This window comes from Halosimplex salinum, assembly GCF_003730195.1.
In the GTDB taxonomy this organism is placed as follows: Archaea; Halobacteriota; Halobacteria; order Halobacteriales; family Haloarculaceae; genus Halosimplex; species Halosimplex salinum.
In genome coordinates this window covers 53,572-108,507 of record NZ_QWGG01000008.1, presented here as the reverse complement: position 1 = coordinate 108,507, position 54,936 = coordinate 53,572, and the positions used below count along the sequence as shown (strand labels likewise).

General features: G+C 68.0%; 60 protein-coding genes (2 of these 60 cut by a window edge). 26 read left to right on the top strand and 34 right to left on the bottom strand.

All coding sequences use genetic code 11. From position 1 onward, the window contains the following. Window positions 1-72, bottom strand: the 5' end (the start) of a protein-coding gene (locus D1409_RS18465; protein WP_123538471.1) for a hypothetical protein. 504 nt of this gene lie to the left of the window's left edge; only the first 72 of its 576 coding nucleotides appear in the window; it begins with the start codon at window positions 70-72; its stop codon lies off the left edge, out of view. A gap of 176 nt (window positions 73-248) precedes the next feature. On the opposite strand from D1409_RS18465, the gene D1409_RS18460 reads away from it, so the two are divergent. The 5 genes from D1409_RS18460 (at window position 249) to D1409_RS18440 (ending at window position 6,689) form a co-directional block, all read left to right on the top strand. After that, window positions 249-1,481 (top strand): transporter, encoded by a 1,233-nt coding sequence (locus D1409_RS18460; RefSeq protein WP_123538470.1) that lies wholly within the window; start codon window positions 249-251, stop codon window positions 1,479-1,481. A 96-nt stretch (window positions 1,482-1,577) separates the two neighbouring features. After that, window positions 1,578-2,693: an ABC transporter ATP-binding protein gene (locus D1409_RS18455; protein ID WP_123538469.1), complete on the top strand. Its 1,116-nt coding sequence runs from the start codon at window positions 1,578-1,580 to the stop codon at window positions 2,691-2,693. Window positions 2,694-2,714: 21 nt separating this feature from the next. After that, on the top strand, window positions 2,715-4,511 hold the full coding sequence (locus D1409_RS18450) for an ABC transporter permease (RefSeq protein WP_206425119.1): 1,797 nt from the start codon (window positions 2,715-2,717) through the stop codon (window positions 4,509-4,511). A gap of 19 nt (window positions 4,512-4,530) precedes the next feature. Further along, complete coding sequence (locus D1409_RS18445) at window positions 4,531-5,520, top strand: substrate-binding domain-containing protein (RefSeq protein ID WP_123538468.1); 990 nt, start codon at window positions 4,531-4,533, stop codon at window positions 5,518-5,520. Window positions 5,521-5,687: 167 nt separating this feature from the next. Further along, window positions 5,688-6,689, top strand: coding sequence for a substrate-binding domain-containing protein (locus tag D1409_RS18440; protein ID WP_123538467.1), 1,002 nt, complete (start codon window positions 5,688-5,690; stop codon window positions 6,687-6,689). Between the two features lie 130 nt (window positions 6,690-6,819). Here D1409_RS18440 and D1409_RS18435 read toward each other — a convergent pair whose 3' ends face one another. From D1409_RS18435 to D1409_RS18425, 3 genes are all read right to left on the bottom strand, one after another. Beyond that, entirely contained in the window at window positions 6,820-7,791 is a 972-nt protein-coding gene (locus tag D1409_RS18435) for a substrate-binding domain-containing protein (protein ID WP_123538466.1), read from the bottom strand. 4 nt (window positions 7,792-7,795) lie between these two features. Further along, window positions 7,796-9,244: a hypothetical protein gene (locus D1409_RS18430; RefSeq protein WP_123538465.1), complete on the bottom strand. Its 1,449-nt coding sequence runs from the start codon at window positions 9,242-9,244 to the stop codon at window positions 7,796-7,798. A 160-nt stretch (window positions 9,245-9,404) separates the two neighbouring features. Continuing rightward, window positions 9,405-9,935: a DoxX family membrane protein gene (locus tag D1409_RS18425; protein ID WP_123538464.1), complete on the bottom strand. Its 531-nt coding sequence runs from the start codon at window positions 9,933-9,935 to the stop codon at window positions 9,405-9,407. Window positions 9,936-10,216: 281 nt separating this feature from the next. Here D1409_RS18425 and D1409_RS18420 point away from each other — a divergent pair, with 281 nt between their 5' ends. Then, window positions 10,217-10,519 carry a DUF7521 family protein gene (locus tag D1409_RS18420; protein ID WP_164471772.1) on the top strand — a complete coding sequence of 101 codons (303 nt, stop codon included), beginning with the start codon at window positions 10,217-10,219 and terminating at the stop codon, window positions 10,517-10,519. 72 nt (window positions 10,520-10,591) lie between these two features. Here the strand turns inward: D1409_RS18420 and D1409_RS18415 are convergent, their stop codons facing one another. The 3 genes from D1409_RS18415 to D1409_RS18405 all read right to left on the bottom strand — a co-directional run bounded on the left by D1409_RS18415 (window position 10,592) and on the right by D1409_RS18405 (window position 13,479). Next, entirely contained in the window at window positions 10,592-11,464 is an 873-nt protein-coding gene (locus D1409_RS18415; RefSeq protein ID WP_123538462.1) for an ABC transporter permease subunit, read from the bottom strand. After that, complete coding sequence (locus tag D1409_RS18410; RefSeq protein ID WP_123538461.1) at window positions 11,461-12,381, bottom strand: ABC transporter ATP-binding protein; 921 nt, start codon at window positions 12,379-12,381, stop codon at window positions 11,461-11,463. The genes D1409_RS18415 and D1409_RS18410 overlap by 4 nt, the downstream gene beginning before the upstream one ends. A 195-nt stretch (window positions 12,382-12,576) precedes the next feature. After that, on the bottom strand, window positions 12,577-13,479 hold the full coding sequence (locus D1409_RS18405; RefSeq protein ID WP_123538460.1) for a winged helix-turn-helix domain-containing protein: 903 nt from the start codon (window positions 13,477-13,479) through the stop codon (window positions 12,577-12,579). A 98-nt stretch (window positions 13,480-13,577) separates the two neighbouring features. Between D1409_RS18405 and D1409_RS18400 the strand changes: the two genes are divergently transcribed. Beyond that, window positions 13,578-13,964: a DUF302 domain-containing protein gene (locus D1409_RS18400; RefSeq protein WP_123538459.1), complete on the top strand. Its 387-nt coding sequence runs from the start codon at window positions 13,578-13,580 to the stop codon at window positions 13,962-13,964. A 41-nt stretch (window positions 13,965-14,005) separates the two neighbouring features. On the opposite strand, the gene D1409_RS18395 is transcribed toward D1409_RS18400, so the two are convergent. The 8 genes from D1409_RS18395 to D1409_RS18360 form a co-directional block, all read right to left on the bottom strand. Continuing rightward, on the bottom strand, window positions 14,006-14,395 hold the full coding sequence (locus tag D1409_RS18395) for a hypothetical protein (protein ID WP_123538458.1): 390 nt from the start codon (window positions 14,393-14,395) through the stop codon (window positions 14,006-14,008). Then, window positions 14,395-15,432: an NAD(P)/FAD-dependent oxidoreductase gene (locus D1409_RS18390; RefSeq protein ID WP_123538457.1), complete on the bottom strand. Its 1,038-nt coding sequence runs from the start codon at window positions 15,430-15,432 to the stop codon at window positions 14,395-14,397. Before D1409_RS18390 ends, D1409_RS18395 begins: the two co-directional genes overlap by 1 nt. Then, a complete protein-coding gene (trxA, locus tag D1409_RS18385) occupies window positions 15,433-15,792 on the bottom strand; it encodes a thioredoxin (RefSeq protein ID WP_123538456.1) in 360 nt (119 codons plus the stop codon). Window positions 15,793-15,922: 130 nt separating this feature from the next. After that, window positions 15,923-16,327: a helix-turn-helix domain-containing protein gene (locus tag D1409_RS18380; RefSeq protein WP_123538455.1), complete on the bottom strand. Its 405-nt coding sequence runs from the start codon at window positions 16,325-16,327 to the stop codon at window positions 15,923-15,925. A gap of 146 nt (window positions 16,328-16,473) precedes the next feature. Then, entirely contained in the window at window positions 16,474-17,655 is a 1,182-nt protein-coding gene (locus tag D1409_RS18375; RefSeq protein ID WP_123538454.1) for an inorganic phosphate transporter, read from the bottom strand. A gap of 21 nt (window positions 17,656-17,676) precedes the next feature. Continuing rightward, the gene (locus tag D1409_RS18370; protein ID WP_123538453.1) at window positions 17,677-18,135 is read right to left on the bottom strand and encodes a YeeE/YedE family protein; all 459 of its coding nucleotides are present in this window, start codon (window positions 18,133-18,135) and stop codon (window positions 17,677-17,679) included. A 1-nt stretch (window position 18,136) separates the two neighbouring features. Further along, on the bottom strand, window positions 18,137-18,691 hold the full coding sequence (locus D1409_RS18365) for a YeeE/YedE family protein (RefSeq protein WP_123538452.1): 555 nt from the start codon (window positions 18,689-18,691) through the stop codon (window positions 18,137-18,139). 8 nt (window positions 18,692-18,699) lie between these two features. Beyond that, window positions 18,700-19,893, bottom strand: coding sequence for an MBL fold metallo-hydrolase (locus D1409_RS18360; protein WP_123538451.1), 1,194 nt, complete (start codon window positions 19,891-19,893; stop codon window positions 18,700-18,702). Between the two features lie 244 nt (window positions 19,894-20,137). Here D1409_RS18360 and D1409_RS18355 point away from each other — a divergent pair, with 244 nt between their 5' ends. From D1409_RS18355 to D1409_RS25610, 3 genes are read left to right on the top strand one after another with little or no spacing between them, the layout of a single operon-like run. Beyond that, window positions 20,138-20,383 carry a sulfurtransferase TusA family protein gene (locus tag D1409_RS18355; RefSeq protein ID WP_123538450.1) on the top strand — a complete coding sequence of 82 codons (246 nt, stop codon included), beginning with the start codon at window positions 20,138-20,140 and terminating at the stop codon, window positions 20,381-20,383. 2 nt (window positions 20,384-20,385) lie between these two features. Continuing rightward, on the top strand, window positions 20,386-20,967 hold the full coding sequence (locus D1409_RS18350; protein ID WP_123538449.1) for a DsrE/DsrF/DrsH-like family protein: 582 nt from the start codon (window positions 20,386-20,388) through the stop codon (window positions 20,965-20,967). Further along, window positions 20,967-21,092, top strand: coding sequence for a hypothetical protein (locus D1409_RS25610; protein ID WP_268895831.1), 126 nt, complete (start codon window positions 20,967-20,969; stop codon window positions 21,090-21,092). The genes D1409_RS18350 and D1409_RS25610 overlap by 1 nt, the downstream gene beginning before the upstream one ends. Before the next feature lie 187 nt (window positions 21,093-21,279). Here D1409_RS25610 and D1409_RS18345 read toward each other — a convergent pair whose 3' ends face one another. From D1409_RS18345 to D1409_RS18335, 3 genes are read right to left on the bottom strand one after another with little or no spacing between them, the layout of a single operon-like run. Further along, a complete protein-coding gene (locus tag D1409_RS18345) occupies window positions 21,280-21,927 on the bottom strand; it encodes a DUF1641 domain-containing protein (protein WP_123538448.1) in 648 nt (215 codons plus the stop codon). Between the two features lies 1 nt (window position 21,928). Further along, window positions 21,929-23,071: an NAD(P)/FAD-dependent oxidoreductase gene (locus tag D1409_RS18340; RefSeq protein WP_123538447.1), complete on the bottom strand. Its 1,143-nt coding sequence runs from the start codon at window positions 23,069-23,071 to the stop codon at window positions 21,929-21,931. Next, window positions 23,068-23,310: a sulfurtransferase TusA family protein gene (locus tag D1409_RS18335; protein WP_123538446.1), complete on the bottom strand. Its 243-nt coding sequence runs from the start codon at window positions 23,308-23,310 to the stop codon at window positions 23,068-23,070. The genes D1409_RS18340 and D1409_RS18335 overlap by 4 nt, the downstream gene beginning before the upstream one ends. A 193-nt stretch (window positions 23,311-23,503) precedes the next feature. Between D1409_RS18335 and D1409_RS18330 the strand changes: the two genes are divergently transcribed. Continuing rightward, window positions 23,504-24,517 carry a potassium channel family protein gene (locus D1409_RS18330; RefSeq protein ID WP_123538445.1) on the top strand — a complete coding sequence of 338 codons (1,014 nt, stop codon included), beginning with the start codon at window positions 23,504-23,506 and terminating at the stop codon, window positions 24,515-24,517. 84 nt (window positions 24,518-24,601) lie between these two features. On the opposite strand, the gene D1409_RS18325 is transcribed toward D1409_RS18330, so the two are convergent. The 10 genes from D1409_RS18325 to D1409_RS18280 all read right to left on the bottom strand — a co-directional run bounded on the left by D1409_RS18325 (window position 24,602) and on the right by D1409_RS18280 (window position 32,569). After that, window positions 24,602-26,041, bottom strand: a complete 1,440-nt coding sequence (locus D1409_RS18325) for a multicopper oxidase family protein (protein ID WP_235853618.1) — start codon at window positions 26,039-26,041, stop codon at window positions 24,602-24,604. Between the two features lie 77 nt (window positions 26,042-26,118). Further along, the gene (locus tag D1409_RS18320) at window positions 26,119-26,505 is read right to left on the bottom strand and encodes a DUF302 domain-containing protein (RefSeq protein WP_123538443.1); all 387 of its coding nucleotides are present in this window, start codon (window positions 26,503-26,505) and stop codon (window positions 26,119-26,121) included. A gap of 63 nt (window positions 26,506-26,568) precedes the next feature. Further along, the gene (locus tag D1409_RS18315; protein ID WP_123538442.1) at window positions 26,569-26,988 is read right to left on the bottom strand and encodes a hypothetical protein; all 420 of its coding nucleotides are present in this window, start codon (window positions 26,986-26,988) and stop codon (window positions 26,569-26,571) included. An 81-nt stretch (window positions 26,989-27,069) separates the two neighbouring features. Then, on the bottom strand, window positions 27,070-27,615 hold the full coding sequence (locus D1409_RS18310) for a hypothetical protein (RefSeq protein WP_123538441.1): 546 nt from the start codon (window positions 27,613-27,615) through the stop codon (window positions 27,070-27,072). After that, window positions 27,612-28,340 (bottom strand): DsbA family protein, encoded by a 729-nt coding sequence (locus D1409_RS18305; protein WP_164471771.1) that lies wholly within the window; start codon window positions 28,338-28,340, stop codon window positions 27,612-27,614. Before D1409_RS18305 ends, D1409_RS18310 begins: the two co-directional genes overlap by 4 nt. A 174-nt stretch (window positions 28,341-28,514) precedes the next feature. Beyond that, complete coding sequence (trxA, locus tag D1409_RS18300) at window positions 28,515-28,925, bottom strand: thioredoxin (protein WP_123538439.1); 411 nt, start codon at window positions 28,923-28,925, stop codon at window positions 28,515-28,517. An 85-nt stretch (window positions 28,926-29,010) separates the two neighbouring features. Beyond that, a complete protein-coding gene (locus tag D1409_RS18295; RefSeq protein WP_394339044.1) occupies window positions 29,011-29,430 on the bottom strand; it encodes a helix-turn-helix domain-containing protein in 420 nt (139 codons plus the stop codon). A 133-nt stretch (window positions 29,431-29,563) separates the two neighbouring features. Continuing rightward, complete coding sequence (locus tag D1409_RS18290; protein ID WP_123538438.1) at window positions 29,564-30,220, bottom strand: hypothetical protein; 657 nt, start codon at window positions 30,218-30,220, stop codon at window positions 29,564-29,566. Between the two features lie 81 nt (window positions 30,221-30,301). Further along, complete coding sequence (locus tag D1409_RS18285) at window positions 30,302-32,347, bottom strand: heavy metal translocating P-type ATPase (RefSeq protein ID WP_123538437.1); 2,046 nt, start codon at window positions 32,345-32,347, stop codon at window positions 30,302-30,304. A gap of 6 nt (window positions 32,348-32,353) precedes the next feature. After that, window positions 32,354-32,569: a heavy-metal-associated domain-containing protein gene (locus D1409_RS18280; RefSeq protein WP_123538436.1), complete on the bottom strand. Its 216-nt coding sequence runs from the start codon at window positions 32,567-32,569 to the stop codon at window positions 32,354-32,356. Window positions 32,570-32,764: 195 nt separating this feature from the next. Between D1409_RS18280 and D1409_RS18275 the strand changes: the two genes are divergently transcribed. Further along, entirely contained in the window at window positions 32,765-33,289 is a 525-nt protein-coding gene (locus tag D1409_RS18275; RefSeq protein ID WP_123538435.1) for an ArsR/SmtB family transcription factor, read from the top strand. An 83-nt stretch (window positions 33,290-33,372) separates the two neighbouring features. Here D1409_RS18275 and D1409_RS18270 read toward each other — a convergent pair whose 3' ends face one another. Then, window positions 33,373-34,014 (bottom strand): helix-turn-helix domain-containing protein, encoded by a 642-nt coding sequence (locus tag D1409_RS18270; RefSeq protein ID WP_123538434.1) that lies wholly within the window; start codon window positions 34,012-34,014, stop codon window positions 33,373-33,375. Between the two features lie 275 nt (window positions 34,015-34,289). Here D1409_RS18270 and D1409_RS18265 point away from each other — a divergent pair, with 275 nt between their 5' ends. From D1409_RS18265 to D1409_RS18220, 10 genes are all read left to right on the top strand, one after another. After that, window positions 34,290-37,739 (top strand): efflux RND transporter permease subunit, encoded by a 3,450-nt coding sequence (locus D1409_RS18265; RefSeq protein WP_206425116.1) that lies wholly within the window; start codon window positions 34,290-34,292, stop codon window positions 37,737-37,739. A 167-nt stretch (window positions 37,740-37,906) separates the two neighbouring features. Beyond that, window positions 37,907-38,182, top strand: a complete 276-nt coding sequence (locus D1409_RS18260) for a hypothetical protein (protein ID WP_123538433.1) — start codon at window positions 37,907-37,909, stop codon at window positions 38,180-38,182. Between the two features lie 5 nt (window positions 38,183-38,187). Then, window positions 38,188-39,435 (top strand): M20 family metallopeptidase, encoded by a 1,248-nt coding sequence (locus D1409_RS18255; RefSeq protein ID WP_123538432.1) that lies wholly within the window; start codon window positions 38,188-38,190, stop codon window positions 39,433-39,435. Between the two features lie 332 nt (window positions 39,436-39,767). Continuing rightward, complete coding sequence (locus tag D1409_RS18250; protein ID WP_235853616.1) at window positions 39,768-40,292, top strand: nitrous oxide reductase accessory protein NosL; 525 nt, start codon at window positions 39,768-39,770, stop codon at window positions 40,290-40,292. Between the two features lie 2 nt (window positions 40,293-40,294). Beyond that, a complete protein-coding gene (locus tag D1409_RS18245) occupies window positions 40,295-42,181 on the top strand; it encodes a NosD domain-containing protein (protein WP_123538430.1) in 1,887 nt (628 codons plus the stop codon). Continuing rightward, the gene (locus tag D1409_RS18240; RefSeq protein WP_123538429.1) at window positions 42,174-42,980 is read left to right on the top strand and encodes an ABC transporter ATP-binding protein; all 807 of its coding nucleotides are present in this window, start codon (window positions 42,174-42,176) and stop codon (window positions 42,978-42,980) included. The genes D1409_RS18245 and D1409_RS18240 overlap by 8 nt, the downstream gene beginning before the upstream one ends. Next, window positions 42,973-43,872, top strand: a complete 900-nt coding sequence (locus D1409_RS18235; protein ID WP_123538428.1) for an ABC transporter permease — start codon at window positions 42,973-42,975, stop codon at window positions 43,870-43,872. Before D1409_RS18240 ends, D1409_RS18235 begins: the two co-directional genes overlap by 8 nt. A 186-nt stretch (window positions 43,873-44,058) precedes the next feature. Continuing rightward, the gene (locus tag D1409_RS18230) at window positions 44,059-44,751 is read left to right on the top strand and encodes a TVP38/TMEM64 family protein (protein WP_206425115.1); all 693 of its coding nucleotides are present in this window, start codon (window positions 44,059-44,061) and stop codon (window positions 44,749-44,751) included. Window positions 44,752-44,931: 180 nt separating this feature from the next. Beyond that, on the top strand, window positions 44,932-45,804 hold the full coding sequence (locus D1409_RS18225) for a universal stress protein (RefSeq protein WP_123538426.1): 873 nt from the start codon (window positions 44,932-44,934) through the stop codon (window positions 45,802-45,804). A gap of 607 nt (window positions 45,805-46,411) precedes the next feature. Further along, the gene (locus tag D1409_RS18220; RefSeq protein ID WP_123538425.1) at window positions 46,412-47,152 is read left to right on the top strand and encodes a universal stress protein; all 741 of its coding nucleotides are present in this window, start codon (window positions 46,412-46,414) and stop codon (window positions 47,150-47,152) included. 86 nt (window positions 47,153-47,238) lie between these two features. Here D1409_RS18220 and D1409_RS18215 read toward each other — a convergent pair whose 3' ends face one another. Next, window positions 47,239-47,661: a universal stress protein gene (locus D1409_RS18215; protein ID WP_123538424.1), complete on the bottom strand. Its 423-nt coding sequence runs from the start codon at window positions 47,659-47,661 to the stop codon at window positions 47,239-47,241. 273 nt (window positions 47,662-47,934) lie between these two features. Between D1409_RS18215 and D1409_RS18210 the strand changes: the two genes are divergently transcribed. Further along, window positions 47,935-48,342 carry an HIT family protein gene (locus tag D1409_RS18210; RefSeq protein ID WP_123538423.1) on the top strand — a complete coding sequence of 136 codons (408 nt, stop codon included), beginning with the start codon at window positions 47,935-47,937 and terminating at the stop codon, window positions 48,340-48,342. Between the two features lie 373 nt (window positions 48,343-48,715). On the opposite strand, the gene D1409_RS18205 is transcribed toward D1409_RS18210, so the two are convergent. Continuing rightward, a complete protein-coding gene (locus tag D1409_RS18205; RefSeq protein WP_123538422.1) occupies window positions 48,716-49,297 on the bottom strand; it encodes a DsrE/DsrF/DrsH-like family protein in 582 nt (193 codons plus the stop codon). Window positions 49,298-49,299: 2 nt separating this feature from the next. Next, a complete protein-coding gene (locus D1409_RS18200) occupies window positions 49,300-49,545 on the bottom strand; it encodes a sulfurtransferase TusA family protein (RefSeq protein WP_123538421.1) in 246 nt (81 codons plus the stop codon). Between the two features lie 245 nt (window positions 49,546-49,790). On the opposite strand from D1409_RS18200, the gene D1409_RS18195 reads away from it, so the two are divergent. Then, window positions 49,791-50,984 carry an MBL fold metallo-hydrolase gene (locus tag D1409_RS18195; RefSeq protein WP_123538574.1) on the top strand — a complete coding sequence of 398 codons (1,194 nt, stop codon included), beginning with the start codon at window positions 49,791-49,793 and terminating at the stop codon, window positions 50,982-50,984. A gap of 206 nt (window positions 50,985-51,190) precedes the next feature. Here the strand turns inward: D1409_RS18195 and D1409_RS18190 are convergent, their stop codons facing one another. Further along, window positions 51,191-51,925 (bottom strand): helix-turn-helix domain-containing protein, encoded by a 735-nt coding sequence (locus D1409_RS18190; protein ID WP_123538420.1) that lies wholly within the window; start codon window positions 51,923-51,925, stop codon window positions 51,191-51,193. Window positions 51,926-52,014: 89 nt separating this feature from the next. On the opposite strand from D1409_RS18190, the gene D1409_RS18185 reads away from it, so the two are divergent. Together D1409_RS18185 and D1409_RS18180 are read left to right on the top strand one after the other, a co-directional pair. Next, a complete protein-coding gene (locus D1409_RS18185; protein ID WP_123538419.1) occupies window positions 52,015-53,127 on the top strand; it encodes an MBL fold metallo-hydrolase in 1,113 nt (370 codons plus the stop codon). Between the two features lie 3 nt (window positions 53,128-53,130). Beyond that, window positions 53,131-54,420 (top strand): MFS transporter, encoded by a 1,290-nt coding sequence (locus D1409_RS18180; RefSeq protein WP_123538418.1) that lies wholly within the window; start codon window positions 53,131-53,133, stop codon window positions 54,418-54,420. A 132-nt stretch (window positions 54,421-54,552) separates the two neighbouring features. Here the strand turns inward: D1409_RS18180 and D1409_RS18175 are convergent, their stop codons facing one another. Next, window positions 54,553-54,936, bottom strand: partial view of a universal stress protein gene (locus tag D1409_RS18175; RefSeq protein WP_123538573.1) — the end only. The gene runs 462 nt beyond the window's last position; 384 of the gene's 846 nt are visible here — the last part of the coding sequence; its start codon lies beyond the right edge, outside the window; the stop codon is at window positions 54,553-54,555.

Genomic DNA, 54,936 nt, shown 5'->3' with positions numbered 1-54,936 from the left:
CTCCTCGTGGATCGCGTTGACGAACAGCGGCGAGACGGCCGGGTCCGGCGTCTTCTCGCCTGGCCCTCGCATACGTCGTCCCGACGGCCCGTCCCGGGAAAAGTATCACGTGATCTTTCGATCGGCGGGATCACGTTAACGTTCTACTCTAACGGTGCGGGAATTCACGTAATCGTTCGAGAATCTCCTTCCCATCGTATAAAAATGTTCAGAAGCAGTTTATCCGTCTCTCCGGTAGCGATCGGTGTATGAGCGCAGACGAACCTGACGGCGGTCAGGCGGTCACGGGCGAGGGAACGACCGACCAGCGCCGGCGCGGCGTGGGGAGTCGGGTCTCGCGGCGAGCGCTGCTCGCGACCGGAGCGACCGTCTCGGCGGCATCGCTCGTCGGCTGTCTCGGCGGCTCCAGCGCCGGATCGGCGGGGACGGCGACGAGTAGCGGACCCGAGCCACCGTGGACGACCGAGGAGCTGATCGACCACGTCGACGACGGAACGACGGTGACTATCTACGCCGGGTCGGGCGAGCAGCCGACCTGGAACAGCCTCGTCGAGGTGATCAACGACGAGTTCGACGCGGGGCTGGAAGCCGACGTCGTGTCGGCCGGCGGGTCGCAGATCTCCCAGCGGATCATCCAGGAGCGCCAGGCCGACGAGGACCAGGCCGACCTGGTCGCCAGCGCGACCGACATCAGGAACCAGATCTACGAGGAGGGCGAGTCGGTCGCCGAGCGCTACTACGAGTGGGACGTCGACGGGAACTTCTGGTTCAGCGAGGACCTGGAGGAGTACATGACCCTGCCGTGGGGCGCCTCGGCGTTCAACGGCGGCGCGTCGTCGGTCATGCCGATCAACGCGGATATCTTCGAGGAACGCGGCCTCGACGTCCCGACGAGTTACAACGACCTCTTCGACGACCAGTACGAGGGGATGGAGATGATCATCCCGACCGGTCCCGTCACCAGCCAGATCGGGTGGATCGTCGGGTACCACGCCGAACAGACCGACATGGACGACATGGAGTGGATGCGGGCGATCGTCGACCACTTCGACGTCACCGGCTACAACTCCCACTCAGATGGCGGGCGTGCCGTGGGCCAGGGGAAGGTCCCGATCATGTTCTACAACTTCCCGTGGACGATCGCCGAACTCGTCGAGGAGTTCCCGCTGGTGGGCAACTTCGTCGAGCCGGTGAAGTGGAACACCTTCGAGGGGCTGTTCTCGATCAACAGCGAGGCACCCCACCCGTGGGCGGCGCGGCTCGTCCTCAGCGCGATGCTCGAGGCGCCGGTCCAGCGGCGGATGATCGACGAGGTACCGAACGTGACGGCGGCGCGCACCGACCTGGACCTCTCCGACGTGGAGATGAGCGACTACGCGCGCGAGCGGCTCACGACCGAGACCACGCCGGTCGGCTTCTGGGAGGGGCAGGAGTACACCGAGATCGGTCAGCGAGCGGTCGAGGAAGCGATCGACTTCTGACCGCTGGAACACCGAGCGGCGGGGCCGGTCGCGCTCTCGCCTCGCCCTCGCCTTCCGCGCGCGAACCGACTCACCGAACCCGGACAGGACCAGACAATGACGACTCAGCCACAGTTGACCGTGACGGGGCTCGACAAGCGGTTCGGGTCCGAGTACGCCCACCGGAACGTCGACCTGACGGTCGACCGCGACGAGATCGTCGCGCTGCTCGGCCCCAGCGGGTGCGGCAAGACGACGCTCCTGCGGTGTATCGCGGGCGTCGAGGTACCCGACAGCGGCGAGATACGGATCGGCGGCGAGACGGTCCAGAGCGCGACCGTCTCCCGGCCGCCGGAGGACCGCGACCTCGGCATGGTGTTCCAGAACTACGCGATCTGGCCGCACAAGACCGTCTACGAGAACGTCGTGTTCCCGCTCAAGTACGCCGACAACCCCGTCCCGAAGGCGGACTACGAGGATCGGGTCGAGGAGATTCTCGACCTCGTGCAGATCCGCGAGCTGAAGGACGCGCCCGCGACCGACCTGAGCGGCGGCCAGCAACAGCGGACCTCGCTCGCGCGCTCGCTCGTCCACGACCCCGACCTCCTGCTGATGGACGAGCCGCTGAGCAACCTCGACCGGGAACTGCGCAAGGAGATGCGCGACGAACTCCAGCGGCTCCAGCACGAACTCGGCGTCAGCGTCCTCTACGTGACCCACGACCAGGAGGAGGCGTTCTATCTCGCCGACAGAGTCGTGCTGATGCGAGACGGCGAGACGGTCGAGCGGGGACGACCGGGCGAACTCCACCGGCGACCGTCGTCGCCGTTCACCCGCCGGTTCGTCGGCGTCCACAACCGGTTCGAGGGCACCGTCGACGTGGACGCCGCCGGGGACCGCGTCGTTCGGACGGACCTCGTCGACTTCCCGCTCGACAACGTCGACTACGTCTCCGACGGGGTCTCGACCGGCTCGGTCGCCTGCTTCCTCCGGCCGGCGGACGTCGAGATCGGGGGATTCGCCGGCCGCCCGGACGGGCGGCTCGAACTGACCGGGACCGTCGTCGCGGAAGGCATCCTCGGCGACGCCTACGAGATGACGGTCGCGTTCGACGGCGCGGGGACCGACCTGGTCGTCCACTCCGAGACCGTGCGCGACCGCGCCAGAGGCGACGAGATACGGCTCCACGTCCGGCCGGAGTCGATACAGGTGTACCCGATCACGGATGCGTGACGGCACGCACGGGGGGAGGCCGTGAGCGTCCGAACGAGGCTCGCCGAGACCGCGCGGACCGCCCGCGACTCCACGGTCAGCGTCGTCTCGGCGACGACGGGGACCGACGGGCTGACGAGGCGGGTCGTGCTCGGCGGGTTCGCCGTCGCGACCGTCCTCCTGACGCTGGTCCCGCTGGTCTTCCTGCTCTGGACGAGCCTCTGGGACGGCTACCCCGGGCAGTTCTCCGGGTCGTTCACCGTCGGGAACTTCCTCGCGGTGTACGTCGCCGACGCGTTCGACGTCACCGGGCTCGTGACGAACTCGCTGTTCGTCGCGGGCGGGACGACGCTCGTCTCGATGTCGGTCGGGCTCGGGTTCGCGTGGCTGCTCGTTCGGACGAACGTCCCGACGAAGGACGCGATGGAGCTCGTGCTGATCTCGCCGTACGCCGTCCCGGGGTACATCTACGCGATCATGTACATCACCACGTACGGGCCGGACCACGGGCTCGTGACCACCACGCTCGTCGGCGCGCTCGGTCTCGACGCGCCCCCGTTCGACATCTTCAGTCCGACCGGGATCGTCGTCGTCGCCGGCGTCGACGCCGTGACGTCGGTGTACCTGCTGACCGCGCCGGCGCTCCAGAACATGGACGCCTCCCTCGAAGAGGTCGCGCGGATCCACGGCGCGAACATCCGCCAGACCGTCCGATCGGTCACGTTCCCCGTGATCCTCCCGGCCGTCCTCACGGCGCTCATCATCCGGTTCCTGCTCGGGCTCGGCGAGTTCTCCGTCGTCGCGATCCTCGGCGCCCGCGAGCAGTACGAGGTGTACGCGACCGCTATCTGGAAGGCCGTCCGACTGCGAGCGCCGCCCGAATACGGGCAGGCCGCCGCGCTGTCGCTCAGCCTGCTGCTGCTCGCGGCCGTGCTGGTGTGGTACCACCGCAAGGTGACCAGCCGGAAGGAGGACTACATGACGGTGACCGGGCAGGGTTACCAGCCCCACACCTGGGACCTCGGGAAGTGGCGCTGGCCGGTCGCGGGCGCGCTCTGGGCGTTCATGTTCGTCGTCTGGGTGCTGCCGGTCGCCGTGATGGTCCTCGTGTCGGTCCACTCGGTCTGGTTCGGCCACTTCGACGCATCGAGCCTCACGCTCGCCCACTACGCCGAGGCGCTGGCGAACCCGCGCCTGCGGAGCGCGTTCGTCAACAGCGTCCTCGTCAGCCTCGCCGGGGCGACGATCGGGACGGTGCTCGTCGTCGGCCTGTCGTACTACACCGAGCGGACGACCTACCCGTTCCGGGGCGTCGTCGACTTCCTCTCGCTGTCGTCGGTCGCGATCCCCGGCGTGATCACTGGCGTCAGCGTCCTGTTCACCGCCCTGTGGGTCGGCAAGGTCCACCCGCTGGTCGACCTCTACGGGACGCTCTGGATCGTCGTCGTCGGCTGCGTCATCGCGTACATCCCGATGTCCTCGCGACTCGCCATCGGCAACATCGTCCAGATACACACGGAGCTGGAGGAGTCGGCCCGGATCGCCGGCGCCACCTGGGTCCAGCAGATGCGCGAGGTGTTCCTCCCCCTCTTCCGGAACACGTCGGCGATCATCTGGTTCTACCTCCTCATCCACATCTTCCAGCTGATCACCATCCCGCTGATGGTCTACTCGTCGGACACGATGGTGATCCCCGTCAAGGTGTTCAACGTCTACATGAACACCGCCAACGTCGAACTCGTCTCGGCCATCTCGACGCTGTTCGTCGGCATGACGTTCCTCGTCCTGCTCTCGCTGCGACTGTTCGGCGTCTCCTTCCACGACATGAACACCCGATAGACCACCACAGACCCAACCCATGACCATCGAACTGACCATCGCCTGCGGCGACCGAGACCTGAACCGCGCGCTCCTGACCGGCGAGGTGGAACCGGACGGGGTCGACGCGACGACGACCCCGGTCTATCCGTCGAACCGCCACCGTCGCTTCTTCGCCGACCGCGAGTTCGACGCCTGCGAGGTGTCGCTGGCGTCGTACCTCTCCTCGCGCGCCCGTCCCGACGAGTACCCGTTCACCGCGATCCCGGTCTTTCCGGCCAAGCGTTTCCGCCACTCGTTCTTCTACAAGCACGCCGACGCCGACGTGGACGGCCCCGCCGACCTCGCGGGGAAAGCGGTCGGCGTCTCCTCCTGGCAGACGACGGCCAACGTCTGGATGCGGGGGATCGCGGGGGACTTCTACGGGCTCGACCTCGAATCGGTGACGTGGTACCGCCGGAAGGGCGACGACGTGCCGATCGACGTCCCCGATCGGTTCGACATCCGTCCGGTGCCCGGGGAACACGGCGGGGACGCCGTCGCCGAACGCGAGGACCTCAAGCGGGCGTTGTTCGAGGGCGAGCTGGCGGCCGCGATGGACCCCGCGGGGTCGCTGTTCTGGGACGTCGCCGACTCGGAGCGGGCGGAGTTCGTCTTCGACGACCCGCTGGCCGCCGAGCGCGAGTACTTCGCCGAGACGGGCGTCCATCCGCCGATGCACGCCGTCGCCATCAGGGACGAGGTCCTCGACGACCATCCGTGGGTCGCGACCGAGATCTTCGACGCCTTCTGCGAGTCGCGCGACGCCTGCCTCGAACGGAACGGGAGTCCAAGCGCGAACGCCTCGCTCACGTGGGCGCACCTGCACCTCCTCGAACAGCGGCGGATCCTCGGCGAGGACGCCTGGGAGTACGGGCTCACCGACCGCAACCGACGCGGGCTTGTGAAGTTCGTCGAGTACGCCCACGACCAGGGGTTGATCCCCCGACCCTACGACGTCGAGGAACTGTTCGTCGACGGATTCGCGTGAGTCGCGGCGGGGTCGACGCGCTGGCCTGATTCGCGGCGGGGCCGACGCACTGACCGCCGTACGGTGTCCGACTCACTCGCCCGGACGCGCCGGCCGTCGCGGTCGTCTCTCCCATTGCGCTGGAATCCGGGGAAGGCATACCCCCGGTGCGGGCGAAATACCGACACATGACGGTCGAACTGTCGATCGCGCTCGGGGACAGAGACATCTACAAACCGCTGTTGACCGGCGACGTGGAACCGGAGGGGATCGACGCGACGGTGCTCTCCGAGTACCCACCGAAGCGCCACCGACGCATGTTCGAACACCTGGCGTTCGACGTCTGCGAGGTGTCGCTGGCGTCGTACCTCTCCTCGCGGGCCCATCCAGAGGAGTATCCGTTCACCGCGATCCCCGTCTTCCCGAACAAGCGCTTCCGACACTCGTTCTTCTACAAACACGCCGATGCGGACGTGGACGAACCCGCCGACCTCGAAGGGGAGAAGGTCGGTGTCCAGTCCTGGCAGACGACGGCCAACGTGTGGGTGCGCGGGATCGCCGCGGAGCACCACGGCCTCGACCTGGAGCGAGTCCGGTGGTATCGCCGCCGCGAGGACGACGTCCCCGTCGAACTCCCGGACCGGTTCGACATCCAGCCGGTCCCCGGTGCACAGGAGGGCGACGCGGTCGAGCAACCGAAGGACCTCCGGGAGATGCTCTTCGAGGGCGAGCTGGCGGCCGCGATGGACCCGGCTGGGTCGCTGTTCTGGGACGTGGCGGAGTCCGAGCGGGCGGAGTTCGTCTTCGACGACCCGCTGGCCGCGGAACGGGAGTATTTCCGGGAGACGGGCATCCACCCGCCGATGCACGCCATCGCTATCAGGGACGAGGTCCTCGACGACTACCCCTGGGTCGCAGCGAACGTCTTCGACGCGTTCTGCGAGGCCCGGGACCGCTGTCTGGAGCGCAACACCAGCCCGAGCGCGAAGGCCTCGCTCACGTGGGCGCACCTGCACCTCCTCGAACAGCGGCGGATCCTCGGCGAGGACGCCTGGGAGTACGGACTCACCGACCGCAACCGCCGCGGGCTCGCGAAGTTCGTCGAGTACGCGTACGACCAGGGATTGATCCCGCGGGAGTACGACCTCGCGGAACTGTTCACCGAGAGCACCGCGGAACTCACCGGATAGGACGCGTTTTCACGGTCGCTTCTCGTCCGCTGTCAGACGTCCGCTGTCGGACGTCCGCTGTCGGGCGTCAGCCGATCAGGGTGATCCAGCCGAGGGCATCCAAAACAGGTGGGAAGGACCGGGAACCGAGCTACGCGTAGTAATCCGTATCGAGGTGGTCGGTCGCGAACAGCTCCTCGATTTCGTACCGCTCCGCGGCGACGCCCTGCTCGTGGGCGTACTCGACGAGCGTCTCGAGCGTCCCGACGTTGTCGTCGGTGAGCCCGTGCTCCCAGGGGTCCTCGCCCAGTACCGCCCGCTGTTCGTCCGCGTAGACGTCGGCCCAGACGAGCGGCAGCTCGCGCGGGCGGTCCAGCGCCGTCAGCCCGATCGCCTTGGCCCGCTCGAAGGCGTCGTACAGCGGCTGGACGACCCAGGGGTGGTCGTCGAGGACCTCGTCTCTGAGGACGATCGCGTGCATGATCGGGAACACGGACGTCTCGCGGTAGTACGCCTGCTCGACGGCCTTCGCGTCGTCGAACAGGCGTTCGGCGTTCGCCACGCCCGAGTCGACCGGGTGGAAGATGGCGTCGATCTCGCCGCGTTCGATCAGGTCCTCGAGGAGGCCGATCGTCGACCCCTGGTGGTCGAGGTAGCGCACGTCGTAGGCGTCGGGCACGTCGACCTCGACGATCTCCGACCCGCCGGCGACCCACTCGACGGACGCCGTGTCGAGGTCGTACCGGTCCCGGAGGATCCCCCGTTGCCAGATCCCCGTCGTCGTCTGCCAGTTGACGATCCCCACGCGCTCGCCCGCCAGATCGGCGACGCTGTCGATCCCTGCACCCTCCCGGACGTACATGTACGCGTGTCTGAACTTGCGGAAGGGGAAGACCGGGATCGCGGTGAACGGGAACCGGTCCACGTTCCGGCGAGTGGCGAGATACGTCCCCATCGACAGCTCGCAGGCGTCGAACTCGCGGTCGCGGACCATCCGCGAGAACCGCACCGGATTGGGGTAGTTGACCGTCGAGAGGGCCGTGCCCTCGGGTTCGACGCGGCCGTCCCACAGGGGCTGGGTCCACGCGTAGTCGTGGCACGCGAGGCTGAGTTCGAGCGTCATCGAGTCACTCCTCGGTGACCTCGAAGGCCATGTGCAGGGCCGGGAGCGGCCGGACCGGGTGGTTGTCGAGGTACGACAGGTGGGGTCTGACGTCGAACTCGGGTTTCTCCTCCTGCATGTCGAAGAGGCTGGGGTAGATGTCGATGAAGTGGTAGCCCGGTTCGCCGGCGGCCCGGAGCTTCGCGCGGACGGTCCCCTGCTTGTCGTCGCCGGCGGTCCCGCAGACGTAGCCCAGCGGCGTGTTGTCGTAGACGAAGAACGGGGCGTTCTCGTAGATCGTCCAGCCGATGCCGGAGAGTTCGATCTCGATCTCCGTGCCGACCGGGCCCCTGACGGGCGCGAACGTCTCGATCGACGGCTGCATCATGAAGCCGGTCACCGCGACCTCGCGACCGTCGACGGCGGCGGTGATCGGACGGGTCGACCCCTCTTCGCGGGGGATGGCGATCTCGACCTGGAAGCTCCCGTCCTCGTCGGTGGTCACGGTCGGGAGCACGTCCGGTTTCGCCTCCGGCGTGATCGGGATCCCCTTGACCCGGTGGCCCTCGTGGCGGTACCAGATCAGGTCGACCTCGGTCTCGGGCGGGAAGTCGGTGCCGGTGAGGAAGGCGGTCGTGCCCGCCTGCCCCGAGGTCGGGGAGATATCGAGGGTGGCCTCGGTGTCCGCGTCGAGTTCTGGGTAGTGGACGCTCATCGGCTTCTCGTCCAGCAGCGGGTCGACCCAGGCGGTCCGCGGGTCGTCGTCGGGTTCGGTCACCTCGACGGTCCAGACCGACTGTCGACCGCCCGCGACGGGGCCGTACGGCGACTGCGTGTTGTTCTGGAGGTACGGGACGCCCTTGTAGTTGCGCCACACCTGGATCACGTGCTCGCCCGGCGGGCCGACCGCCCGGATCTCGGCGGTCGCGGTCCCGCGGTTCATCACGCCGGTCACGAACCCGACGTTGCCGTTGTCCCACGACACCTGGTAGTTGTTGGTGACGACGTTCGGACCGATCCCGTAGCCGGTGATCGTGAACGCCTCGCCCAGCGGGGCCTCGGTGCGGTCGATCTCGAACCACGGCGTGATCGAGAACTCCGCGCGCGCCACGACGTTCCCGTCGCCGTTCTGGACCTGGATCCGGTGTGCGCCGCCGTAGTCTTCGGGGACCGTCCACTCCTCGTCGAACGCCCCGGACTCGTCCGTTCGGACCGTCGCGATCGTGTCGGTGCGGGGCTGGTACTGCGGGCCGACGATCTCGTTGGCCTCCAGCACGCCCCAGCGCCCCTCGGTCGAGTTCCAGAGCAGGTCGTAGCTCTCGTCCGCGGGGAAGTTGCGGCCCTTGAGGGTGATCGTGTCGCCGACGTACCCCTCCTGGTCGCTGAGCACGAGCGTCCCGTCCGACTCGCTGCCGCGACGGTGGCGCTCTAACGTCTCCCGCAGGCTGCTGGACACTCCTGTCTTGTCGTCCATGTGCGACCGTTCGCGCCTCGATCCAATACGTCCACGCCGGATTACACGCTGGCGACGGATACGACAAGGTTTATGGGCGGTCTCGGCCGGTCGCGTCGACGAGAACGCGGTCGCTACCGGGTAGTCGCGACCGAAAACGGGGGGTGGTGGTCCTCAGCCGTCAGCCGAGGAACAGCGTCAGGCGCGGGTTGTCCCGAACGATCTCCAGTTCCTCGATCCGCTGGTCGAGTCCGAGGATCCGCCCGGCCCCGAACGCCCCGAGCCCGAACAGCAGGAAGATGTACACCATGTGGTAGTCGATGAGCAGCGCGTTGTCGAACGGGTAGCTGGCGAGCCAGTAGAACAGCATCATCGTGGCGCCCCAGAACGCGCTGAAGCGGACGAACAGCCCGAGGATCAGCGCGAGTCCGATCAGCGTCAGTCCGATCTGGTTCATCGGCGTCAGGAGCCAGGCCCAGTCGTTGCCCATCGTCGTCCACAGCCCGGTCAGCGGGTTGCCCTCGGGGATCGCGTACAGCAGGAACCCGCGGACGCTCCACTCCGGGTCGATCACCTTCGTGATCCCGGCGTAGAAGAACGTCCAGCCCATGATGACGCGCAGACCGAACAGCGCGTAGCCGATCCACGTCTCGGAGTACGTGAACTCCACGTCCCAGCCGAACACCTTGGATTCGAGCTCTCTGGTAGCCATCCGTACGGTTCTACCTCTCTGTACTGGCTCAATAAGCCGTCCCGAGATTCCCATCGGCTGGGATCGAGCCCGCTCGAGGAGGCGGGGTGAGCGAGACCCCCGTCAGTTGCCGAGAGCATCGCTGTTCTCGCCGACTGGGAACCGTATCGGCGTTTGAAGACGGTCGCCACGGTAGGTTCAGGTAACGACCGGAGTTAGATCGTCGAACGCCCGAACGCCCGAACGCACCGGCCCCGTTCCGACCGGGGTCAGCACCGCCTGCGCCCACAGCCACTGCACCCATGATACCAACCGCTCCGCTGGTGATGCTGATCGTCGCCGTGACGACCGCGACGCTCGTCTTCGGCAGCATCATCTCGTATCTCGCTCACCGGGCCGCAAGTCGCAGAGACTCGCGCTCGCTCCGACTGTTCAGCTACGGCTTCGGGACGATCACACTCGGACTGTTCCTGGGCGCGATCGCCGCGCTGGTGTTCGGACTGGACGCCGAAGGGACGTTACTCGTCCAGGGGCTGCTCGTGGCGCCGGGGTTCGTCCTGTTACTCGGATCCCTCTACGACGCGCCGCGGACGCTGAGCGCCTGAACCGAGGACGAGCGGAGCAGTCGGGACCGACACGGCCGGTGCCCGTGACCGTGGGTCCGGTCTCCGCCGGGTTCAGAGGTCGGCGGCGTCGAATCGGTAGTAGCCGACGACGAAGGGGACGACGAACCAGGCGGCGAGGACGACGATGCCCATCTCGGGCGACAGGTAGAACGGGTCGACGCCGGTCTGGCTCACCTCGACGCCGGCACCCGCCCCGGACGCGTCGCCGACGGCCGCGTCGCCGAGTTCCGGGACCAGTGCGACGACCGTCGAGAGGTACGCCGAGGACGGCGAGAGCTGTGTGAGGAAGTAGAACCAGTCGGGGAACGTCGACGGCATCGAGAACCCCTCGGCGACGTACAGGAACCCCATCGGGATCGTGTCCCAGAACAGTTCGAAGACGACGAAGAACCCGAGCGCCAGCGTCGTCGCGCGCGACGTCGACCCCGTCGTCGCCGAGAGCCCGACCACGATGGTGGCGTACACCGCCCCGAACACCAGCGTCACGAGCAGGAATACCAGCGCTCCGACGGCGTCGACCTCGCCGAGCAGGACGGTTCCGACCAGGAGGCCGACCGCGATGCCGACGCCGAGACCGAACGCCAGGACCGCCGCGCGCCCGGCGACCTTCCCGGCGAACACGCTGCCCCGGTTCGTCGGCAACGAGAGCAGCAGTTTGATGCTGCCGAGTTCCCGCTCCCCCGCGAGCGACTTGTAGCAGACCACGATCGCGGCCAGCGGGACGAACAGCCCGGTGAGTCCGACGGTGAAAAACAGCAGGCCCGTGAACGTGGCGCCGCCCGGCTCGCCGAACATCTCCGGGACTTCGACGTAGGCGTACGTCGAGAGCAGCGACAGCAGGACGAAGCCGACGACGAGCGCCCAGAGCGCCCGCGACTGGACGGCGTCACGGAAGTCCTTCTTCGCGACGATCAGCCACGTCATGCCGTCCCCTCCCGTTCCTCGGCGGTGTACCGGACGAACAGGTCCTCCAGCGAGGACTCGACGACCGAGAAGTCCTGCACGGGGACGACGGACTCGTCGATGGCGTGCAGGACAGCGAACTTCGACACGCCGTCGACGGAGACGCGGAGCCGTCCGTCGTGGACCGAGGCGGAACCGACCCCGTCGAGTCTCGAGACCGAATCGACCGTCCCGTCGTCGAGGTCGGTGACGTAGACGTACAGGATCTCGCCCGTCTCCGTCGCGTCACGGAGCCCGTCGATCGTGTCGACGGCGACGAGTTGGCCGCGGTCGATGATCGCGACGCGGTCGCAGACCGCCTCGACCTGCTCCATCACGTGACTGGAGAAGAACACCGTCGTCCCGCGGTCGTTCTCCTGACGGATGATGTCACGCATCTCTCGGGCGCCGTTGGGGTCCAGCCCGGTGGAGGGCTCGTCGAGGACGAGCAAGTCGGGGTCGCCGACGAGCGCCATCGCGAGGACGAGCCGCTGGCGCATCCCCTTCGAATACCCGCCGGCCTTCCGGTGGGCGGAGTCCGCGATCCCCACCCGGTCGAGCAGCGCCATCGGGTCCTCGGCGACGTCTTTCATCTCGATGGCGAACTCGACGTGCTGCCGGCCGGTGAGCCGGTCGTAGACGTGGTAGGCGTCGGGCAACACCCCAGTCCGTCTCCGGACGGCCTCGCCCTCGCTCTGTGCGTCGTGACCGAGGACGGTCACGGACCCCTCGGTCGGTCGAATGAAATCGAGCAGGATGTCGATCGTCGTCGACTTCCCGGCGCCGTTCGGTCCCAGAAACCCGAATATCTCCCCGTCCTCGACGGTCAGGTCGAGTCCGTCGACGGCGACGACCTCTCCGAACCGTTTCGTCAGACCGTCGATCTCAATCGCGGCCATTCAGGACCCTCCAGACCGTCCCGTCCTCGATATGTCTGTCGTCACGCATACGCTACAGAGAGGCTGCAGGCCGGGATAAGTATTGTTATTTTTCTTACACTTGACAGCGACGTAACTCAAATTTCCTTGAGCGATCGATGCCGAGTCGTTGCGGCCGTCGCCGGCGGTCGGGTCGGAGCGGACCGGACGGGCCGTTCACTGGTCCGGTGCTCGAAGCGGTGATACCCGGAGCGTCTCGTCGATCTCGAAGTCGAGCGACTCGTCGCCGAGGGAGAGCGTGCAGACGAGTTCGTCCGATCCGCCGGGACCGGCGTCGGTCACGAAGGCGTCCGTCGCGACGTATTCGAACAGTTCCCAGAGCGGGGTGTCCAGTACAGAGACGCCGTGTTCCCAGAAGCGGGCGAGAGCCGCCGGGTGGAACGCGACCGCGACTTCGACCGGCAGGTGGATCGTGAAGCCGCAGTTCGAGCACGAACAGCCGTGCGTGTACCGGGTCTGGCTCTCGACCTCGTGGGCCTCGACGGTCGTCTCGACGCGACCGTAACACTCCGGGCAGATGGCGCCACGGAGGTGCACGTACGAACTCCAGATCCGATAGCCGAAACTCTCGACTATCGCCGCCGGCGAGCGGTTCCGCGACTGACTTCGCGGGAAGCAGTCGTTGACGAGCGTCGTATCGCAGGCGCTGCACCGAACGAGGAACGACTCCTGTTCCAGCGTCGCGACCAGCGAGTCCGCTTCACAGAAGACGCAGACGCCGTCGACGGCGCGCTCGTCGAACGTCGCGGTGCTCTCGTAGACGCCCGAGAGGACGCTCCGGATCAGTTTCCGGCCGCTGTAGGTGAGCCGGTAGCCGTCGGACGTCTCGTCGACGAACTGGTCGACGAGCCGGTCGAGGTGATACGAGAACTGCGAGGAGCTCTCGACGGCCACCGCGTCGTGCAGTTCGGTGAAGGTGAGCGTGTGCCACTGTCGCCGGTGCTCCCGCTCCGCCTCGGACAGCGCGAACAGGATCTCGAGCCGCTGGGGGCTCCCGAGCGCCTCGATGCCCTCCACCACCGCTTCGGAGATCCGGTCGTTTCGATCTGCATCGATCATCTGCGTAGTGCCTCGGTGGGGCAGTGCCATGAAATTCACCTATTTCGACCCCGCCGAGCGCCCCAACAGTCATCACTGTCCAGGTTATCGTGTATAGTATGGCATATACTACCCAAAAGCGTGTCAGCGGCTCGTTCGACGACGTCGTCGATCAGACGGTCGCCGCGCTGGAAGACGAGGGCTTCGGCGTCCTCTGCGACATCGACGTGCAGGCGACGTTCGCGGAGAAGCTCGACAGAGAGTTCCGCCGGTATCGAATCCTCGGCGCGTGCAACCCCGAACTCGCCTTCCAGGGGCTCGAAGCGGAGATCGAACTGGGTGCGCTCCTCCCGTGCAACGTCGTCGTCTACGAGACCGACGACGGCGCGGTCACGGTGAGCGCGGTCGACCCGTCAGAGCTGGTCGGAATCGCCGACAACCCGGAGCTCGACGGGATCTCCGGCGACGTCTCCGAGCGGTTCGAGCGGGTTCTGAGCGAACTCTGAGCGACCTCTGAACGGCAGAAACCCGGCATCGATAGTTCCGGTCACTCGACCGGGTCCGGGGCCGGCGTTCCGGTCCCGAGGACGTCCCTGCGTGGCACGACGTCGATGGTCGTCTCCGACCCGATGCCGGAGCCGCCGTCGACCTGCTCGACGCGCAGGATCACGTCCTCCGGGCTCGCACAGCCGCAGTTGACGAACTCCTCCCACTCGTCGCCGACGGAGACCGGCCCGGCGTGGGCCCACCGGAGGTAGCGCCGATAGGTGTGTTCCGTCATGTTCTCCCGGAGCCACTCGCTGTCGGCGACCCACCAGTTGTCGTCCTCGTCGGGGTCGGTCTCCGGTGACCGAAACGAGACGACGACTCGGTCCGCCTGGTCCTCGACGGTCGACGGGTCGGTCAGGTTGCGCTCGCGCCTGTCCGTCGTTCCCATCAGTCGTCGGCCTCCGAGGGGACCGGAACTGCGGGCTGGGCCGAGTCGAGCGGGGCCGCCTCGAGCCACGTTTCGGCGTCGAGTGCGGCCATGCTCCCCGTGCCGGCGGCAGTGACCGCCTGCTGGTAGTCGGGGTCCATCACGTCACCGGCGGCGAAGACGCCGTCGACCGCCGTCTCCGTCGTCGCCCACGCGTCGCCTCCGCCGGCGGTCTGTACGTACCCGCTGTCGTCGAGTTCGACCGCGGTGTCCCGGAAGAACTCGGTGTTGGGCTCGTGTCCGATCGCGTAGAACACGCCGCCGACGTCGAGTTCGTCCATCGTGACGTCGCCGCCGGCCTCGTACGTCTCCGCCGGATGTCCGTCGGGATGCGAGACGACCGTCGCGCCGGTGACGCCCTCCTCGGTCGACCCGTGGATGGCCACGAGTTCCGTGTTCCAGGCGAACTCGATGTCGTCGTGTTCGCGTGCGCGCTCGGCCATGATCTCCGACGCACGGAGGTCCGCACGGCGGTGGAGGACGGTGACCGAATCGGCGAACTTCGCGAGGAAGAGCGCCTCCTCCATCGCGCTGTCGCCGCCGCCGACGACGAGCACGTCGTCGCCCCTGTGGAACGCGCCGTCGCAGGTCGCACACGTCGAGAGGCCGTAGCCCATCAGTTCGTCTTCGCCGTCCGCACCGACCCAGCGGGCGCTGGCGCCCGTCGCGACGACGAGCGCGCGAGTACGGAGCGTCTCGCCCGTCGAGAGCGAGAGTTCCATCGGCCGTCCGTCGAGGTCGGCCGCTTCGATGCTGCCATGGCGGAACTCGGCGCCGAACCGCTCGGCCTGGTCTCTCCCGCGCTGGATCAGCTCCATCCCGCCGACACCGTCGGGGAAGCCGAGGTAGTTCTCGACGTCGGTCGTGAGCGTCAGCTGGCCGCCCGGCTCGTCGCCCTCGAGGACGAGGGGGTCGAGGTCGGCGCGGGCGGCGTAGACGGCCGCCGAGAGGCCTGCGACGCCCGATCCGGCGACGACGAGGTCGTGCACGTCGCTCATCTATTCGGTGTACCGCTCGATCACCGAGCGCAACTGGTCTTCGCCCTGCACCCCGACCATCTCCTCGACCTGCTCACCGTCGGCGAACAGGACGAGCGTCGGGACGCCGCGGACGCCGTAGGTCCCGGCGAGGGGCTGGTTGGCGTCGACGTCTATCTTCGCGACGGCCGCGTCCGTCTCCTCGGCGAGGGTCTCGACGACCGGCTCGAGCATCCGGCAGGGGCCACACCAGTCGGCGTAGAAGTCCGCGAGGACGACGCCGCTCTCGGCGACGAGTTCGTCGAGTTCGTCACCGCCGTCGACGTGGACGGGCTCGGTCGGAGTCACTGCACTCGCGTCGGCTGCGGTATCTGCTGTCATCGTCAGTTCGTACGCGCCACCAGTAGTTAAGGGTTTTGGGTGTTTTGCACAATACTATTGACAGCGGTTGACCGGTGGCTCTGTCGGAGAGTCCAAAACGAGGGAGTGAACGGTTCGAACAGTCGCGCAGTCAGCCTTCGACGGACGGCGCCGCCGCGTCTTCGCGTTCGTACTTGTCCTCGAACTCCTGGATGAGCTGTCCCATCTTGGCGTACCACTCGTTGAGCATTCGCTGCATGTCGTCGGCGATCTGCGCGGGGTCAGTCGGTCTGTACACGTGGTAGTACCCGCCCTGGTCGTAGTTGACCTGCTCTTTCTGGATGAACCCGGCCTGGAGAAGTCGCTGGACGGCGCGATAGGCGGTCGATCGCTCGCGGTCGACGGCCTCGGCGAGTTCGTCGACTGTGAGCGGCTCGCCGGTCTCTACGAGCGCCCGGAAACACTCCTTGTCGAGTTCTTTCAGTCCGTGGAAACACTCGAGGAGTCCCTCACAGACCATGTCCTGCCTGAGTTGTTCAGACATCGAATCTGGCATCGGTATCGCAGGGACCTACGTAATTCGCGGGTATAAGACTTGTGTACGATCCGTACAATCGTATCCACGAGTCCGGCCGGAGCGGGAGTCCAGTTCGGTTGTCGGTCGACGAACGAGCGGATTCCGGGGAGGAGAGTCCGCGAGGGCTACGACACGGTCGTCAGGACGACAATCGATCCGTAGCCGAGGACGAACGCCACTCCGAACGACGCCAGCCACGCACCGACGGTCACGAGTATCTTTCTCGCGCTGATCGCGTCACTGCCACCGACGGCTGCGCCGCTCCCGATTATCGCGCTGACGACGATCTCGTTGAACGACACGGGGACGCCGAGCAGGACGGCGAGCTGGGCGATCAGGAACGACGGGACCAGTGCGGCGATCGACCGCCGCGGTCCGAGCGAGGAGTAGTCCCGCGCCAGCGACTTGATCATCCGCGGCGCGCCCGTCCACGAGCCGACGAGGATCCCGAGGCCGCCCCCGACGAGGACGGCGAACGACGTGACCAGCGTGTCGTCGAGGATCGGGAGGAGCGGCCCGACAGCGAGCCCGACCTGGCTGGCGCCCGCGGAGAACGCGACGAGTGAGCCGAGCGAGAGCAGCACTCGCCTGAGCCCGCCCGCCTCGTCGCGACGGATGTCCCACGAGACGACGACGCCGACGGTCACGGCCACGAACACCGTGATCGCCGCCAGTGCGACCGTGGTCTCCAGGCCCAGGAAGCGCCGGAGAGCCGTCGCGAGCGAGCCCGCAGACCCGCCCGGACCGAGGAAGCCGAACTCGACGTTCGCGAGGACCGCCGCGACGACGCCCGCCAGCAGCGCGATGCTGTACCGTTCCGGGACGTCCGGGCGGGGGAGGACGCTGGCGATGGCGTAGGCGATGCCGCCGCCGACGAACGGCGTCAGGACCCAGACGGTGCCGATCTCCAGGTACTTCGGCCAGACGGGCGAGCCGCCGAGCGCGAGTCCGACGCCGATCACCGAGCCGGTGACGGTGAACGCCGTCGCGATGGGGTACCCGGTCCTGATACCGATCGCCATGAGTCCGGCTCCGATCAGCAGGACGGTGATGACGCCCGTCACCGGCAGCGTCACGCCTCCGATCAGGCCGCGACCGACGGCCTCGGAGACGTTCGCGCCCTGCGTGACGGCGCCGGCGAGCCCGAGGACGCCGACGACGAGCGCGGCCCGCATCGTCGAGATGGCGTTGGCACCGACGGCGGGTGCGAACGGCGTCGCGCCGCTCGATCCCGCACCGATGACCCACGCCATGAACAGACTCGCCAGTCCGGCGATCAGAAACAGCGCGAGGAGTGAGAGTTCCATCAGTGAGCAGGTCGTGAACTGTCAGTCCGCGGCCGAGGTGGCGGCGTCCGTGTCTGCGGTGTGACTCCGCCAGTACCCCTGGAGGTACGCGCCGACGAACATCCCGGCGAGCGCCCAGAGGATCGCGACGTTTCCGGTGCCGAGGCTGGCGTAGGCGGCGCCGGGACAGATGCCCGACAGCCCCCAGCCGACGCCGAATATCGCGCCCCCGACCAGCACGTTCCGGTCGAAGGACTTCAGGCGGCGCTCGTAGGCGTCGCCGGTCAGCGGGGCGCGGTCGCGGACCCGCGGCATCACCGCGAAGGCGACCCCGGAGACGATTGCGGCACCGAACATGACGAACAGCAGGCCGAAGTCCTCGAACTGGAGGAAATCCAGCACGACCTCCGGGCGGGCCATCTGGCTGAAGCCGAGCCCGAATCCGAAGATCAGGCCGCCGACGAGTATCAGCGGCATAAACAGCGGGTGACGGTCCGCCATGTTACGGACTCACCCCCAGCGCGGACACTATCTGGGCCGTGCCGATGGCCACCGTCAGGAACGTGATCACACCGACGATGGACGTCTTCGAGGCCGATCCGACCCCGCAGACGCCGTGTCCCGACGTGCAGCCCTTTCCGATCCGGGTACCGATGCCGACGAGGATGCCCCCGACGAACAGCCGCCAGGGCTGGACGTCGGTCATCCAGAGGGTGACGCCGCCGACGTCGTAGAGCTGGCCGGTCGACCCGGCCTCGTAGAGCGAGGTCGTGATCACGCCGGACTGGACCGTCGCCGCGAACACCGCGGCACCCGCGATGATCCCGAGCGTGAAGACGACTCGCCAGTCACGGGAGGCGACGTATCGCTGGAATCGCGACTGGTCGGAGACGTACGACAGCGTCGACTCGAGGAAGGTGCTCGCCCCGGCGGCGATCCCAGTCCCGAGGTAGATCACGACGGCGCCGAGCCCGACGAGCAGACCACCGACGGCGTAGCGACTGACCCCGTTCGGGAACAGTTCGGCGGCCGCCTGTAGTGCGATCGGATCAGTCATCGTCGCGTTCAGTCACCCGCGAGCGAGCCCTGGCTCGCCGCGCAGTTGTTCGGGCCGAGTTCCAGGGTGAACGCCTCGTCGTCGTCGACGGCGTTCTGCCCGAGATTCGTCGCGATGATCTCCTCGTAGTTGGACGGACGGGGCGGCATATCGGACAGGACGACCTGCACGAAGTCGCCCGCCTGCATCGTGAGTGCGTCCATCTCGTCGACGAGGCCCCCGATCGAGGCGGTGTACGTGCCGTCCTCGGCCGGTTGCGCGGCGTCGCTGTAGTGGGCGCCGCCGACGAGCGTGTCGTCGGGGAGCGCGAGCACGCGCTCCTGGAGCGATTTGTAGAGCGTCTCCGCGGCGTCGGGTGCGCCCTCGTCGCCCTCCTCGAGATCGGGGCGAGCAACGCTCTCGACGAAGAGGCCGTCGCCGGTGGCGAGCAGGCTGTCGTCGACCAGGTAGGAGGTCATCCCGGTCGTGTGACCGGGCGTGTAGACGACCTCGATGGTCGCGTCGCCGACCTGGAACGTGTCGCCGTCTTCCGCAGTCGTCAGTTCGTCGGCGTAGGTGACGCCGCGGTCGACGGCGGCCGCGGGGATGACGCCCTCGACGCCCTCCTCGTCGAGGTCGCGGACGCCCGAGATGTGGTCGGCGTGGACGTGCGTGTCGAGCGCGTATTTCAGCTCGACGCCGAGGTCGGCAGCGTCCGACAGATAGCGGTCGGTGAACGCTCGAAGCGGGTCGATGATCGCGGCTTCGCCGTCGTCGTACAGCAGGTAGCCCAGACACCCCGAGGAAGGGCGCTGGTACTGGAGGAGGGTGCCGGCGCCGTCGTAGTCGGTGACCTCGACGGCCTCGTAGATGCTCGCCCAGCCGTTCATGCCGTCCTCGAGGTGGTGGACGTCGTAGCCGCGCTCGGCCAGGGAACCGGCGACGAACTCGCTGGCGCCGCCCTTCGCACAGAGGACCGTGACCTCGCGGTCGTCCGGGATCTGTTCCAGGACGGCGTCGTCGATCTCGTCCTCGAGGAACTGGAAGTACGGGACGTTGATCGATTCGACAGTCTCGCCGTCGATGTGCCACTCGTCGTACTCCGATTCCATGCGCGCGTCGAGGAGCGTGACGTCCTCGCCGTCGTCGATACGCCCCTTCAGCGTCTCCGGGTCGATGCTCTCGACGTCGACGTCGGGCGTCGGGAAGTCTTCGGCGTTCATTTCGTACTCCCAACTACCGGGTAGGTGCATAAAAGCGTTTGCATAGAAATCCACCAACCATACAATATTACTTCAGCAGATTCCGCTCGATTCGTCGCGCTTCGCGAGATCCTCGGTCCACAGGCTATCGACGGCGCCCTCAGTATAGCGGCTGTTTATACCACTCACAAGAATCAACAATCTTTTACCGACCGACATGGTATTGTGCGTTAGCTCCAATACAGAACATCGGAGCGGATCAACCATGAGTTCGGAATACGAAATTACGGAGACGCTGGACGTGAAAGGCGCATCGTGCCCCATGCCGGTCGTGAAAACCAAGTCGGCCATCGACGACCTCGCCGCTGGCGAGGTACTCGAGGTGCTGGCGACCGACTCCGGCAGCATGAGCGACATCGCCGGCTGGGCGGACGGCACCGCCGGTGTCGAACTGCTGAGTCAGGAGGAGGGCGACGGCGTGTACAGACACTACGTCCGCAAGACGGAGTGACCATGAGCACGGACACACCCGACGCGACGGCCGAGGAGACGCCCTCCCGCGCGGAACTCGCCGCACGCGTCGACGAACTCGAGGAGCAACTCGCCGCGGTGAGCGCCGACAGCGACGACGACGACGGCAAGAAGATGTCGATCATCGCGACGAAAGGCACCCTCGACATGGCCTACCCGCCGCTGATCCTCGCGAGCACAGCGGCCGCGTTCGGCTACGAGGTCACGGTGTTCCACACGTTCTGGGGACTGGACATCCTCCACGAGGAACGGTCGAGGGACCTCCAGCTCAGTTCCGTCGGCAACCCCAACATGCCCGTCCCGAACGTCGTCGGCGCGCTCCCCGGCATGGACCGCGTCACGACGAAACTGATGGAAAAACGGATCGACGACAACGAGACGGCCACCATCGAAGAACTCATCGAGACCAGCCTGGACATGGGCGTGGAGTTCCAGGCCTGCCAGATGACCATCGAGTTGATGGACTACGACGAAGCCGACTTCTACGACGGCGTCACCACCGGCGTCGGTGCCGCCACCGCCATCCAGGACATGGCCGACGCCGACATCCAGCTCCTCGTCTGATGGAACCGACCGATCGAAGCCCGACCGGCCGGATCGTCGGCCCCGACACCGAGCTCGCGGTCTGCTTCGAACACCAGGGGTCCGCGGTCGTCACCCGCGCGGACGGCGGCGTCGACGGCCAGTAATTTTCGGGACAAGTACGTCCCCAACCAATCGAGACCGACAGCGACGCGACTCGGATCCGGCCCCGAACGTCGCCGACGCCGACCCCGTCGACCGCGTCAGCGCACGCTGTGGTTCGTGGTTCGAGGGGGCGCGCCGCGTGTTTCAACAATCTTGGATGAATTAGACAATACGGGTTGGCGCGAGTGGTTACTGCCGGTGAGGGCCGCTGTGCTCGGCGGCGTCGGCCGATCGAGCCCGGCCGAGGGCGGCGGCGAGCGCGAGGAGGTAGCCGAGTCCGTACTGGACGTCCGGGTCCCGGACTGCACGGACGAGTCCGACGGGGCCGACCTGTTCGGGGTCCTCGCGCTCGGCCTCACCGACGCCCTCCAGCAGCGTCTCGATCCCGTCTCGCGCGTCGTCGTCGGCCGCGGTCTGTGCGAGCTCGCCCAGCGAGCCGCCGGTGGCGGCCAGCGACCGGACCATCTCGTCGTCGAGCGCGGCCGTGGCCAGCGACAGCACCTCGGCGAGTTCGACCAGTTCGTCGAGGGTACCGGTCCGCTGGAGTTCCACCAGCGATTCGAGGGCGTCCTGTAGCGCGGCGCCGTTGTCGCCGACCGCGCCGGCCAGTCCCACGGTCTCGTCGGTCGCGATCTCGTCGGCGGACTCGGCGAGCGTCGCGGTCGTGCCCGAGAGCTCCCGGACCATGTCGTCGGTCAGCGCGCTCTCGCCGAGCGCGAGCACGTCCAGCAGGTCGTTGACGCCGTCGAGCCGGCGGACGAACGCGGCGACCGCCTCCGGGTTCTCCTCGATGGCCGCCGCGAGCTCGCCGTCGGCGACGGTGGCTTCCCCGGACATCTCAGAGCAGCCCCCGCGCGGTCAGCCAGTAGGACTCGTTGTACGCCAGTTTCGACCAGTGGAGCTTCTCCGAGGGCGGCGCCGGCGACGGCGGATTTTCGTAGTCGAACTCGACGAACGACGCCGCGTCCATCCCCGTCTCGACGAAACACAGCGTCTTGCCGTCGTAGGTCGCCGTGGGCGGCCGCCCGCGAACCTCGCTGGCGAGTCGCTGCCCGACGACGCCCGCCTGGTAGTGGGCAACACTGCCGGCGTTGGGGACGCCCGTGTCGGCCGTGTCGCCGAGCGCGTAGACGTCCTCGGCGGCCTCGGCCTCCAGCGTATGTCTGTCGACGTCGACCCAGCCGTCGCCCAGCCCCGCCGCCTCGATCAGGTCCACCCCGCTGTGGGGCGGGATGTCCACGAGGAGGTCGTAGTCGAGTTCGGTCCCCTCCATCGAGGTGATCGTTCGCGCTTCGGGGTCGACCGCTTCGGTGTTGAAGAACGTCTCGACCTCGATGCCGCGTTCGTCCATGATCGGTCGGGCCCACTCGGCGATGTGGGGGTTGCCGTGAACGCGCTGGATGGGGTAGGTGTACACGATGTCCACGTCCTCTCGGAGCCCGCGCTCGCGGAACCAGCTGTCGGCCATGAACACGAACTCCAGGGGGGCGGCCGGACACATGTGCGGCGTCCCGACGACGCTCAACACGAGCGTCCCCTCGGTGAACGAGAGCAGTTCCTCCCGCAGCGCGGTGGCGCCCGACTCGCTGTAGAAGTCGTGCCCGCCCTCCGCGAGACCGGGGATCTCCTCCGGTGCCAGCGTCGACCCGGTCGCCAGCGTGAGGTAATCGTACCCCACCGACTGGGGCGACCCCTGGAGGCGGAGCCGCTTCGCGTCGGTGTCGATCTCCGTCACGCGGTCGATCCGCAGGTCGACCCGGTCGTCGACGAGGTCGGCGAGGGGCCGGCGGCCGTCCGCCGGTTCCCGCTGCCCGAAGGGCACGTACAGCCAGACCGGCTTGTACACGTGGTCCGGGTCGTCGTTGATCAGGCTGACCCGGACGTCACCGGCGTCGATCTCGGCGTCCAGCCGGTCGGCCAGGTCGTTCGCGAGCACGGTTCCCCCGGTCCCGCCGCCGACGACGACGATGTGCTCGGTCACGCTTTCTCCACGTAGAACTCGTTGTGGTCCTCGCCCTCTTCGACCGCGAGCAGGTCGTTGCCGGCCTCCGCGGCCCACTCGGGGACGTCGGTCAGCGACCGGTCGTTGTCGCTCACCAGCCGCACTACCGTCCCGGAATCGACGTCCCGCATCTTCCCGATGAGGTCCATGAGCGGACCGGGGCAGGCCGCGCCCCGCGCGTCGACGCTCTCGTCGTACTCGACGTCTGTGTCAGTCATCGTTGTGGGTGAACCTCGGCGCCGAGATGTATTAATATTGTATAGCCGTTCCAAGATTCTGAAAAATCACCCGCGAGGTATAGATGCTCGACGTCGCGGACCGGTCGCAACGGGGACACCTTCGTTCGCGCGGACGCCGGTCTACGGGTACGGACCCCGTTCGATTAACAGTCGACGCGACGTAGTGAGACCCGTGAACGTCCTCTATCTCGCACTCGGCGTCGCCCTCCTCCTGGGCACCATCGCGGACCTCGTGTGGACGACGCTCTGGGTAGAGGGCGGCGCGGGCCCGATGACGTCGCGCCTGATGGATGGGACCTGGCGGCTCCTGCGGAGGACGTGGGGTCGGAACTCGCGGGCCCTCACGCTCGCGGGGCCGCTGGTGTTCGCTCTCGGTCTCGGCGTCTGGATCGCTCTCCTGTGGGTCGGCTGGACGCTGGTGTTCGCGAGCGCCGAGACCGCCCTCGTCGACACCCTCGACCGGGGACCCGTCTCGTTGTCCGACCTGGTATACTTCGTCGGGTACACAATATTCACCCTGGGAAACGGTGACTTCGTCCCCCGACAGGGCGTCTGGCAGGTCGTCACCGTCCTGACGACCGCCAGCGGCTTGCTCTTCGTGACGCTCGTCGTCACGTACGCGCTCTCGGTCCTCGATGCGGTCACCCAGAAGCGAACGTTCGCCAGCGGCGTGGCCGGCCTCGGAACGAACGGGGAGACCGTCGTCCGAAGCGCATGGGACGGCGAGGGGTTCGAGGGGCTCGAACTCCCGCTGAACGAGTTCACCAGTCAACTCAACGCGCTCACGGCGAACCACAAGGCGTACCCGATCCTCCACTACTTCTACAGCGATCGCCCGGAACGAGCGCCGACAGTCGGGATCGCGACCCTCGACGAGGCGTTGACGCTCCTCCGGTTCGGCGTTCCGGAGCGACATCGGCCCGACGCCGTCGTCGTGCAGGCCGCCCGTGCGAGCGTCGAAACCTACCTCGACACGCTCCACGGGGCCTTCGTCGACGCCGCCGAACGCCCGCCAGACCCCCCCGATCTAGCCCGGCTGCGCGAGTCGGGTGTTCCGACCGTCTCGGACGAGGCGTTCGCGGAGTCGCTGGACGGCCTGAGCGACCGTCGCCGAAGGCTGCTCGGGCTCGTCGAGTCCGACGCGCGAGAGTGGCCGTCCCCGGAAGACGACCGGCGGAGCGGATAGCCGGAACCGGCCAGCCGCGACGGCGGCCGTCTACTGCCGGGGCTCGGTATCCGCGGGGACCGTCCAGTTTCACGACTTCGCTCGTCACTCGACGTATCGCACGACGCGGGCCATCCCGGACTCAAGGTGGTAGAGGTTGTGGCAGTGGAACAGCCAGTCGCCCGGGTTGTCGGCGACGAAGTCGAACGTGACCTCGCTCCTGTGCCCGGGGACCACGACGGTGTCCTTGACCGCGTCCCCGACCTGGAAGAAGTGACCGTGGAGGTGCATCGGGTGCAGGACGGGGCTACGGTTCACCATCCTGACCCTGACGTGGTCTCCCTGGCGGACGTCGAGCGGGTCGGCGTCGGGATACGCCTCCCCGTCGATGAGCCACTCCGTTCCGCCACGGCGCCCCGACAGCGTCAGGTCGAACGTCCGGTCCGGGCTCCCGTCGATTCCCTCCAGCGGCGAGAGCGCCTGCAGGTCGCCGTACCCGAGTTCCCGACCGGTGCCCGAAGGTTCCCGCGGCGACGCGGACGCGTCGGACCCCTCGTACGTCATGCGGGCTCGCGCCGGAGGTTCGTCGCCGTTGACGGCGTCCGCGCGGATCTCCCACGTGCCCGGATTCTCGGCCTCGACGATCGCGTCGTAGCGCTCGCCCGAGCCGAAGACGAACGAGTCCACGGTCACCGGCTCGACCGGGCGGCCGTCGGCGTGGCTCACGGTCAGGGGGTGACCGCCGGCGCGCACCCGGAAGGCCGTCGCGCTGCTCGCGTTGACGAACCGGAACCGGACGCGTTCGCCCTCGCTGACCGGATACGACCGGGGGTCGTCCGGCAGTCGTCCCCCCATCAGGAGTCCGGCGTATGGCGGTCGCGGGCCGTCCATCGGGCCGGCGCGGCCGTCGCTTCCACCGTCGCTCCTACCGGGACCGCCGCGGCCGCCGCCCCCGGGACCGCCACCTCCGCGACCGCCGCCTCCGTCGGAGCCGCCACGGCCATCCCCCGTCGGTCCGCCCCCCGATTCGAGTTCGGAGAGCGGGCGCGGCTCGCCGTCGAGGTAGTCGTCGACGACGACGGTGTACTCGCGGTCGAACTCCACGTGCGGGTCGTCCTCCTCGACGATCAGCGGCGCGAGGAGCCCGCGGTCCAGCTGGAGTCCGACGTGGCTGTGAAAGAAGAACGTTCCCGCGGGGTCGGCCCGGAACCGGTAGGTGAACGAACCGCCGGACTCGACCGGGTCCTGCGTGACGTCCGGGACGCCGTCCATCTCGTTGGCCAGGGGGACGCCGTGCCAGTGGATCGTCGTTCCGTCCGCGAGGTCGTTGCGCAGTTCGACCTCGACCACGTCGCCCTCGCTCGTGCGGAGTTCTGGCCCGGGGAACGCGCCGTCGTACAGCCAGTTCTCGGCCGTCGCGTCCGCGCCGGGCTGGACCCCGCCCGGCGCGGCCGTCAGTTCGGCCCGCACGTCGGCGGACCCGGACGGCGGGCTGCGGGGGGACGGGCTGGACGTGTCGTCCGGATCCGTCCCGTCCGTCGGCACACACCCGGCGAGTCCACTCGCCCCCGCTCCGGCCAGCGCCTGCAGGAACCGTCGTCTGGCGGGAGCGGACGGCCGGCTCACAGCGACCCGAGGACGCGCTCGAACCGGTCGCCGACCTCCTCGGCGATCGAGTCGAGTTCGTCGTTCCCGGCGAGACCCACGAGCCGCTCCGGATCGACGGCGCTCACGACGACGTCCCCGTCGTCCCGCTCGTAGACGACGACGTTGCAGGGCAGGAGGGCGCCGAGTTCGATCTCCTCCTCGAGCCCCTCGAGTGCCAGTGCCGGGTTGCACGCGCCGAGGATCCGGTACCGGCGGAACTCCTCGTCGAGTTTCTCCGCGAAGGTGGCCCGGACGTCGATGTCACAGAGGACGCCGAATCCCTCGTCGCCGAGGGCGTCGATCGTTCGCTCGACCACGTCGTCGAACTCGCCGTCCACCTGCTGCTGCACAGTATATTCCATACGGAACAATAGCGCTAGAGCACTGATGACTCTTTCGCGGCGAGTGCTGTGACGCGTGACCTATCAGCGGCCACACGCCTCGCAGCGCCGTCGCTGATAGTAGAGGAGTCCGCCGAAGGCGACGACGCTCACCGCACCGAGCGCCGGTCGCAACGGGTCGAAGTGCGTCATCAGCGCCGACGAACTGAACAGCGCCAGCAGCAGGGCGTTACAGATCGGGCAGCCGAACGCCAGGAATCCGCCGACGACGCCGCCGGCGGCGTAACGGTCCCCGACCGGATCGTCTGTCAGCGACCGCTGGTAGACGAAGGCGGCCGCGAACGTCGCCGTGGCGACGAGAAACAGGTAATCGAACGGAGTGCGATCTACCATGCGAACGTAGACCGGATTCGGGATCAGCCCGGTCACGACCCCGAACAGCAGGAAGGTCACGACGCCGACGCCGACGCTCCTGCCGGGTCGCGGACGCGACCGATCAGTCATCGACGCGCCCCCGTCGAGCCCAGTGCGTCCACAAGATGCGTCCTCTCTCGATCGTCCGTCGTCGATCGCTCCATCGCATGGTCACGCTGGGTCGACCGAGCAGGTTCGCGGGTCGCCCGCTCTGGCGAGGAAAAAGAGGAGCAGGGCGATCCCGCCGGCCCGGAGGAGGTTGCCGTCGAACGGGAGCGCCGCCATCGCGCCGACGAAGCCCAGCGCTCCGAGTACGCCCGCGCCACAGCTCGCACAGCCGGCGGCGAACACTCCGGGGAGGACGCCGACTATCGTCGACGCGCCGCGGCGACGTGCGCGGCGGACCAGCGCGAGCGCGTTGGTGGTCGCGACGCCGGTCAGTACCGCGTACCCGGCGACCAGGGCGAGCCCGAGTGCACCGGTACTCAGGTACACTTCCCGCGTGAGCGCGCTGACCGCGTAGACGACGTCGGTCGGATCGCTGGCGAGCACCTGGACCGAGAACTGCGGAAACGAGCTCAACACCAGGACGACGTACGTGAGGACTGTCCCGACGGCGGCCGACAGCAACCGCACGTCCGACGTGAGCGGGTAGACGAGTGCCTCGCGGAGCCCGCGAGCCCAGTCGCGACTCGCGCTGGCGCGGGGTCCGCTCACGACTCCGTCACCTGGTCGATCGCGTCGGCGAAGTTCTCGTAGGGGTGCGCCCCGACCATCTTACCAGCAGCCCCGGATTCCCGGTTGTAGAGGACGAACCCGGGCGTCCCCTGAATCCCGGCCTCCTGGGCTACGGCGAGATTCGCGTCCACGCTCTCCCGGATCGAGTCGGCACGTTCCGCACGGCAGGTTTCGGCCGCGGACGCGTCCACGCCGTCCGTCCGTTCGGTGACCTGCGTGAACGTTTCGTCGTCGGCCCAGTCCGTCCCGGACTCTGACTGTTCGTCGAAGGCCGCCGAGTGCCAGTTCCAGAACGCATCGGGGTCGCTGTCGGCCACCTGTGACCACACGCACCGCCCCCAGAGCGCCGCCGGCATCGAGTACTCCCCGATGTTCGGATACGACAGCACCACCAGGCGGGCGTCGCCGGTGTCGAGGTGGTTTCGACCGATCTCGGGGAGCGTCTCCGTCTCGAATCGCTCGCAGAACGGGCACAGGTAGTCCGTCCAGTAGTAGATGTCCACTTCGGCGTCGCGCTCGCCCGCGATCGGCCGTCCAGCGAGGTCGACGCCGAAACCGGTCGTCTCAGTGCTGCCGTGAGAGGTAGCCGGGACGTAGTGCTGCTCGCTCGATCCGGACCGCGACGCGACGTAGCCGACGCCGCCCCCGAACGCGAGCATCCCGCCGCCAGCGAACAGGGCTCGCCGCCGAGTAATATTGCTCATGCTATCCATCGTTGCCCAATACCACTTCGCATCGTCTGATAGACGTTGCGATCTACCGGCCGAGAATCACGTTTGTTCCCTCGAGCTATCTACGACACCGCGGTTTCGACAGCCTCGATCATCGGGGCCGACAGGTGCTGGTCCGTGTCGGCGCGTTCGTCGGCCGAGGCCCGATCAAGCGTGCGCTTCGATCACCGAGCGGAGCCGTGCTTCGTCCTGCATTCCGGCGAGTCGTTCGACCGGCTGTCCGTCGGCGAACAGGACGAGCGTCGGGACGCCTCGGACGCCGTACTCGGCGGCGAGTTGCTGGTTCGCGTCGACGTCGACTTTCGCCACGGTCGCGTCGGTCTCGGCGGCGACCGTCTCGACGACCGGTTCGAGCATCTGGCACGGTCCGCACCAGTCGGCGTAGAAGTCGGCCAGCACGACGTCGTGCTCGGTGACAGTCTCGGTCAACTCCTCGGTTCCGTCGACCGATATCGGTTCGGACGGACTCCGCGGTTCCGACTCGTCGGCACGGTCCGTCTCCCTACTCCGCAGCTCCTCCAGTTTCTGTCGACGGATCTCCTCGATATCGTCAGCCATCGGAGTCCCGTTCGCACCGGGACGACTTATGTATTTTGTATAGTTTTCACAATACTGTCGTCGCACGAGACGAGGCAGACTCGGCTCAGGAACGGTGCTGCAACGACTGAGTCTTCCGCTCGTCCGTGTCTCGGCCGCAGTTATGCTCGAACTCCTGAACGAGCCGGGCGACGGTCGCGTACCAGTCGTTGAGCAGTCGCCGCATGTCGCGAGCGACCTCCTCGGGTGTGCTCGGTCGATACACGTGGTAGTACCCGCCGTCGTCGTAGTTTACCTGCCGCTGTACGACGACGCCAGCCTCGAGAAGTCGTGATATCGAGCGATACGCGGTCGACCGGTCACACCCCGATCGGTCCGCGACGTCGTCGACGGTCAGCGGGTCGTCCGCCCGTTGCAGTATCTGAAAGACGGTCCGGTCGCGCTCGTTGAGCCCGTGGATGCACTCCAGCAGGTCGAGACACCCCATGTCCCGTTCGAGGTCTTCGCGCACCGAAGCGACCACCATACCGAAACGTAGGCGGGCCCAGCCGATTAAAGCTGTTCCCGAACTCCACAATACTACGATATTCCGGTGTGTCGTCGGCGCCTCTATTCGAGAGCGTCTGCCCCGTCCGGTGCGAACGAGCGTCGTAGTCGGCTCAGTCTATCTGTTCGACGGTGAACAGGGCGTCCCGGGTCAGGACGACCCGAACGCGCCGGTGCCAGGCCTCGGCGAAGGCGCTCCGCTGCTCCTCGCTCGCCGACCCGTCGAGAATCCGCTGGAGGTGTCCGACCGCCGGCCCACCGTCAGGAACGTCGCGCACGTGGTAGGAGACCTCGACAGTCTCGTCCGTGTCGGTCCGCCGGAAGCGGAACGTCGGGTCCGGGCTGTCCGGTTCGAAGGCGTCGAACGTCAGGAGGTCGCGCCGGCCGCCGTAGCCGCCGGCGAGTCCGCCGAACCCGTCGTCTTCGGCCGCGCCGGTCACGTACGAGACGATGCGCCCCATCACGCCGTAGGTCGCGTCGTCACGGGGGCCTGCGACCCGGACCTCGATGTCGCTCCGAACGGGGTGGTCGTCGGGGTAGAGGGCGTCGAGCCCGGTCTGGACGATCCGGTAGGCGCCCGCGGCGGTCGGACAGGAGTGGCCCGCCGCTTTCACCGCGTCCTCGTAGGTGACGACGAACGGATCGCCGGGGTCGAGGACGCCGAGGGCTTCTGCCACCGGGTCGCGGATCGCGATCGGGTCGGCGTCGTAGTCGACGGCCCAGTCGGTCGTAGCGCGGTTCGAGTCGGTCGCGGTCGTTGTTTCAGTCATTGTTGTGTCGTGTGGATGTTGTGCCGAGTCGGTGTTCCGTGTCGAGTCGGTGTTGCGCGTCTTCTCGGTGTCGGGTTCGAGTCAGTACCGGAGCAGTCGCATCCCGTTGAGGATGACGGCGAGGACGCTGGCCTCGTGGACGAGCATCCCGGTGGCGAGTGTGACGTAGCTCGTGAGCACGCCGGCGAGCAGCACCGTCACGGTCACCACCGCGAGGCCGACGTTCTCGAGGACGTTCCACCGCGTCGCCTTGCTGAGCGAGACCGCGTACGGGATTCGTTCGAGGTCGTCGGCCATCAGCGCCACGTCGGCCGTCTCGATGGCGGTGTCCGTGCCCGCCGCGCCCATCGCGATACCGACGTCGGCGGTGGCGAGCGAGGGAGCGTCGTTGATGCCGTCGCCGACCATCGCGACGACGTGGCCGTCGGCCTGATACGCCTCGACGGCGGTCTGCTTGTCCTCGGGGAGCAGTTCGGCGCGGTAGTCGTCGATGCCGACCTCCTGCGTGGCGGCGTCGCCGCCACGTTTTCGGAGGCCGGTGAAACCGGCCTCCCTGGCGACTGCGGCGGCCGTGCGTTCGTTGTCGCCGGTGAGCATCACCGTCTCGATGCCGGCGGCCCGGAGGTCCGCGACGACGGCGGGCGCGGCCGCTCGGAGTTCGTCACGGATGGCTATCACTCCGACGACGGTCCCGTCCCTGACCACGTGGACGGCCGTCTCTCCGCGCTCTTCGCGCTCGCGGACGTACTCCGCGACGGCCTCTTCGATCTCGACGTCGCGCTCGTCGAGCAGCGCGCGATTCCCGACGACGATCTCGTGACCGTCGGCGCGGGCGACGACGCCTTTCCCGGCGACCACCTCGAAGGCCTCCGGGTCGGGGATCGATCTCGCCCCGGCGTTCGCCTCGGCCTCGCGAACTGCAGTCGCGTCGCCCTCGCGAACCGCCGCCGTGGCGCCGTCAGACCGGTGGGTCGACGACCCTCGCGAACCAGCGGTCCGCTCGCCGCCGTCGGTCGCTGTCGTCGGCCGCTCGCGGGCCGCCTCGACGATGGCGTCGGCGAGGTGGTGTTCGCTCTTCTTCTCGGCGGTCGCCGCGAGTTCGAGCACCTCGTCGTCGTCGCTACCGAAGCCCTCGACGTCGGCGACGGTGGGGTCGCCCGTCGTGAGCGTCCCCGTCTTGTCGAAGGCGACGAGGTCGATCGTGCCGGCGCGTTCGAGGTGTTCGCCGCCCTTCAGCAGGACGCCCGACCGGGCGGCGTTCCCGATGGCGGAGACGACGCTGACCGGCGGCCCGATGACGAGGGCGCCGGGACACCCGATCACCAGCAGCGTCAGCGACAGGATCGCGTTCTGGGTGACCGCGTACGCGCCAATGGCCAGCGCGACGACGGCCGGCGTGTAGTACGTCGCGAACCGGTCGATCAGGCTCGCCGTCGGAGACTGGGCCTCCTGGGCTTCCTCGACGCGGCGGATGATCCGCTGCAGCGTCGTATCCGACCCCGCGCCGGTCGTCCTGACCTCGAGCGCCCCCTCCCGGTTGACCGTACCGGCGTACACCTCGTCTCCGTCGGCCTTGTGGACGGGCGCGCTCTCGCCCGTCACCGGCGCCTGATTGACCGCGCTCTCGCCGTCGACGACGTCCCCGTCGACCGGGATCTTCTCGCCGGGTTTCACGACGACGACCTCCCCCGGTTCGACCTCGCGAGCGGGCACTTCCTGCAGTCGCCCGTCGCGGCGGACGGTGGCGGTGTCCGGGGCGAGCTCGAGTAGCTCCTGGAGGGCGGTGCGCGTCTTGCGCATCGTCCGCCCTTCGAGGTAGCTCCCGAGGCTGAACAGGAAGACGACGGCCGCGGCTTCCCAGTACTCGCCGATGACGACGGCGCCCACGGCCGCGAGCGTCACCAGGGTCTTGATGCCGAGCGTTCGGTTCGTCACCTCGTGGTAGGCCGTCCTGGCGATGTCGTACCCGCCGACGACCGTCGCGAGGACGAGGATCGCGGCACTCGCCGTGTCGAGTCCGGTGAGGTAGCCGACGCCCCACCCGCCTCCGTAGAGCAGCCCGCTCGTCGCCGTGACGACGGCTTTGCGGTGCTTCCGATAGTACAGCCGTATCGATCGCGCCTTCATGGAGTTTCAGGCCGGCTGGGGCGTGTACCCCTGGTTCTCGATCGTCTGTGCGAACGTGTCGGGGTCGGCGACGCCGTCGTCGTAGTGGATCTCGACGCGCCCGGTCGTGTAGTGGATCTCGACGTCCTCGACGCCCTCGACGTTCGAGAGGGCGCGCTCGACCGTGCTCGCGCAGGTCGGACAGTCGAAGTCCATCACTCGGAACTGGGTCGTTTGGCTCATGACAGTGCTAGATACCGCCCGTATCGCCATAAGTATTTTTTATATGATATGTTTGAACGCAGAGACGACCGGTCGGAGCGGTCAAACGGGTCGTCTCGTGCTTTCCCGGCGGGGCCGGGAGCGGGTCGCTGCCGGGATTCCCTCGTCGTGAGAGCGCACACTGCATTTTTCCCGGGCGGTCGCATCCATCCCCGTATGACATCGTCACCTCGCGACGGGCAGATCGAAGACATCGCGGTCAGGGACACCAGGGTCTCGGACGCCATCGACGAGCCGATGCGAGCGATGGTGCTCGACATCCTCTCCGACGAGGCGCGGACCGCGGGGGAGGTCCACGAGCGACTCGCGGACCGCGGTGTCGACCGGACGGAGAACACCGTCCGACACCACATCAACGAGCTCCGTGACGCCGGGCTGGTCGACGTCGTCCGGTTCGAGGAGGGCCGCGGCGGCACGACCAAGTACTATCACGCGAACACGATCGTCCTCTCGTACTCCCTGCCGGACTCGGCCGACGCCGCGGTCGCGGAGATGGTCGACGCCGTCCAGCCCCAGATCACCGACGCGCTGACCACCCTCACCGACGAGTACGACGACTCGATCGAGGAGATCGTCGCGGACATGCAACCCTGCGAACACTGCCGGACCCAGAAGTACGAGACGTACGTCCTCCTCACCGTCCTCAGACGCGCGTTCGTCCGTGCGCGTCGAGAGTCGTAATCGCACTCCCGCGGCACGTTCACCGCCTCGTGAGCCACCGTCGTTACGAGCCGTCGTCGCCACGAGCCGCCGTCCCGCCGATTTTACACGTCCACGTGTTCGTCGACGAACCAGTCGACGATGTGGCCCTCGGCGCGATGGAGCACGTCGCTGCACGTCGCGTTCGCGACGCCGAGCGCGTCGGCCACGTCGCCCAGCGTCGCCTCCCGGGGCGCGCGGTAGTACCCCGCTTCGACCGCGGCCAGCAGCACCTCCTGCTGGCGGTCGGTCAGCAGGCGGTCCGCCTGGCTCGCGTCGATCTCACGGACGTGTTCGATGGCAAAGGAGATCCCGAGGTCGTCGAGTTGCGTGCGGAGGTTCGAGAGGCGGCTCGTCGACGTCGTCACCTCCCACGTCGCCTGCCCGTTCTGGATGTCGAAGGGCATCTTGAGCGGGACGCCGGCCCGCCAGACCGGGAGGAGCGGGAGCGGGTTCACCGTCTGTATCTGGAGGAGCGCCTCGTCGTCGTGTTTCCAGAGCAGTTCGAGGCTCTCGACGTCGTCCCGGTCCTGGATGTCGGTGATGATCGGCAGCGGATCGGTCGCGACGAGTCGGACGAGCCCGATCCCGGTCCCGTCTCCCGGGATGCTGGTGACGACCTGGAACACTAGCTCCGGATGGGCGGCGGAGATGTCGCCGATCCAGGTGTGCTCCGGGATGTCGATGGTGAGTTTCGCGTGGGGCATTACCGGTAGCTCCCCTAGCGGACCACTCAGAATAACACCAGTGGCGAATATGTTAGCCACTCACTGAATCGTTCGTACTGGAGACTACGCGCCCCGGGGCCGTACAGTCGCGTAATGCCGATAGAACCTGCACGTGCGGCGAGAGACACGCCGAAGCCGCCCGTTCGAGTCACCCGTTTTTACGGCTCCGGTGGGCTGGTTCGCCTCGCGGGCGGCGACCGGTCCGGGCCCCGTGAACCGACCACGGTCGCGACTCGTCGGGAGAGTGTTCGATAATGGTCGATGCGAGCGAGTGGATCACGGACAACGCCAGGCTCGTCGTCGCGGTCGTGCTCGTCGCGTCCGCGGTCGCCGCCGCCGGTATCCCGATGGTCGAGCGTTCGAGTTCCCTCGACCAGTTCCAGACCGACGCCGACGAGGCCGACGCCCTCGAGTACGTCGACGCGAACTTCTCCGGGGGGACGGCCGGGACGACGTCCGCACAGGTCGTCGTCCGGGACGAGGACGTCCTCGACCGGGAGACGCTCCGTTCGATACTCGAGTACGAGCGGACGCTCCGGGAGAACGAGACGGTCGGCGACACGCTCGTCGCGAACGACTCGACGCGGAGCGTCGCGAACCTGATCGCGACGACGTCGATCCGGGAAGAACGGGCCGAAGAGCTTCGGACCCGCGAGGACGAACTCGCCGAGACGGAGGGGGCGCTCGACGACGCCCTCGATTCGCTCGCCCGCGACCCGAACGCCAGCGTCCGCGCCGCGTTCGACGACGTCGACGCGAACACCCCGGTCGACCTCACCGAGGAGCACTACGCGCGCTTCGCGGACGCCGTCGAACAGCGCCGGACGGCGACCGGCGGGAATGCGGCCGGTGGAGACGCGACTGCTGCGAACGCGACCGCTGGTGACACGACCGCAGGGGACGCGACGACTGCGAACGCGACTGCTGCAAACGCGACCACTGCGAACGGGGCCAGCGGTGCTGATTCCGACGGAGACGCGGCGACCGTGGGCCAGAACGGGACGGGAACCGGGAACCTCACCCAGCGGATACTCGCCGAGGAGTACGCCGCGCTTTCGGAGGACAGACGGGAACTGACCGATCTCGACCCGGATCTGGAGGCCCAGATCGACGAGCTCCGGTCGCTCGACGACTCGCAGGTCGACGCGCTCGCCGCGGACGTGCTCGCCGGAAACACGAGCCGGTCGGCGCGGGCGCTCGCGTTCGTGCCCGACTACTACGAGCCGGGAACGGCCGAGACCAACGCGACCCTGCTCGTGGTGACCCAGGAGACGCCCGGCGGCTCGTTCGCACCGGGTGACGCGCCGGCCGAGATCGAGGACTCCCAGGCGGCCATGGTCGACCTCGCGCCCGCCGACGACTCGATGACCGTCCTGATCTACGGGGACGGCATCGTGTCCGCGGAGATCACCGACTCGATGGTCGACAGCGTCCTGCTGGTCGGCCCCCTGGCGATCGGATTCGTCCTGCTCGTGCTCGTGGTCGTCTACCGTGACCCGCTCGACATCCTGCTGGGACTCCTCGGGATCGGGCTCGTCCTCGTGTGGACGTTCGGCGCGATGGGGTGGTTCGACATCGCGTTCAGCCAGCCGTTCGTCGTCGTGCTCGTCCTGCTCATCGGCCTCTCCATCGACTACGGACTCCACGTCGTGATGCGGTATCGCGAGGCCCGGGGCACCGCCGAGACGCCGCCCGATCGCGCGATGGCCGTCGCGCTCGGCAGCGTCGGGGTCGCGCTCGTCTACGTCACCGCGACGACCGTCATCGGCTTCCTGTCGAATCTCACCAGTCCGCTGGCCGTCTTCCGCCAGCTGGGCGTCGTCAGCGCCATCGGCATCGTCGCCACGCTCCTCGTGTTCGGGCTGCTCGTCCCGGCACTGAAGGTCGAACTCGACGGATTCCTCGAAGACCGGGGTGTCGACCGGGTGAAACCGGCGGTCGGGACCGGGGCCGGGCCGATCAATCGGCTCCTCGGCGTCGGCGCGACGCTCGCGACGAGAGCACCGTACGTCGTCATCGCCGTCGCGCTCCTCGTCAGCGCGACGGGCGCGTACGCGGCGACGGACATCGACGCCAGCTTCGAACAGTCCGACTTCCTCGCGGAGGACCCCGCCGACTGGCTGAAGGAGTTGCCCGACCCGATCGCGCCGGGAACGTACACGGCGGAGACGGCGATCGACACGCTGGACGCGGACTTCGTCAGGCAGGACACCACGGCCACGATACTCGTCCGGGGCGACGTGACGGACCCCGCGGCCCTCGACCGCCTCGACGCCGCGCGAGCGAACGCCAGCGGCCTCGACGCGACGGAGACGTACGCCGACGGGGAGGCCGCGATCACCGACCCGGTCACGGTGATGGACTGCGTCGCGGCGGGGAACGAGTCGTTCGACGAGACGCTGACGGCTGCCGATACCGACGGCGACGGCGTCCCCGACGAGAACGTCACCGCCGTCTTCGACGAACTCTACCGGACTGCGCCCGACGCGGCCGGGGACGTCCTCTATCGGGACGACGGCGACTACCGGGCCGCCCGGATGGTCGTGACAGTGGACGGCGACGTCGACGGCGCGACCGTTCACGACCAGTTGCGGTGGGTCGCGGACGACGCCGCGGGCGACGGCGTCTCGACGATCGCGACGGGCGACGTCGTCGTCAACCAGATCACGGCCGACCAGCTCGCGGAGACGGCGTTCTCGAGTCTGGTCGTCGCGCTCGTGTCGGTGCTGGCCGTCCTCGCCGCCGCCTACCGGTTCACCGAGGGGAGCGCCTCGCTCGGGGTCGTCACGATCGTTCCGGTCGCGTTCACCCTGACGTGGGTCCTCGGGACGATGGCGCTGCTGGACATTCCGTTCAACATCGTCACCGGGATGATCACCGGCCTGACGATCGGGCTCGGCGTGGACTACAGTCTACACGTGAGCGAACGGTTCAATCAGGAACTCGACGCGACGGAGACGGTCGGGGCGGCGCTCCGCGAGACCGTGACCGGCACCGGCGGCGCGCTGCTGTCGAGCGCGGCGACGACCGCGAGCGGGTTCGCCGTGTTGCTCGTCGCGATCCTCCCCTTCCTCCGGTCGTTCGGACTCATCACCGCGCTCACTATCGTCTTCGCGTTCATCGCGAGCGTGTTCGTCCTCCCGAGCCTCCTCGCCGTCTGGGCGCGGGTCACGGGACGCGACACGGCCGCGGAGACGGGATCACGCGACCCGGCGGACGGGAGCGACCGCGACGCGACCCGGACGATACGTCGCCCGTACGTCCTGCCCGGTCGGACCGTCCCCGTGACAGTCTCGCTCGGAGACGTGAGCGGTCGGCTGTCGCTTCGCGAGACCGTCCCGGGCGAGGTCGCCGACCTCGAAGTCGCGCCGGAACCGGTCGCCGTGGACCGTCGCGACGGGACCGTGACCGTGTTCTGGGACGGCAGCGAGTCGCCGTCGGAGGCGACCGTCGAGTACACGGTCGAGTGCCCGGGGAAGCCGGACGACGGCGAGGTGTGTCGGTTCGAGGGTGTCGTCGAAGACGAGGACGGTCGGCGTTCGGTCGCCGGCGACGCGGCGGCCACCGTCGTCGAAGACGTCTTCCAGCGCGTGATCGAACAGGGGACGGTCACCGACGCGGACATCGAGGCGGCCGTCGAGCGCGACGATGTCACGCCCGCGGAACTTGACCGACTTCGCCGCGCCTGGCTCGAAGCGGACTGACGGCGGCCCGGGCGATGTGCCCCCCGTCTCGCTCGCGACCGCCCGGTAGACGAGATAGAGAAGGCGCCCACGCTCCCGCGGACGCTCGATACCCGCGGTGAACGGCTCGCTCCTCCGACACCGGCTTCCCAAGGATACAAGCGACAGGTCCGCGAACTATAACGCAGATGTCGCCCACTGACGAGAACACTGACGACGCTGGCTCCCGGTGGTCGCTCCTCGGAATCGGCGGCCTCCTGAGTCTCTGCTGTCTCTTCGTCGCTCCCGCGACGACGGGGGTCGCGGGGGGCGTAGCCGCCGGCGGGACGACGGCAGCACTCGGCGGCGGTCTCGTCCAGGTCGTCGTGACGGCGCTCACACTCGGCGTGATCGCTGCTGGACACCGCGTCTATCGGCTGCGAACCGGCCGTCGAAGCCGTGAGACCCCACGGAGTGACCACTGACGACGATGTGTCCCGACCGCCCCGCGGACTACGTCACCGCTCGTCGCGACGATATCGTCGATCTCACGCTCGATCTGCTGTCGGTCGAGACCGCGAACCCGCCCGGGGACACGCGCGATATCGTCGCGTCGCTGGAGCGGTATCTCGAACCGCTCGCCGTCGACGTCGAACGCGTCGCCGTCGACCCGGCGAAACCCAACCTCGTCGTGACGGTCCCGGGCGAGTCCGACGAGACGCTGCTGTTCAACGGACATCTCGACACGGTCCCGTTCGACGCCGACGCGTGGTCGTACGATCCGCTCGGAGAGCGGGACGGCGACCGTCTGTACGGACGCGGCGCGACGGACATGAAGGGCCCGCTCGCCGCGATGCTGTTCACGATCGAGGCGTTCGCGGAGACCGGGACGACTCCGCCCGTGACCCTGCTGTTCGCGTTCGTCAGCGACGAAGAGGTGGGCGGTGACGCCGGCCTTCCCGCGCTGCTCGAGGCGGGGCGTCTCGACGCCGACGCCTGCGTCATCGGGGAACCGACCTGCGAGGCGGGCCGACACTCGGTGACGGTCGCCGACCGCGGGAGCATCTGGCTGACCCTCGACGCGCGCGGCGACGCGGCACACGGGTCGCGGCCGATTCTCGGGGAGAACGCGATCGACCGACTGTACGGGGCCGTCGAGACGCTCCGCGACCGGTTCGGGACGCGCGAACTGGCCGTCGACGCCGAGATGGAACCGATACTGGCCGAGTCGGTCGAGTACTACGCGGCGACGATGGGCGAGGCGAACGCCCGCGCCCTCTTCGCCTCGCCGTCGATCAACCTGGGGACCATCGAGGGCGGGGAAGCCGTCAACAGCGTCCCGCAGTCCGCTCGTGCGGCGGTCGACATCAGGCTGACCGCGGGGGTCGAGACCTCGGAGATGCTCTCGGAGATCCGGGAGTGCGTCGCCGACTGTGAGGGCATCACCATCACGGACGTGTCCTGGAGCGTCGGGACCGTGGAACCGATAGACAGCCCGCTCGTCGAAGCGGTCGCGTCGACCGCCGAGTCGGTGGCCGACGAGCGGGTGTTCCGTCGGAGCGCGACCGGCGGCGGCGACGCGAAGCGCCTCAGAGACGCCGGCGTTCCGACGGTGGAGTTCGCGTTCGGGACCGATACCGTCCACGCGGTCGACGAGTACATCACCGTCGACGCGCTCGTCGACAACGCGCTCGTCTACGTTCGCGTCCCGGGAGCGCTGGCGGCCTCGATCGACTGACGGCTTCGCCGAAGCCCGACCGACATTAACCTGTCGCGCGCTCTCGGTTCGGAGAAACTGACACAAAGGTAGACGCGGAAGCGGTCGTACGGACGGTGAAAGCGGACACGAATTCGAGGCTATCTATGTTCCGAGACCGACCAGACGGCGAGACGCGACGGGTTCGAGGACAGGCACCGAGACCACGAGCCGGAGCGGGAGGTGGTCCGACCGCGCGACGCGGATCGTCCGAGGGGGGTGAGAGCCGTCGTAATTGCGGATCGACGGCCGAGTCCCGCCCGTGGGAGCGGCCGGGTCCGGGTATCAGCAGGCGACGGGCGCTGGTCGGTGGCGTGACGGTGCTGGCGTCGCTCGCCGGGTGTGGATCCGAGTCGATTGACCGACCCGCTTCGGTCACGCTGACGACCGACGACCGCTGTGACGTCTGTGGGATGGTGATCCCGAACCACCCGGGGCCGTCGGCGGAGATCTTCTACGCGGACAACCGCCCCTCGGACCACGACAACCCGGCGCGGTTCGACAGCACGTGGGAGGCGTTCCAGTACAACTTCGACCGCCTCGACCGCGACTGGACGGTCGAGGCGTTCTACGTGACGGACTACTCGGCCGTCGAGTACTCGGTCTCGGAGAGCGAGGGGGACCTGCTCCTCTCGACCCACCCGGAGGCCGAGGCGTTCGTCGACGCGGAGACGGTCACGTTCGTCGTCGGCTCCGACGTGAAGGGCGCGATGGGCCGCGACCTCGTGGCCTTCTCCGAGGCGGCCGACGCGGAGTCGTTCCAGGCGGAGTACGGCGGCTCGCTCGCGGAGTTCGGCGACGTGTCGCGAGAGACGATCGCGCAACTCGGCCAGGCGTGACGATGGACGTTTGGGTCGTCGGCGGCGTCGCGCTCGCGCTCGTCCTCCTCGGTGCGAGTGCGTTCCTCGTCCAGCCGTCCACCGAGGACGTCCGGCCGGTCAGGTTCGACGAGACGATCCAGCTCGGGATGACCGGCGTCGACGTTCAGACGGCCGAACAGCGCGGCTACGCGCTCCCGAAGGCGGAGGTGTTCTACGGGCAGTACGAGTACGTCGTCGGCTACTACGGCGTCGAGTCGCTCGTCGACCACCTGCGGAGCGGGACGGCGCGACGCCAGTTCGGCGACCCGCTGGCGGTCTTCGTCTCCGACTTCTCGGGGACCCGCCCCTACCTGACCGACGGCGGGTACGTCGACCTGCGCGACGACCCGTCGCTCGGGTTCGCCCGCGCGACGGACGCCGTGTACGTCGTCGACAGCGCGGCCCGGACCCCCGCCGGACCGACCGTCGTGCCGTTCTCAGACCGGACCGACGCGGACGCGTTCGCCGGCGAGTACGGCGGGCAGATCGCGACGTGGGACGAGTTGCCCGCGGCGGTCGGCGAGGGGCGTCCCACCGCCGCCGCGGCGTTTCGCGAGTCGGTGCGGACGCGCTCGGCGTGGGCCGACCGGACCGTCGCGGCGCGCAGCGACCTGCGTTCACGGCCAGTCTCGACCGTGGTCGGCGACGACGAGCCGTCCCTGTCGGCCGCCCTCGCCGCCGCGCCGCCGAACACGACGGTCGTCCTGCCGGCCGGACGGTACGACGCGAACGTCACCGTCGACAAGCCGGTGACGATCCGCGGGTCGGGGACCGAGACGGTCCTCGACGGCGGCGGGACCGGGACCGTCGTGACCGTGCGCAGCGACCGCGTCGCGGTCACGTCGCTGACCGTCACCGGCGTCGGTCCGGTCGGCTCCCGAGCGCCGCCGGACGACGGCCCCGTCAGCTCGACGCTCGTCTACGCCCGCAGCGACGCCGGCGTCGCCCTGATCGGCGCGAACGAGTCGCTCGTCGCGGACCTGCACGTCGACACCGCCTCGACGGGCGTGTCGCTCAGGCGGAGCGACCGGTCGGTCGTCCGGAACCTGACCGTCCGGGGAGCGGAGACGATCGCGGAGGGCTCGATGGGCGTGATACCGATCCGGTCCAGCGTCGTCGTCGAAGACTCCCGGTTCCGCGGCGGCCGGGACGCCGTGTACACCCACCGGGCGGACGGGAGCGTGATCCGCGGCAACGTCGCCGCCGACATGCGCTACGGCGTCCACGAGATGCACACGTCGTCGCTGCTCGTGCGCGACAACACGATCAGGGAGACCGAGGGCGGCATCATCCTCATGACTCGCCCGGCGAACAACCTGATCGTGGGGAACCGCGCTGTCGACAACAGGGCCGGGATCCTCACGATCGGCGACACCTCCTTCTTCGCGGACAACGTGATGGCCCGCAACCGGATCGGCTTCAACCTCGGGTCGACCCGCTCGCTCGTGACCAACAACACGATCGCCGACAACGAGGTCGGCATCCGAACGGTGACGCTGCTCCCGACGAACGACGTGGTCGACAACGACGTCGTCGGCGCCGACCGACCGGCGGTGACGACCAGCGGCCCGGTCCGCGTCTGGACGGTCGGGGACCGGGGGAACTACTGGGGACCGGTTCCCGGTCTGGACCGCGACGGAGACGGGGCCGTGGACAGACCCTTCAGACCGACCGGGCGGGCCGACCTGGTCGCCAGCCGAGCGCCCGGGGGACCGACGCTCGCGCGGGCGCCGGTGTTCGGACTCCTCCGTGCCGCGTCCGGGGGCGTTCCGGGACTCCGCGAGGCCGGCGCGGTCGACACCGCGCCGCGAACCGACCCCGTCCGCCCCGACGTGCTACGGGAGGTGCAAAACGGGACCGATGAGTGACCACAGTTCGTCGTCGCGGGGCGGGACGGCCGACGCGACCGGCGACGAGCGCTCCGCCCCGACCGAGGCGGCGGTCGTCGTCGACGGCCTCCACCGCTCGTTCGGCGACCTGACCGTGCTCGCCGACGTCTCGTTCGCGGCGGAGAGCGGGACCGTCTCCGCGGTCGTCGGCCCGAACGGCTCGGGGAAGACGACGCTGTTGCGGGTGGTCGCCGGCCTGCTGGCGGCCGACGAGGGGTCGGTGACGCTCCCGACTGCCGGCGCCCGAACGGTCGGCTACCTGGCGCAGACGCCGGCGTTCCGGCCGCAGTTCACGCTGACCGAGACGCTGTCGTTCTACGGCGCGCTCGCGGGGGTCGACGTCGACCCCGAAGCGGTGCTCGACCGCGTCGGACTCGCGGCCGTCGCCGACCGCCGGGTCGGCGCGCTGTCGGGCGGGATGACGCGGCTGTTCGGCATCGCACAGGCCACGATCGGCGACCCGCCGGTGCTCGTGCTCGACGAGCCCTCGAGCGGGCTGGACCCGACGATGACCGAACACGTCGGCTCCGTCGTCCGCGACCTCGCAGACGAGGGCCGGACGGTCCTCCTCGCGACCCACGAACTGGGGACCGTCGACCGGATCGCCGACACCGTGCTCGTCCTCGACGACGGCGAGATCCAGGTCGCCGCCGCGCCCGACGCGCTGCGTCGCGAGACCGGGTCGGAGACGCTCACCCACGCGGTCAACCAGTACATCGTCGGCGGGAGCGACGGGCTCACCGTCCGCGCCGGGACCTGGGAGGGCGAGGATGCGTGAGGACCACGGGGCGAGCGAGCCCGCGGGACCCGACGACGGCATCGAGTCGGGCTCCGGGTACCGGGACCGCGTCGGCGGCGACGCGGACGCGCTCCGTGCGGTGGCCCAGCGCGAGTTCGACACGCTCGTCAGGACCCGGGCGTACGCGGCGCTGGCGGTCGCGTACGGGCTCGTCGTGGTCGCGCTCTCGCTCGCGGGCGACGTCGGCGGGTACGTCCCGCTCGTGCTCGACCTGGCGACGCCTGTCGAGGTGCTCGTCCCGCTCCTCGCGTTCGGCTTCGGGACGTGGAGCGTCCTCGCGGACGCCCACAGCGGCGAACTCGAGGTGATCCGGACGTACCCGGTCAGCCGGTGGACGTACGTCCTCGGCACGTTCCTCGGGCGGGCGGTCGGGCTGCTCGTCGCGGTCCTCTCGCCGCTCGTCCTGGTCGGTCTCGCGGTGCCGCTGGTCCGGGAGCCGGCGACGTCGGTGTTCGTCTCACACGCGACGGTGGACTCGCCGACGTACTTCGCCCGGTTCGTCGGGCTCACTGGCGCGTACGCGCTGGTCACGCTCGCGCTCGCCATGGCGGTGTCGTCGCTCAGTCGGTCCCGACGGATCGGCGTCGCGGCCGCGGCGCTCGTCGCCCTCGTGGTGATCGTCGGCCTCGACGCGCTGGTGCTACTCGGGGTCGCCCGCGGCCTCGTCGGCGGCGAGACGCTGTCGATCGTGCTCGCTGCGAGTCCGCCCGGGGCCTTTCGGGGGCTCGTCCTCGCGACTGCAACCGGGGGGCTCCTCTCGACCGGACCGCCCGCCGCGAACGCCGTCGCGAGCGTCGTCGGCGTCGTCGGCTGGCTCGTCGTCGGCCTCACCGCCGCCGCGCTGGGCGCGTGGTCTCCCGGCGGGCGATGACCGACAGAGTGCATCCGCTGGGCCGCCTGTGCCCGCTGGTCGGCGTCGTCGGCTTCAGGTCGGCCGGGCCGGGAGCAGTCCCTCGTCGGCCGGTCGTCGCGCGTAACCCAAATACCCTAACGACAGGCGCCCGTTGTGCCGGCTGAATACCACATGGCCCGGCGGTTCGGACGGATCAAGTCGCTCGTGAGCGACACCCGGGTGTTCGAATCGGCGGAGAGCCGACGACGGTTTCTGATCCACGCCGCGGTCGCCGTCCTCGTCCTCGCTCTCGTGGCGGTTCTCGTCCGCCGATACGTCCCGACGCTGACCAGCGCGCGAGAACTGCGGGCGACGATCCACGGGTTCGGCGCGCTGGGACCGGTCGTGCTCGTCGCGCTCCAGGCGGTCCAGGTCGTCGTCGCACCGGTCCCCGGACAGGTGCTCGCCGTCGTCGCAGGGTACCTGTACGGCGCGTGGTGGGGGACGCTCTACAACATGCTCGGCGTCACGATCGGCAGCACCGTCGCGTTCTGGCTCTCCCGTCGATACGGTCGGCCGTACGTCGAACGGGTCGTCCACGACGACGCGCTCGCGACCTTCGACGCGGTCGACGACGACTACGTTCGAGTGGCGCTGTTCGTGTTCTTCTTGCTCCCGGGGTTGCCCGACGACGCCCTGTGCTTCGTCGGTGGTCTCACCAGACTCCCGCTCCGGCAGCTCGTCGCGATCGCAGTTCTCGGCAGAGCGCCCGTGTTCTTCCTCGTCAACGTCGTCGGAGCGTTCTTCGAAGCCGGTCGGGTCGGTGCCGGGGTCCTGCTCGCGGCGCTGGTCACCGGCGTCTCGGTCGTCGCGTACCGCTATCGCGACGCGCTTCTCGGACTGTTCGACGAACGGTGAACGGGAGAGCCGTCGCACGGTGAATCGACAGGCGGAGTGGAGCGGCCGCGAGAGTCTCCGGTCCGCCCCCGGTCGTCCGGTTTAAGAGTGCGAGGCTCCCGAGACGGCTCCCGTTCTCTCTCGGCGTGACCTTGGGTCGATTTGACACTCCTGGAGCTCGTAATCACGGGTGAGCCCAGGATGTACGAAACGATCCTCGTCCCGACCGACGGAAGCGCGGCCGCGGAGGCGGCCGTCGACGCCGGGCTAGCGCTCGCCGAGCGGTTCGGCGCGTCGCTTCACGCGGTGCACGTGCTCGAACTCGACAGGCTCCCCGGCGACATCGACGCGGACACCCGGGCCGCCCTCGAAACCGACGTCGCGTCGGTTCTGCAGACGATCGCCGACCGGGGTGCGGAGCGGGACGTGACAGTCCACACCGAGATACTCGAGACGGGCGAACCGGTCCATCGCGCGGTCGCGGACGCCGTTCGGGACCGCGAGGCCGACCTCCTCGTGATGGGGACGCACGGCCGGACCGGGTTACACCAGTTCGTCCTCGGGAGCGTCACCGAACACACCCTCCGCATCTCGCCGGCACCCGTCCTCACGGTCCACGAGGGGACGGCGTTCGACCCCGAACTCGACACGATACTCGTCCCGACCGACGGGAGCGAGACGGCGGAAGCGGCCGCCGACCACGCCGTCACCCTCGCCGCCGACCTCGACGCCGCGTTACACGTCGTTCACGTGGTCGATATCACCGGGATCTGGGGTGAGATCGACAGCGCTGCAGTTCTCGACGCGCTGGAAGCGGAGGGGAAGCGAGCCGTCGAAAGCGTCGTCGACCGCGCGGAGGCGGCTGGCGTGCGGTCCGTCGAAGCGTCTGTCATGAGCGGCACCCCTGCCCGCTCGATAATCGAGTACGCGGACGTCCGCGACGTCGACTTCGTCGTGATCGGCACCCACGGCCGGACCGGCCTGGACCGACACCTCCTCGGTAGCGTCGCCGAAAAGGTCGTCCGCGTCACGGAGCCACCGGTGCTGACAGTCTCACTCCCAGACCAAGACTAACTCACGCCCCGACGGAGACTGACCGCAGCAGGTGACACAGGGCCCGCGTGAGTGGCGGCGACTGCGGCGATAACCCGCTCCTAAGCCGATCCCGTCTGCGAAGCGGAGCCGAGCGATGGTCGACGCGTGACGCCCGCCCGCCGTCCTCCGATCTGGCTCGAAATGTGATTACATATATACTTCTGTAAGTACCGAGTACATACCTCCGGGACCCGTCCGAAACGATGTCGTCGGCGTCCACGGGTGCAGGGTGTGTTCGACATCGCCAGTCGAACCGGGCGACCGTCGGAACTGCGCGTCGTCGTTCGGCATCGGGGTGACGCTCGTGGCACTCGGTCCGTGGGCGGGCGGCCCGCCGCGTGAAGGACGCGCCGTAAGCTTGATTGGTCAACTGATTGTATAAATACCTGTGCGCCAACCCATCGCGTTCGAGTCGGTGGCTGCCGCGGCGAGCGGCGAACCCGACCGGGCGAGCCGACCGCGTCCGCGGGGCGCTTCGATCTCTGCCGTGCGATCGAGAGCCGAAGCAGTTCGGCACCGCGACCGACGCGGCTCTCACAGTTCGATGCGACGCTAGTCCGGCCAGAATCAACGGAGAACTCAGAGAATGCAAGACAGTCCCACCGTCCTGGTTCCGATCCGTGTCCTCGAAGGTGAATCGATCCCGGAAGGTGTGCCCGAACTCCTCTCGAACGCACACGTCGTCCTGCTCGGCTACCACGTCGTCCCGGACCAGACCTCGACCGACCAGGCGCGAAGCCAGTTCGAAGACCAGGCCGTCCGCCGTCTCGACGATTTCACGTCGATGCTCGAGCACGCGGGTGCGACGGTCGAATCACACCTCGTGTTCACCCACGACGGCCAGCAAACGATCGACCGGACGAGCGAGAAGTACGACTGCCTCGCGGTGTTGATTCCGAACGCGACGAGACCGATCGAGACCGTGCTCGTCGCGGTCCGCGGCATCGTCGGCACGGACCGGTTCGTCCACGTGGTGTCGGGGCTGTTCGCCGCCAGTGACGTCGGGGTCACGCTCTACCACGTCGCCGGAACCGGCGAAACGGAGGCGGACGCGGAGACGCTGCTCGACGGGATCGCGAGCCGCCTCTCCGAGGAGGGACTGCGCTCCGACTCGATCGATATCGAAATCGAGCGTGGCAAAAATCCCCGGGCGATGATCGTCGACGCCGCCAGCGACCACGACGCGGTCGTCATGGGGGAGTCCGACCCGTCGGTGACGACGCTCCTGTTCGGGATGAGCGCGGACCAGGTCGCGAAGCAGTTCCTCGGCCCCGTGCTCGTCGTCCAGCAGGCCACTTCTGACGACGACGAACCGGACAGCGAGTGAGGGCCCCGAATTCGCCCGCGGATCGAGACACGGTGGGGACAGCGGGTTCTCGGTGCACGTGCTCGGACGTGTTCACACCCAGTGGATCAGGCGGCCACCAGCACGGGCCTGCCCGCGTTCTGAACGACCCGGTCGGCCACGCTCCCGATCTGGTTCGGGTCGGTGTGAGAGTGGCCGTGGTAGCCCAGGACGATCAGGTCGGCGTCGATCTCGTCGGCGTCGCTGACGATCTCCACGTACGGCTTTCCGTGACAGCACCGGGCGGTGACCTCGAACCCCAGTCCTTCGGCGCGCTCGGCGACCTCCGACAGCTGCTCGTTCCCCCAATCCTCCATCTCGGTGGTCTCGAGTTCGACGCTGCTCAGCGCCGGCTCCGAGTAGCGGTCGGTGTCGACCACGAAGATCGCGTGCAGTTCCGCCCCGTGCTGTTCGGCCTGCTCCAGCGCGTGCGTCGCCGCGCGGTTCGCGTCGGCGCTCCCGTCGGTCGCGACCAGGATCGTATCGCACATATCAGTTGATACGATCCGTGCGCGTTTCAATTTGCTGGCGATTCCCGTCGCCTGTCGAACGGACCCCCGTCTGTCGTGGACGGTACCCCGTTCGAGTCACCGGAAATCCGGTGTCACGAACAGCGTATCGGACGGGCGACTCGCGGTTCGAGCGTTCACTGGACCGCTCACATCGCTCTGGTGTCAAACTTCAGGCGCGACACCCGTTTTCACGAAGAACGGCCGGAACCGCCCCGTCGGCACTTCTATTACGGCACGCGTCGTCGGCCACCCATGGAAGACTGCACGTTCTGTCACATCGTCGAGGGAGACGAGTCCGCTCATCTCCTGTACGAGGGCGAGGAGGTAGTCGCCTTTCTCGACGCGAACCCGGCGGTCAGAGGGCACACGCTCGTCGTGCCGCGAGCGCACGTCGACGACGTGCTCCTCGCCGACGAGTCCACGGCGAGAGCGGTGTCCGAGACGGCGCGGGCCGTCGCGCTCGCGATGCGCGAAACGCTTCGCCCGGACGGGTTCAGCGTCTTCCACACGACCGGCGGGCTCGTCGGCAACGTCGAACACGCCCACCTGCACCTCCTGCCGCGGTTCGAGGGCGACGGACTCGGCCTCTCGCTGTCGCGGGAGCGCCTGGCGGACCACGACCCCGAACGGCTCGTCAGCAGGATCGGTGAGGGTCTCTAGCCGTCTGGCGTCGCTGGATGCTGGTCCCGAGCGACGAGGAGTGACTGCACGGACGGCCGGCGAATCCCGCTCGGTCACGACAGAACAGGCCAGTCGGGCCTCGGCGCTGATTTCTTCGAAGCAGGGGCTGGTAGGTCGAACGTGAGCAGTACTCGCTGGTCCGGGACAGTCGGAAAACGGAGTGGTACACGGCCGAAAATCGGCCGTGATACCGCCCTGAGTTGGTCCCCGCTGACGCTTCGGCCCTCCAAGACGAAGCGTCACCTGCACCTTCTCGACGGACCCGATTAAGTGTATCGCAAGATCCTGGACTGTGGGCCCCGTCGAAGTCTTCGTAGGGGCCGACGACAGGCGGGCGGATCTCGTCGGTGCGCTAGATCAGGAGCTGGATGTCGGCGTCGGCCATGTCCTGGATGGCGGTGGCGGCGCCGACGCCGGTGGTGACGCCGTCGTAGAAGTCGGCTTCGTCGTAGTCCATCAACTCGATGGTCATCTGGCAGGCCTGGAACTCCACGCCCATCTCGAGGGAGGTTTCGATGAGTTCTTCGATGGTGGCCGTCTCGTTGTCGTCGATCCGCTTTTCCATCAGTTTCGTCGTCACGCGGTCCATGCCGGGGAGCGCGCCGACGACGTTCGGGACGGGCATGTTGGGGTTGCCGACGGAACTGAGCTGGAGGTCCCTCGAGCGTTCCTCGTGGAGGATGTCGAGTCCCCAGAACGTGTGGAACACCGTGACTTCGTAGCCGAACGCGGCGGCCGTGCTCGCGAGGATCAGCGGCGGGTAGGCCATGTCGAGAGTGCCTTTCGTCGCGATGATCGACATCTTCTTGCCGTCGTCGTCGTCGCTGTCGGCGCTCACCGCGGCGAGTTGCTCCTCGAGTTCGTCGACGCGTGCGGCGAGTTCCGCGCGGGAGGGCGTCTCCTCGGCCGACCCGCTGGATGTGTCCGTACTCATGGTCACTCCGCCTTGCGGACGTAGTGCCTGTACACGCCGTCGCCCTCCTCTTGACTCAGCAGTTCGACACCGGCGGTGCCGTCCGCCCAGCCGGCGATGTCGCTCATGCTGCCGGAGTCGGTCGCCAGCACCTCGAGTACCTCGCCAGCGGCGAGGTCGTCGATGGCCGACTTGGTTTTCACGACCGGCATGGGGCACGATGCGCCTTTCACGTCCAGCGTCTCCGTAATATCGTATTTCGAACTCATTGGGTATCCGCTCCGTGTTCTATATTGGAGCTATAACACAATACTATGGAGCAGTGTAAAAGCGTATCGGTCGGTATCGGTCTCGGAATTAAGTGAGATTTGACTTTCTTATCGCACGTTCGCCGTGACTTGCCCCAGATATCCGCTCCTGCGGCACGGTCGCGTGCACGATACAGTATTGTGTAGTCTGGGAAAATCTATGCAAACCTTTTTGTAATTCTACCCGCTATCCTGGGGTGTACAACATGAACGCCGAAGACTTCCCGACGCCCGACGTCGACGTCGAGAGCATCGACCCGGAAACGCTGAAGGCCCGAATCGACGACGGCGAAGACGTCACGCTCCTCGACGCCCGGATGAGCGCGGACTACGAGGAGTGGCGGATCGACGGTGAGACTGTTACGTCGATCAACGTCCCGTACTTCCAGTTCCTCGAGGACGAGATCGACGACGCCGTCCTGGAACAGATCCCGGACGACCGCGAGGTCACGGTCCTCTGTGCGAAGGGCGGTGCGAGCGAGTTCGTCGCCGGTTCCCTGGCCGAGCGCGGCTACGACGTCCATCACCTCGAGGACGGCATGAACGGCTGGGCGAGCATCTACGAGGCCGTCGAGGTCACCGACTACGACGGCGCCGGCACGCTGCTGCAGTACCAGCGCCCCTCCTCGGGGTGTCTGGGCTACCTGCTCTACGACGACGGCGAAGCCGCCATCGTCGACCCGCTTCGAGCGTTCACCGACCGCTATCTGTCGGACGCTGCCGACCTCGGTGTCGACCTCGAGTACGCGCTCGACACGCACGTCCACGCCGACCACATCTCGGGCGTGCGCGACCTCGACGAGGAGGGCGTCGAGGGCGTGATCCCGGCGGCCGCCGTCGACCGCGGCGTCACCTACGCCGACGAACTGACGACTGCGGAAGACGGCGACACGTTCCAGGTCGGCAACGCAACCATCGAGGTCGTCTACACGCCCGGTCACACGACCGGGATGACCTCCTACCTGGTCGACGACAGCCTGCTCGCGACCGGCGACGGCCTGTTCGTCGAGAGCGTCGCTCGCCCCGACCTCGAAGAGGGCGACGAAGGCGCACCCGACGCCGCCCGCATGCTCTACGAATCGCTCCAGGAGCGCGTGCTCGCGCTCCCCGACGACACGCTCGTCGGCGGCGCCCACTACAGCGACGCCGCGGAACCGGCCGAGGACGGCACGTACACCGCGCCGATCGGGGGCCTCGTCGACGAGATGGACGCACTCACGATGCAGGCGGGCGACTTCGTCGACCTGATCCTCTCGGACATGCCGCCCCGTCCGTCCAACTACGAGGAGATCATCGCGACGAACCTCGGGCAGAACGCCGTCGACGACGACGAGGCGTTCACCCTGGAACTCGGCCCGAACAACTGCGCGGCGAGCCAGGAGTCGCTCGCGGGCGACTGACGACGTCGGTAGAAATCGATCCAGTCCCGGCCCGGGCAGCCGTCTCCTGGGTCGCCTTCGCGGTGACACTGCGTTTTCCATCGCCAGCGTCCCGAATTCTCGTGACGGTGGGAACCTGGGCAGGGTCGTTCGCCCGCTCGGTCTGGATTTTGCTTCGAGGCGGTCCGGTTCGAGGAGCGAGTGGCGACTCGGCCGACCACCGCGGGTCAGTCCGCAGTCTGTTCGCGTCTCTGTTGGCCGCCCACCCCCAGAGGGTCAGCTGTCGAGGTCGCGGTGACCAGTCGCAGGAACTGTCCCGCGTTCGTGAGCAGTTTGTTCTCTGCCTTTCGGAGGTGTTCCTCGTAGGTCGAGCGAGCGACGGCCGTCTGGTCGGCTAACTCCCGCAGCGACGTCTTCCGCGGTTGCTTGTAGTACCCGCGTTCCAGCGCTAACTGGAGTGCTGCTAACTGACGGTCGGTGATGTTCTCGAACAGGTGACTCGCCGGAGCGAGCATGCTGTGTGGGATCTGCGTGTCCGAGATCGAGGTCTTCGAGAGCAGTTCGATATCCCTGTCGGCCCGTAGATCACCGAGCAGTTCTCGAATGTCCGCATCGTCGAACGCGACCACCGTGTAGTGCTCCCAGCCCTGGCGGTAGATCGTCGGCGACTGATACAGACAGTTGTGGTTCTCGAAGCGGTCGATGATAGACGCGTCGAGCGAACAGAGACACGACTGCGTGACGACGTGGTATCCGTCGTCGTCCTCCGTCTCGTGGAGAATCGTCCCGATCTGACTGATATCCTCGAGCAGTTCGTCGGTCGGGGTCGCCTCCGAGGTGATCTCGAGCACCTGGCAGTCGCTCAGCGGCCACTCGCGTATCGTCAGATCCGGGTGCCGCTCCGAAATCTCCCGGTACGGGCACTCGTGTTTGACCCGGATCGAAGCTTCGTAGAGACTCATACGGACGACTTCGGTCCAGACGTGATTAACACTGCCGGTCATGTCCGGCAGTACCCGCTTACAACTACGCCTGCTATTCGAGGACATCGATGCAAGAGATACCGCCGGACGAACTGAGCGAACGGTTACAGGACGGCGATGGCGAGCCGCTCGTCCTCGATATTCGCCACCGAGAGGACTTCGAGGAGTGGCACGTCCCGGGGAGTCGCAACGTCGACGTCTACGACGAACTGACCAACGACCCGGAACGAGCCAAAGACGCCCTCTCTGAGCTCCCTCGTGACGAACAGGTGGTCACTGTCTGTGCCGCGGGCGTCGTCTCACAGACCGCGACCGACGTCCTCCGGGAGCTGGGCTACGATGCGGTGACCCTGACAGACGGGATGGAGGGCTGGAGCCGCGTCCACCGGCACGCAGAGGTCCCAGTCGACGTCGAGGGCGCGCTCGTCCAGGTCGCGCGTCCCGGGAAGGGCTGTCTCTCGCACGTCCTCGTCTCCGACGGTCACGCCGCCGTCTTCGACCCGTCGCACTACCTCGACGAGTACGAGGCAGTCCTCGACGAGTACGACGCCGAGCTCGTCGGCGTCTTCGACACGCACGCCCACGCGGACCACGTCTCGGGCGCTGCGGAACTCGCTGACCGTCACGACGTCCCGTACTACCTCCACCCGAAGGACGCACTCGCGCTCGACGCGACGCCGCTGGAGGACGGGACACTCCTGACCGTCGGTCGACTCGATATCGAGGTCGTCCACACCCCCGGTCACAGCGAGGGAAGCGTCTCGTTCGACGTCGGCGGTGCGGCGTTGCTCACGGGAGACACCCTGTTCCACGACAGCGTCGGCCGGGTCGAACTCGGCGTCGAAGCCGGCATCGAGGACTCCGACGTCGAGGGGAACGCCGCGACGCTCTACGAGAGCCTCCAGCGGCTACTGGACCGGTCGGACGACGCGGTCGTGCTGCCCGCACACGATCCGGGCTCGCCCGAACCGCCGGTGGCCGCGACTCTCGCGGAAGTCAGAGCCACCAACGCGGACCTCGGCCGCGACCGCGAGGCGTTCGTCGAGGAACTCGCGTCCGACATCCCGGACCACCCGCCGAACTTCGAGCGCGTCAAGCGCACGAACGTGGGCCAGGAGTCGGTTCCGGCGGACGAACTGGCCGAGCTGGAACTGGGGCCGAACAACTGTGCGGCCGAGTGAGTCATGAGGACGGCAACTGAACTCGAACAGGGAATCCGCGAACACCTCGGGCAGTTCTCGCTGCACGTCCTGCTCGTGTTCGCGACGGGGCTGACCATCGGGTCCGAACGCACCGTCGTCCCCGTTCTGGGAGAGGAGGTACTCGGCGTCAAGTCCTTCCTGGTTATCGGTTCGTTCGTCGTCTCGTTCGGGATCGTGAAGTCGATCCTCAACCTCTACGCCGGCAAGTGGGGCGAGGAGTACGGCCGCAAGCCAGTCCTCGTCGCCGGGTGGGCGACGGCGCTCCCCCTGCCGATCATCCTCATCTTCGCGCCCACCTGGGGCTGGATCACGGTCGGGAACGTCCTGCTGGGTATCAACCAGGCGTTGACCTGGAGTATGGCGATCAACGCGAAGATCGACCTTGCGGGCCCCGACCAGCGCGGCCTCGCGGTCGGCATCGACGAGTCGTTCGGGTACACCGGTGTCGCCGTCGGTGCCTGGATCACGGGCGTCATCGCTAGTCAGTGGAGCCTCCGGCCAGAGCCGTTCTACTTCCTCGCGATCGTCGTGGTGTTAGCGTTCCTCGTTTCGGTCTTCCTGATCAAGGAGACCGTTCAGTACGCGCAGGCCGAGGGTGACGACGACCACCACGACGCGAACCTCCCGTTCGACGAGGTGCTGAAACGGGCTACCTACGGCGACAAGACGCTGTTCGCCGCGGCGCAGGCCGGCCACATCGAGAACTTCGTCGACACGCTGTTCTGGATCGCCGTCCCGCTCTATCTGATAAGCCAGGGGCTCGACATCGCGGCGGTCGGGGTCGTGGTCGGCGTCCACAGCGCGATGTACTTCCTCCAGATCGCGACCGGTGGGCTCGCGGACCGGATCGGTCGCCGGGTCCCTGTTATAGTGGGGATGTTCCTGGCGGGAGCCGGGGTCCTCGGGATGGTACTGGTCGATAGCTACCTGCTGTGGGCCGTCCTCGCTGGCGTGTCCGGGCTCGGGATGGCGCTGCTGTACCCGAATCTGATGACAGTCCCCAGCGACGCGGCCCACCCGACGTGGCGCTCGGCGGGGATGGGCGTCTACCGGATGTGGCGCGACTCCGGGTACGCGGTTGGAGCGATCCTGATCGGCCTCTCGATGGAGTTCGTGAGCGCCGAAGCCGCCTTCTACATGACTGCCGGCCTGATGTTCGTCTCCGGCGCCGTGGTGTACCTCTGGATGGAGGAGACCCATCCCGAGTTCGGCACTCACGAGCCACCAGCGCCTGCGACGTCCGGGCCCGCAACGGTCACCCCGGAAGACTGACCAGCCGTGACGGTCCCCGCCTGCCGGCCTCGTCACGTGGGACGCCACGTGCGACCTGAGTGGGGGGCTGCGGCGGGCGCTGCCGGCGCTCGACCACAGCGTGACCGTCGTGCTGTCGTTGGTCTGCCCGGCTCAGACCGCCCGGGGCGGCGGGACGAGGAAGACGTTTCCCGTCGCCCGCGCGACGATCTCCTCCGAGACGCTGCCCAGCAAGAGCCGTCGGATGCGGCTTCGCCCCTTCGAACCGACGAGTATCGTCGACGGGGTCACTTCCGCTTCGACGGCGAGGATCTCGTCGGCGGGGTCGCCCTGCCGGACCTCGATCCGCGTCTCGATGTCCCAGTTCTCGAGCGTGCTCGCGTGCTCGGCCAGCCGCTCGCGCGGGTCGACGTCGGCGTCGGCGCCCTCGTCTTTCGGCGACCGGACGTGAACGAGTGTCGCCTCCTCGGTCGCGTGGCGGAGGTACGAGAACGCGTCGAACGCTCGGTCGGCGTGCTCCGAAAAGTCCGTCGCGAA

Excerpts from the sequence above, each read along its gene's own strand:
- D1409_RS18460 (WP_123538470.1), top strand. The coding sequence starts at position 249 with ATGAGCGCAGACGAACCTGACGGCGGTCAGGCGGTCACGGGCGAGGGA.
- D1409_RS18455 (WP_123538469.1), top strand. The coding sequence starts at position 1,578 with ATGACGACTCAGCCACAGTTGACCGTGACGGGGCTCGACAAGCGGTTC.
- D1409_RS18445 (WP_123538468.1), top strand. The coding sequence starts at position 4,531 with ATGACCATCGAACTGACCATCGCCTGCGGCGACCGAGACCTGAACCGC.
- D1409_RS18440 (WP_123538467.1), top strand. The coding sequence starts at position 5,688 with ATGACGGTCGAACTGTCGATCGCGCTCGGGGACAGAGACATCTACAAA.
- D1409_RS18435 (WP_123538466.1), bottom strand. The coding sequence starts at position 7,791 with ATGACGCTCGAACTCAGCCTCGCGTGCCACGACTACGCGTGGACCCAG.
- D1409_RS18430 (WP_123538465.1), bottom strand. The coding sequence starts at position 9,244 with ATGGACGACAAGACAGGAGTGTCCAGCAGCCTGCGGGAGACGTTAGAG.
- D1409_RS18425 (WP_123538464.1), bottom strand. The coding sequence starts at position 9,935 with ATGGCTACCAGAGAGCTCGAATCCAAGGTGTTCGGCTGGGACGTGGAG.
- D1409_RS18420 (WP_164471772.1), top strand. The coding sequence starts at position 10,217 with ATGATACCAACCGCTCCGCTGGTGATGCTGATCGTCGCCGTGACGACC.
- D1409_RS18415 (WP_123538462.1), bottom strand. The coding sequence starts at position 11,464 with ATGACGTGGCTGATCGTCGCGAAGAAGGACTTCCGTGACGCCGTCCAG.
- D1409_RS18410 (WP_123538461.1), bottom strand. The coding sequence starts at position 12,381 with ATGGCCGCGATTGAGATCGACGGTCTGACGAAACGGTTCGGAGAGGTC.
- D1409_RS18405 (WP_123538460.1), bottom strand. The coding sequence starts at position 13,479 with ATGATCGATGCAGATCGAAACGACCGGATCTCCGAAGCGGTGGTGGAG.
- D1409_RS18400 (WP_123538459.1), top strand. The coding sequence starts at position 13,578 with ATGGCATATACTACCCAAAAGCGTGTCAGCGGCTCGTTCGACGACGTC.
- D1409_RS18395 (WP_123538458.1), bottom strand. The coding sequence starts at position 14,395 with ATGGGAACGACGGACAGGCGCGAGCGCAACCTGACCGACCCGTCGACC.
- D1409_RS18390 (WP_123538457.1), bottom strand. The coding sequence starts at position 15,432 with ATGAGCGACGTGCACGACCTCGTCGTCGCCGGATCGGGCGTCGCAGGC.
- trxA (WP_123538456.1), bottom strand. The coding sequence starts at position 15,792 with ATGACAGCAGATACCGCAGCCGACGCGAGTGCAGTGACTCCGACCGAG.
- D1409_RS18380 (WP_123538455.1), bottom strand. The coding sequence starts at position 16,327 with ATGCCAGATTCGATGTCTGAACAACTCAGGCAGGACATGGTCTGTGAG.
- D1409_RS18375 (WP_123538454.1), bottom strand. The coding sequence starts at position 17,655 with ATGGAACTCTCACTCCTCGCGCTGTTTCTGATCGCCGGACTGGCGAGT.
- D1409_RS18370 (WP_123538453.1), bottom strand. The coding sequence starts at position 18,135 with ATGGCGGACCGTCACCCGCTGTTTATGCCGCTGATACTCGTCGGCGGC.
- D1409_RS18365 (WP_123538452.1), bottom strand. The coding sequence starts at position 18,691 with ATGACTGATCCGATCGCACTACAGGCGGCCGCCGAACTGTTCCCGAAC.
- D1409_RS18360 (WP_123538451.1), bottom strand. The coding sequence starts at position 19,893 with ATGAACGCCGAAGACTTCCCGACGCCCGACGTCGACGTCGAGAGCATC.
- D1409_RS18355 (WP_123538450.1), top strand. The coding sequence starts at position 20,138 with ATGAGTTCGGAATACGAAATTACGGAGACGCTGGACGTGAAAGGCGCA.
- D1409_RS18350 (WP_123538449.1), top strand. The coding sequence starts at position 20,386 with ATGAGCACGGACACACCCGACGCGACGGCCGAGGAGACGCCCTCCCGC.
- D1409_RS25610 (WP_268895831.1), top strand. The coding sequence starts at position 20,967 with ATGGAACCGACCGATCGAAGCCCGACCGGCCGGATCGTCGGCCCCGAC.
- D1409_RS18345 (WP_123538448.1), bottom strand. The coding sequence starts at position 21,927 with ATGTCCGGGGAAGCCACCGTCGCCGACGGCGAGCTCGCGGCGGCCATC.
- D1409_RS18335 (WP_123538446.1), bottom strand. The coding sequence starts at position 23,310 with ATGACTGACACAGACGTCGAGTACGACGAGAGCGTCGACGCGCGGGGC.
- D1409_RS18320 (WP_123538443.1), bottom strand. The coding sequence starts at position 26,505 with ATGGAATATACTGTGCAGCAGCAGGTGGACGGCGAGTTCGACGACGTG.
- D1409_RS18315 (WP_123538442.1), bottom strand. The coding sequence starts at position 26,988 with ATGACTGATCGGTCGCGTCCGCGACCCGGCAGGAGCGTCGGCGTCGGC.
- D1409_RS18305 (WP_164471771.1), bottom strand. The coding sequence starts at position 28,340 with ATGAGCAATATTACTCGGCGGCGAGCCCTGTTCGCTGGCGGCGGGATG.
- trxA (WP_123538439.1), bottom strand. The coding sequence starts at position 28,925 with ATGGCTGACGATATCGAGGAGATCCGTCGACAGAAACTGGAGGAGCTG.
- D1409_RS18295 (WP_394339044.1), bottom strand. The coding sequence starts at position 29,430 with ATGGTGGTCGCTTCGGTGCGCGAAGACCTCGAACGGGACATGGGGTGT.
- D1409_RS18290 (WP_123538438.1), bottom strand. The coding sequence starts at position 30,220 with ATGACTGAAACAACGACCGCGACCGACTCGAACCGCGCTACGACCGAC.
- D1409_RS18285 (WP_123538437.1), bottom strand. The coding sequence starts at position 32,347 with ATGAAGGCGCGATCGATACGGCTGTACTATCGGAAGCACCGCAAAGCC.
- D1409_RS18280 (WP_123538436.1), bottom strand. The coding sequence starts at position 32,569 with ATGAGCCAAACGACCCAGTTCCGAGTGATGGACTTCGACTGTCCGACC.
- D1409_RS18275 (WP_123538435.1), top strand. The coding sequence starts at position 32,765 with ATGACATCGTCACCTCGCGACGGGCAGATCGAAGACATCGCGGTCAGG.
- D1409_RS18270 (WP_123538434.1), bottom strand. The coding sequence starts at position 34,014 with ATGCCCCACGCGAAACTCACCATCGACATCCCGGAGCACACCTGGATC.
- D1409_RS18265 (WP_206425116.1), top strand. The coding sequence starts at position 34,290 with ATGGTCGATGCGAGCGAGTGGATCACGGACAACGCCAGGCTCGTCGTC.
- D1409_RS18260 (WP_123538433.1), top strand. The coding sequence starts at position 37,907 with ATGTCGCCCACTGACGAGAACACTGACGACGCTGGCTCCCGGTGGTCG.
- D1409_RS18255 (WP_123538432.1), top strand. The coding sequence starts at position 38,188 with ATGTGTCCCGACCGCCCCGCGGACTACGTCACCGCTCGTCGCGACGAT.
- D1409_RS18245 (WP_123538430.1), top strand. The coding sequence starts at position 40,295 with ATGGACGTTTGGGTCGTCGGCGGCGTCGCGCTCGCGCTCGTCCTCCTC.
- D1409_RS18240 (WP_123538429.1), top strand. The coding sequence starts at position 42,174 with ATGAGTGACCACAGTTCGTCGTCGCGGGGCGGGACGGCCGACGCGACC.
- D1409_RS18235 (WP_123538428.1), top strand. The coding sequence starts at position 42,973 with ATGCGTGAGGACCACGGGGCGAGCGAGCCCGCGGGACCCGACGACGGC.
- D1409_RS18225 (WP_123538426.1), top strand. The coding sequence starts at position 44,932 with ATGTACGAAACGATCCTCGTCCCGACCGACGGAAGCGCGGCCGCGGAG.
- D1409_RS18220 (WP_123538425.1), top strand. The coding sequence starts at position 46,412 with ATGCAAGACAGTCCCACCGTCCTGGTTCCGATCCGTGTCCTCGAAGGT.
- D1409_RS18215 (WP_123538424.1), bottom strand. The coding sequence starts at position 47,661 with ATGTGCGATACGATCCTGGTCGCGACCGACGGGAGCGCCGACGCGAAC.
- D1409_RS18210 (WP_123538423.1), top strand. The coding sequence starts at position 47,935 with ATGGAAGACTGCACGTTCTGTCACATCGTCGAGGGAGACGAGTCCGCT.
- D1409_RS18205 (WP_123538422.1), bottom strand. The coding sequence starts at position 49,297 with ATGAGTACGGACACATCCAGCGGGTCGGCCGAGGAGACGCCCTCCCGC.
- D1409_RS18200 (WP_123538421.1), bottom strand. The coding sequence starts at position 49,545 with ATGAGTTCGAAATACGATATTACGGAGACGCTGGACGTGAAAGGCGCA.
- D1409_RS18195 (WP_123538574.1), top strand. The coding sequence starts at position 49,791 with ATGAACGCCGAAGACTTCCCGACGCCCGACGTCGACGTCGAGAGCATC.
- D1409_RS18190 (WP_123538420.1), bottom strand. The coding sequence starts at position 51,925 with ATGAGTCTCTACGAAGCTTCGATCCGGGTCAAACACGAGTGCCCGTAC.
- D1409_RS18185 (WP_123538419.1), top strand. The coding sequence starts at position 52,015 with ATGCAAGAGATACCGCCGGACGAACTGAGCGAACGGTTACAGGACGGC.
- D1409_RS18180 (WP_123538418.1), top strand. The coding sequence starts at position 53,131 with ATGAGGACGGCAACTGAACTCGAACAGGGAATCCGCGAACACCTCGGG.